This is a genomic window from Mesorhizobium sp. B2-5-7, from assembly GCF_006440875.1.
Lineage (GTDB): Bacteria > Pseudomonadota > Alphaproteobacteria > Rhizobiales > Rhizobiaceae > Mesorhizobium > Mesorhizobium australicum.
Genome location: NZ_VFUO01000004.1, coordinates 107,469 through 164,361, shown reverse-complemented (window position 1 = coordinate 164,361; position 56,893 = coordinate 107,469). Strand labels below are relative to the sequence as shown.

Here is a 56,893-nt window from a genome sequence, read left to right as displayed (position 1 = left end):
CACCGCAAAGGAGATGCACTCATGGACCACGCCAATCACGTAAGGCTCAGCCGCGCCGAACTGACCCCGGATACGCTTGAAGGCGCGACCATCTACGGCCCCAACGACGAGAAGATCGGCTCCGTCGACCATATGCATGGCAGCAGCCAGGTCGTCATCGACGTCGGCGGCTTCCTCGGCATCGGCGCCAAGCCGGTCGCCGTCGCCGCCAACGAACTCGATTTCATGCGCGACGAGGACGGCGACGTTCACGCCGTGACCAGCTGGACCAAGGACCAGCTGAAAGCCATGCCCGAACACCGCGACTGACAATAGGAAGGGCTCGGCGATCGTCGGGCCCTTCGTCCTTTCCTGAGGAGAGACCGATGATCAGGAAGCTGAAAGACGGAAAATATCGGCTTTATTCAAGGAAAAAGGACGAGAAGACGGGCAAGCGGCGGAATCTGGGCACGTTCGACAGCCGCGAAGCGGCGGAGAAGCACGAAAGGGAAGTGCAGTATTTCAAGCGGCATTGAAGGGATCGCTGTTGCATAGCGGTACACAGAGACCGAGGCCGCTGTAGGCCTGTCGGCCTCCTAGGGGGCCAGCAAAGCGGCGGACCTTTCAGCCGCGCTTGCAAGCCATATGGAACCAAATACGCGGCCACGCGTTAATGGCTTCGGCCTGATCCGGCCGGGGGTTCGCGTGGAGGGGTTTTTGGGCGCATCTCGGTTACCAAAAGAACAACTGGACTCTCGACAAATCCTTAGCGCTCTCAAAGCTTTTCGAAACGGCGATTTCTCCGTCCGCATCGAAAACGTCTATGATGGGCTGAGTGGCGAGATTGCAGACACGTTCAATCAAATCGTCGAACTCAATGACCAGGTGACGCGGGAATTCGCGCGGCTCAGCCGGGTGGTCGGCAAGGACGGGCGCATCAGCGAGCGCGGCCATGTCAGGAACGCCAAAGGTAGCTGGGAATCGAGCGTCCGATCGGTCAACGACCTGATCGAGGACATGGTGCAACCGACCGCCGAGGTGGCCCGGGTCATCGGCGCCGTCGCCAAGGGCGATCTGTCCCAGACCATGATGGTGGAGATCGACGGCAGGCCGCTGCGCGGCGAATTCCTGCGGATCGGCAAGATCGTCAACACAATGGTCGAGCAACTCGCCTCGTTCACTTCGGAGGTGACGCGCGTGGCGCGCGAGGTCGGCACCGAGGGCAAGCTAGGCGGTCAGGCCCGGGTCAAGGGGGTGGCGGGCACCTGGAAGGATCTGACCGACAATGTGAACGCGATGGCGACCAACCTGACGAGCCAGGTGCGCAACATCGCGGAGGTGACCACCGCAGTCGCTTCGGGCGATTTGTCGAAGAAGATCACCGTCGACGTGAAGGGCGAGATCCTGGAGCTGAAGTCGACCATCAACACCATGGTCGACCAGCTCAACTCGTTTGCCGGCGAGGTGACGCGCGTCGCGCGCGAAGTCGGCACCGAAGGAAAGCTCGGCGGCCAAGCCCGCGTCGAGGGCGTCGGTGGCACCTGGAAGGACCTGACGGACAGCGTGAACCTGATGGCCGCCAATTTGACCGGCCAGGTCCGCAATATCGCCGATGTGACGACCGCGGTCGCGCTCGGCGACCTGTCGAAGAAGATCACCGTCGACGTGAAGGGAGAGATTCTGGAGCTGAAGTCCACCATCAATACGATGGTCGACCAGCTCAACTCATTTGCCGGCGAGGTGACGCGCGTTGCACGCGAGGTCGGCACGGAGGGAAAGCTCGGCGGGCAGGCGCAGGTGCGGGGTGTCGCCGGAACCTGGAAAGATTTGACCGATAACGTCAATTCAATGGCGGCCAACCTGACCGGCCAGGTGCGCAACATCGCCGAAGTGACCACCGCAGTGGCTCTTGGCGATCTGTCGAAGAAGATCACGGTCGACGTGAAGGGCGAGATCCTGGAGCTTAAGAACACCATCAACACGATGGTGGACCAGCTGAATTCCTTCGCCTCGGAAGTGACGCGCGTCGCGCGCGAAGTCGGCACCGAGGGAAAGCTCGGCGGTCAGGCGGAAGTCCGTGGCGTCGGAGGCACCTGGAAAGACCTGACCGACAACGTCAATCTGATGGCCGCCAATCTCACCGGCCAGGTGCGCAACATCGCCGATGTGACGACGGCCGTCGCGCGGGGTGATCTCTCCAAGAAGATCACGGTCGACGTGAAGGGCGAAATCCTCGAGCTCAAGAACACCGTCAACACGATGGTGGACCAGCTCAACTCATTCGCCTCCGAAGTCACGCGCGTTGCCCGCGAAGTGGGCTCGGAGGGAAAACTCGGCGGCCAGGCCCATGTCGAGGGGGTCGGCGGCACCTGGAAGGACCTGACCGACAACGTCAACGCCATGGCCGGCAACCTGACCGTGCAGTTGCGCGATGTCTCCAAGGTCGCGACCGCGATCGCGACCGGCGATCTCACCCAGAAAATCACCGTCGATGCGCTGGGAGAGATTCTGCAGATCAAGGACGTCATCAACACGATGGTGGACCAGCTGAACTCCTTCGCATCCGAGGTGACGCGCGTGGCCCGCGAAGTGGGGTCGGACGGCAAGCTTGGCGGCCAGGCACAGGTCCGCGGTGTCGCCGGCACGTGGAAGGACCTGACGGATAACGTCAACGCCATGGCCGCCAATCTGACGGGCCAGGTCCGCAACATCGCGGAAGTGACGACCGCCGTTGCGCTGGGCGACCTGTCGAAAAAGATCACTGTCGACGTTCGCGGCGAAATTCTCGAGCTCAAGGACACCATCAACACGATGGTGGATCAGCTCAACTCTTTCGCCTCGGAAGTGACGCGTGTCGCGCGCGAAGTCGGCACCGAGGGGAAGCTTGGCGGCCAGGCACAGGTGCGCGGCGTCGCCGGCACCTGGAAGGACCTGACCGACAACGTCAATTCGATGGCCGAGAATCTGACCGGCCAGGTGCGCAACATCGCCGATGTGACGACCGCGGTGGCGCGAGGCGATCTGTCGAAGAAGATCACCGTCGACGTCAAGGGCGAGATCCTGGAGCTGAAGTCCACCATCAACACCATGGTCGACCAGCTCAACTCATTCGCGGGCGAGGTGACGCGCGTGGCGCGCGAAGTCGGCACGGAGGGAAAGCTCGGCGGCCAGGCACAGGTCGAGGGCGTGGCGGGCACCTGGAAGGACCTGACCGACAACGTCAACCTCATGGCGACCAACCTGACCAACCAGGTGCGCGGCATCGCCGATGTTGTCACCGCCGTGGCGCAGGGCAATCTCAAGCGCAAACTCGCCGTCGATGCCAAGGGCGAGATCGCGTCCCTGGCGGACACCATCAACGGCATGATCGAAACGCTGGCGACCTTCGCCGATCAGGTGACCAACGTCGCCCGCGAGGTCGGCATCGAGGGCAAGCTCGGCGGCCAGGCGAGGGTGCCTGGCGCCGCCGGCCTGTGGCGCGACCTGACCGACAACGTCAATCAGCTGGCGGCGAACCTGACCACCCAGGTGCGGGCCATCGCCGAGGTGTCGACCGCGGTCACCAAGGGCGATCTTACGCGTTCCATCAGCGTCCAGGCTTCCGGGGAGGTCGCGGCGCTCAAGGACAACATCAACGAGATGATCCGCAACCTGAAGGATCAGACGCTCAAGAATGCCGAGCAGGATTGGCTGAAGACCAACCTCGCGCGGTTCTCGCGCATGCTGCAGGGCGAGCGCGATCTGGCCACGGTGTCGCGCATGATCATATCGGAACTGGCGCCGCTGGTGAACGCGCAGTATGGCGTTTTCTACGTAACCAATCGCGACGAGGATGAGTCCTATCTGGAACTGGCAGCGTCCTACGCCGCCGAGGGCAAAGCCAAGATCCGCCAGCGTGTGGACTTTCGGGAAGGCCTGATCGGTCAAAGCGCGGCCGACAAACGGGCGATCATGCTCGACGAGGTTCCCTCGAGCTTCCTGCGCATCAGCTCGGGCCTCGGCGAAGCACCGCCGGCCAGCGCCATCGTTCTGCCGGCATTGTTCGAGGAAGAGGTCAAGGCGGTCATCGAACTCGCTTCGTTCAGCCGCTTCAGCGACACGCATCGCCTGTTCCTCGAGCAATTGATGGAGTCGGTCGGCATCGTGCTCAACACGATCGCCGCGACCATGCGCACGGAAGGGCTTCTCAAGCAGTCACAGCTTCTGACGTCCGAACTGCAGTCGCGCCAGACCGAGCTCACCAAGAAACAGGAAGAGCTTCACGCCACCAACGAGGAATTGCAGGAGAAGGCGCAGCTTCTCGAGAACGAGAAAAAGCAGGTCGAGAACAAGAATCTCGAGATCGAAATGGCCAGACGGGCACTCGAGGAGAAGGCGGAACAGCTGGCGCTGACGTCCAAGTACAAGTCCGAATTCCTGGCCAATATGAGCCACGAGCTGAGAACGCCGCTGAACTCGCTGCTGATCCTGTCCAACCTGCTCGCGACCAACCAGCAGGGCAACCTGAACGACAAGCAGATCGAGTTCGCTCGCACGATCAACTCGGCGGGCACGGACCTGCTCAGTCTCATCAACGACATACTGGATCTTTCGAAAATCGAATCCGGCACGGTTTCGATCGAGCTCAACGACATGCCGCTCGCACATCTGCGCCAGCATATGGAGCGGACCTTCCGGCAGCTTGCGGCCGACAAGGGGCTTGGGTTTACGATCGAGATCGATCAGATCCTGCCCGAGACGATCCGCACGGACGAAAAACGGCTGCAGCAGATCGTCCTCAACCTTTTGTCCAACGCCTTCAAGTTTACCTCTCAAGGCGACGTGACGCTCAGCATCCATGCCGAGCGGACCGGCCGCGGAAACGGCGCGGCGGCACTGCCGCAAGCGCTGGCCATCGCCGTCACCGACACGGGCATCGGCATTCCGGAGGACAAGCAAAAGCTGATCTTCGAGGCGTTCCAACAAGCCGACGGCACGACCAGCCGCAAATATGGCGGCACTGGCCTCGGCCTCTCGATCAGCCGGGAAATCGCCCGCCTGCTCGGCGGCGAGTTGCGCGTCGAAAGCCAGCCTGGAACGGGATCGACCTTCACGCTTGTCATTCCCTTCGACGGCCCGCGCAGCAGCAGTCTTGCACCGCAGATCGAGCTTTCGCCGGCCGCCGTTTCCGTTGCGGCCAGCAGCACGACAGGAACGCCGGAACTCGCCGACGACCGTGATGCGATCGACCCGTCGGACAGGGTGGTGCTGATCGTGGAGGACGACCCCACTTTTGGCGGGCTGCTGCTTGGTCTTGCGCGATCGGCCGGGTTGAAAGGCGTGCTCTCCACCGCCGGCTCGGGAACGCTGGCGCTTACGCGCAAGCTCATGCCCGATGCGATCACGCTGGATCTCGGCCTTTCCGACATTGATGGCTGGGTTCTCTTCGACCTTTTACGGCACGATCCGAAGACCAGGAACATACCCATCCACGTTATCTCCGGCGCCGAAGACATCGAGCTTCTCACGCGCCGAGGCGCCGCAAGCGTTTCCAGCAAGCCGGTGTCCGCCGGCGAACTTTCACGTGTCTTCGACGACATTCAGTCGAGGACGCTCAGGACACAACGCAATGTGCTGGTCGCGGATCCGGATCCCGAGCGTCGCCTGGCGCTGGTCGAAGCCATTCGCGACGGCGTCACGTCGGTCACCGCCATCGGCCGCGTCGCGGCCAATGCCGACGGGGGTGGTATTGCCGGATATGATGCCGTCGTGTTCGGTTTTGGCCGTTCGGCCAAGGACAACGCCCAGATGCTCGATGAGATCATGTCGCAGTTCGGCGATTTTGTCCCGCGCCTGCTCTTCTTCACGCCCCATCCGGACGCCTTTCAACAGCAGATCGCCCTGCATCCGCCGCTCAGCGATGTTCCGCGTGCCGACAACTTTGCCCAGCTTGGCTTGTTGATGTCCGCAGCCCTTCCAGGCGACAGGCCCGACAAGGAAATCCTGGCTTCCGAACAACTCGACAACGCCGATCTGGCCGAGGCCAAGGTTCTGATCGTCGACGACGACATTCGCAACATCTATTCGCTGACCAGCGTGCTGGAAACTTACGGTATCGAGGTGCAGCATGCCGAGCGGGGGCGGGACGGCATAGCCATGCTTGAAGAGGCACCGGACGTCGATGTCGCCCTGATCGACATCATGATGCCCGAGATGGACGGGTACGAGACAATGCGCCGGATCCGCTCCCAGCCGGAAATCGCGCACATTCCGCTGATTTCCGTCACGGCCAAGGCGATGAAAGGAGATCGCCAGAAATGTCTGGACGCCGGCGCGTCCGACTACATCGCCAAGCCCGTCGACCTCGACCTGCTCCTCGCCCTGCTGCGGGTTTGGGTCGGTCGCTCGCGCTCGCGAGCGGGGACATCGCGGGCAGACGGCGACGACCGCAATCTGATCGCGCCCCGGCGGATTTAGCCAATGGCGGCGATGGAAGCAGAAAGCAGCGAACCGTTCGAAAAGCTGGGGCCGGTTCGCGTTCTCGCTGTCGACGACGACGCGCGAAATCTCCTTGCCATTGAGGAGGCACTTGACGGGGTCGGGCAGGTGATTTGCGCCCAGTCGGGCGACGAGGCGCTGCGCTTTCTGCTCAAGGACGACTTCGCCGTCATTCTGCTGGATGTGCTGATGCCCGGTCTCGACGGCTACGAAACCGCTTCGCTGATCCGGAGGCGCGAACGTTCGAACGCCACGCCGATCATCTTCCTGACCGCCATCAACAAGGAAGAAGCACATATGTTGCGCGGCTATGACGCCGGCGCGGTGGATTATCTGTTCAAGCCATTCGACCCGTCGATGCTGCGGTCCAAGGTCATGGTCTTCGTCGATCTCTATGAAAAGACGAGGGAAATCGAACGGAATGCGGCCAGGGAGCAACTGCTGCTTGAGCGAGCGCTGAAGGCGACCTCCGACAAGCTCGACGCCGAGCGGGCGCTGCGGCATTCCGAGGCCCGGCAGGAGACGATCCTCGCTTCGCTGCCGATCTGTTTTCACGCCCGCGCGGCCGAGGCGCCATTCGCCGCAAGCTATGTTTCCAAGGGGGTCGAGCGGTTGACGGGATTTTCTCCGGACCGGTTCATGGCGGATCCAGATTTCGGCATCAGCCGGGTCCATCCGGCTGATCGGGACGCGGTGACAAGATCGCTTTCGGCCGCCCACGAGACCGGCTCTTATGCGTGTGAGTTCCGCTGGCGATGCGCCAATGAGGAATACCGGATATTCCTCGACCAGGGAGTGGTCGCCAGGAATGGCGCCGGGCTCGAACTGCTGGGCACCATGCAGGACATCACCGAGCAGCGCCATCTGGAAAGCCAATTGCTGCAATCGCAGCGGCTCGATGCGATCGGCAAGCTGACCGGCGGACTTGCCCACGATTTCAACAATCTGCTTGCAGCGATCCTCTCAGGGCTGAGCCTGCTCGAAAGGCAAGTGAGCCTCGACGGCAAGGCGGCCCAGGTTCTCGACATGACGCGCCGCTCCGCTTCCCAAGGCAAGGACCTCATCCAGCGCATGCTCGCCTTTTCAAGGCGCCAGGATCTGAAACCGGTTGCCGTGCGGATGTCGAGCCTGGGAGACACGATGACCGGCCTTGTGGCGCCGATCCTGGGCGGCCTGGTGCGCTTCGACTGGCATGTCGGTGACGACATATGGCCGGTGCATGCGGACCCGGCGCAGCTTGAGCTTGCTCTGATGAACCTGGTCTTCAATGCCCGCGACGCGATGCCTTCCGGCGGGACAATCTGCGTCAGGGCCCACAATCGCAGCGTCGGCCATTCCGGCCAGGGGCTTGCCGCGGGCGACTATGTCAGGCTTGCGGTCGAGGACACCGGGACAGGTATCGCCGCGGATGTCATCAGCAAGGTGATCGAGCCGTTCTTCACGACAAAGCCGATCGGGAAGGGCACGGGTCTGGGCCTCAGCACTGTCTATGGTTTCGCCAAGCAGTCGGGTGGCACGCTCAGGATTGACAGCGAGCTTGGCCACGGCACCACCATGGAGCTCTGGCTGCCCCGTTCACGCGAGGCGCAAGACGTTACCGCCAGGGATGAGCTCGTTTTCGAAGCCAGTGCCGCCAACAATGCCGGCACGGACCTCCCGACGGCGGTTGAGGATCAGTTGCCGACTGTTCTGCTCGTCGACGACAGTCAATCCCTGCGGGAGTTGACGGCGATGTCGCTGCGGCAATCGGGTTTCGACGTGACGGCGTTTTCCGGCGGCGCCCAGGCACTGGCCGCCATCGAAAAGGAACCGGACCGTTTCGACGTCATCGTAACCGACTTCGCCATGCCGCTCATTTCGGGCATCGACGTCATCCGCTTCGCCCGAAGCCTGCGCGCGGATTGGCCGGCACTCATCGTCACGGGCTACGCCGATGCCGAGAAGATCTCGGACCGCCCTCACGACGTGGCGTTGATCAGCAAGCCCTTCGAAGATGCCCATTTGGTAGCAGCCATTCGATCAGCTTCGCGCCGCCGCTGAAGGCCGTGGTTCGGGGGAGCCGCGCTTGTCGTCGGTCTCCGCAGGCGCTTAGCCGACCTCCCAATTTCTCGCACCAGCTGCCGAGTTGCCCCTTGCCGTTAACCATTCGTTAACCATTAACCCCCTAGCGTTTACCTCTCAGTAAGGATTCGCTGGCCGTGACCTTTGCCGCCCCCGTCGAAACAAAATCCATTCGTTTTCGCGCCCGTTCTTTCGTGGCCTTTACGCTCACGCCGGAGGCGCCGATTTCCGCCTGGCTGGAGGGGCTGGATCACTGGATCGGCAATTCGCCGGGGTATTTTGCGGGGCGGCCGGTGGTGCTCGATCTGAACGTGCTGAAGCCCGACGTTGCCGGCATCGGGCTGCTGGTTGCTTCGCTCGGTGCGCGGGGCATCCGGGTCTATGCGATCGAGCTTGAAGGGGCCTCGCTCGGGCTTGACCTGCCGCCGTTGCTTGGCGGCGCCAAGGAGGCCACCACGGATGGCCTGCTGTCGCAGCCCGGCCGCAAGGGCAAGGCTGAGGCGGCTGATGAAGCCGGCAAGCTGGAAACGGTGTTTTCGGATCGCGGCAAGGATGCCGGCGAAGTCAAGGGAGGCGAGGGCAAGGCCGGCGAGGCCAGGGCCGAGGTGGGCAAGGGCAAGGCGGCCAAGGCGGAAGCCGGCGCGATCGAAACTGTCCAGGCCGGCACGCTTATGGTCAAGTCGCCGATCCGCTCGGGTCAGTCGATCTTCCATCCACATGGCGATGTCATCGTTTTGGGCTCGGTCGCGTCCGGCTCCGAAATCATCGCGGCGGGCTCTATCCATGTCTATGGCACCTTACGCGGCCGCGCCATCGCCGGCTCGCAGGGCAATCGCTCGGCACGCATCTTCTGCCGCAAGAACGAGGCGGAGCTGATTTCGATCGACGGCTGGTACACCACCGCCGAAGAGATGGAAGGCGTCTCGCGCGGCAAGGCCGTGCAGGCCTTCCTCGAAGGCGACATGCTCGCCGTCGTGCCGCTGAACTAGGGCGGCGCGATGCTGACGCCCGGCTTCACGGTTCCGGCCCGGACAAGCGCCGAGGCACCATCGCCGCGCGCAAGCCTCGGACCGGTTTGGGATGGCATGATGGCAGGCTCTGACAACAGCCGTGCGGCGCACGGCACAACAAACGACAACAGGCAACGGAGGCTTTTTCCATGGGCAAGGTAGTGGTCGTCACATCGGGCAAGGGGGGCGTCGGCAAGACCACCTCGACGGCCGCGCTGGGTGCCGCGGTCGCCAAGACCGGCAAGAAGGTGGCGCTGGTCGATTTCGACGTCGGCCTGCGCAATCTCGACCTGATCATGGGCGCCGAGCGGCGCGTCGTGTTCGACCTCGTCAACGTCATCCAGGGCCAGGCCAAGCTGTCGCAGGCGCTGATCCGCGACAAGCGCGTCGACACGCTGTTCCTGCTGCCGGCGTCGCAGACGCGTGACAAGGACGCGCTGACCGAGGACGGCGTCGGCGAGGTGATCGACAAGCTGCGCTCGGTCTTCGACTATGTCTTCTGCGACAGCCCGGCCGGCATCGAGCGCGGCGCGCAACTCGCCATGCGCTTTGCCGACGAGGCCGTCATCGTCACCAATCCGGAAGTGTCGTCGGTGCGCGATTCCGACCGCATCATCGGCCTGCTCGACGCCCGCACCATGCGCGCCGAACAGGGCGAGCAGATCGCCAAGCATGTGCTGGTCACGCGCTATGACGCGGCGCGCGCCGCACGCGGCGAGATGCTGTCCATCGACGACGTGCTGGAAATCCTGTCGGTGCCGCTGCTCGGCATCATCCCGGAAAGCCAGGATGTGCTGCGCGCCTCCAACCTCGGTTCGCCGGTGACGCTGTCGGAACCGCTCAACAACGCCGCCAAGGCCTATCTCGAAGCGGCACGGCGGCTTGAAGGCGAAGACTTACCGGTGGTGGTTCCCTTCGAACGCAAGGGTTTCCTCGACCGTCTGCTCGGAAGGAGGGCCGCATGAGCATCCTCGACCTCTTCAAGCGGCGCACCAGCGCGCCGGTGGCGCGCGAGCGGCTGCAGGTGCTGCTCGCCTATGAGCGCCGCAGCCGTGGCCAGCCCGACCTCGTCTCCATTCTGCGCGAGGAAATCATGGCTGTGATCGCCAAGCATGTGCAGATCGACCAGGACTATCTCCAGGTGTCGATGGATCGGGGCGAGACCATGTCGACGCTGGAAATCGACATCCAGATCCCCAACAAGAGCGCCGTGCCGCTGGCCATGGCGGGGTAAAAAACGGTGCGCCTTTTCCTCGCCCCGCTCCACAGGGGGCGAGGAACCCGGATTGCCGGGCCGGCAGCGCCGGTTTTCGTCCAGATCAGTTCAGCAAAAATCTCGACCTGAAGCCCGCGGCGCTGTTGCGATTGGGATAATCCTGATCCGGTATCGCAACGCCCAGATGAGTGCACAGCGGTTCCCAGCCGTCGCCAAGAGCGTGGACCAGCAGCCGCTCCCGTGGCACTTCGGCGTACACGGCACGGACATTGGCCTCGTAGCAGGCAATGGCATGCGCTCGATCGCCGGGCCGGCCGCCGAACACCTGCCTGGCGATCAGGGCGAGGCCCAGCGATTCTTGATCGACGCTTTGCTCAAGTCCCGCCGCGATCGTTTTTTCAAAACTTTCCCACCAGCTTTCGGCCGAGCGGTAGGTCAGGATCACCCTGGCATTCGGATAGAATTCGATTAGGTCGCGCCAGTAGTACGCCGAAGGCCAGTCCAGGCAGGAGACATAGCCCGACAGCAGCTGGTTCCAGTCCGGCGCGGCACCTTGGGCCAGCGCACGCCACATCCGTTTCTGCTCCTCGTTGCCGATCACTTCATGCATGTGATGACAGGGGCCGTAGCCGAGAATGGCCAGCGCCTCACGCATCGAATCCGTGCCCGTTCGGCCAAAGCCGGTTCCGATCACCTTGATCGACATCTCCATCCCCTCCCGTTCGACCTGCAAGCCGTTTGCTGGCAGCATATCAGGCTGCACACCGAATATGCACGAGAAGCGTTGACATCGCCGCGAACGCTACGGTCTGTGCCAGCCCGGGACCCGGCACTGGCTGTCGCGGCGGTGCAAATCCCCAAATGTCTGAAATTTACATTTCCCTAGGGGGGCTTCCCCTGCGGAATAAGCGGATGTAAGGATACATATTAGCAGTTTGTTAAATATCTGGTTTTCTTTGCGTAAGAGGGAGTTCCGTATGAACTTCAAGAGCCTGATCAAGCGTGCTGAAGACGTAGACGACGCACTCCAGGAGTTGCAGGACGATCTGGCGGACGCCCTGGATGCCAGCCTCGACAGCGAATTCGAGGCACCGCCGCAGGGCGACGATATCCCCGATGACGCGTCAACCGTCTCGCCACCCCAGGCCGATGCGGCGCAAGCGGAGGGCGCGGACAATCCCGACGATGCGGGCAACGCCGACGCCGCCGAAACCACGCCACGACTGACGCCCCATGCCCAGACCCGGCTCGCGGCGTTGAACGCCTTCGAAGGAATGTTCCACGACGCCAGGGATTATCTGGATGAGATCAACGGCAAATTGTCGGAAATCTCGACCTCGCATCATCTGACGCGCGAATTCCTCAACATCCTCCACACCGACATTCTTCGCGCCAACGAGCTGGAGCTCGCAAATGCCGGCCTGATCGCCGAGCAAAGAGCGCTGTCGGAAAAGCTGCACGACACGGCGGCGAAGCTGCGCGAGCGTGACAGCACGTGCGAAGTGCTGCAGCAGCGCGAGACAGACCTGGTCCAGGACCGGGATGCGCTTCGCACAGCGCTCGCGGCGGCAAGGCTCGATCTCGCCGAGATGGGCAATGCCAGCGCCAAACGCGACGCGGAATTCGGCGACATCGCCAACCGGCTGACGGCAAGGACGGTCGAGGCCAACAGGCGCTTGCGCGAGAGCAAGATGCTGCGGGAAAAACATGTCAGCCTGTCGGTCGAACTCGACAAGGTGCTGAAGCGGGAGAGCCAGGCGCGCCACAGGCTGGACGAGCTTTCGGCAGTCCACGCCAGCGAAGCGGCGCGCCTTGCCGAACTGATGGCGGCGCTTGGCAAGAGCGAGAAAGAGGAGATCCGGCTGCAGAAGGCGCTCGAGGCCACACAGGCGAAGCTGGCGGAAAAGACCGAAACGGCCAGCCTGATGGAAGGCGACTGGGAAGCCGAACGGGCTCGCGGCCAGACGGAGATGCGCGGATTGCGGTCCGAGATCCAAGACCTGGAATCGCGGCTGGAGCGGGCCTCGAACGAGAACAGTGCGGCCGCCGCCGAAATCGCCAGGCTCAAGACCGACCTGGACGACGCAGTGGCCGAAAAGAAAATCGCCGATGAAAGATTGTCCGCGCTCACCGACGAGAACGAAGCCGACAAGCTGAGCCTTTCGAAAGCGAACGCCAATCTTTCGCAACTTGCGCTGCAACAGGCATCGGAGGACATACAACGGGATGTCCAGCGGCAGGAATGCGAGGATTTGCGGGCCGAAATCGCGTCGCTCAATGCCCGGATCAAGGAATTGCTGCCCTACGAGCGGCTCCACAAGGCCACTAACGGCAAATCGCGCGAGGGCGAGGTGGTGGAGATCGCTGCCGTGGTGGCCGAGAAAGCCCGTGCAACGGGCAGGCGTCCCATCCGCAGGAATCTGCGCGCCACGTCGTAGCGCGCTTCGCAGGCCTCGTTGCTTGGCAGTCCCCGCATTGGGCTGCCTTTCGCGATGTGGACGGGCCTGACCCAATCACACCGCCGCGAACACCACCGTCTGCGCCAGCCCGCCGCCCTGGCGGTTCTCCAGCGTCACGGTGCCGCCGTAGCGCTCGATGATCTCCTTGGCGATGGCGAGGCCGAGGCCGGCGCCTGGAATGGATTGCTGGCGGCCGGGGTCGACGCGGAAGAAGGGCTCGAAGGCCTTGTTGATGAGGTCGGGCGGAATGCCCGGGCCGACGTCCCATATGGAGAGCACGGCGCGCCTGTCGGCGAGGTCGAGCGCGATCGTGCAGGCCTTGCCGTGGGTGGCGGCGTTGACGACCAAATTGCGCAGGGCGCGGCGCAGGCCGAGCGCGCCGGCGCGGACCGCAACCTTGTCCAGATGCCCGATCGAGACGGAATGGCCGAGCGTAACCATCTCGGCAGATATGTCGCGCACCATCTTTTCCAGGTCGAGCGGCTCGACGGCATCCTGGTTCACCTCCTCGCGCACCAGGCGGATGGCGCTGTCGGCGATGCGGTCGAGCTCGTCGAGGTCGTGCAGCCACTTGTCGCGCTCCTCGTCGAGGAATTCGGCGCGCAGCCGCATGCGCGTCATCGGCGTGCGCAGATCGTGGCCGGCGGCGGCCACCAGCCGCATGCGGCTTTCCATGGCGGTCTTCAGCCTGGACGAGAGCTGGTTCAGTGCGTGCGCCGTGGCCTTGACCTCGGCCGAGCCTACCTCCGGCACTGGCGCCAGCACGCCGTCGCTGCCGATCTTGGAGACGGTGGCCTCCAGCATTTCGAGCGGCCGGATTAGCACCGAGGTGAAATAGACAGAGACTGCGGTGGCGCCGGCCACGATCAGCGAGATCCAGCCGGCCAGCACCAGCCATTCGCGCCTGGGCGGATCGATATGCGCAATTTCGAGGATGGCCCACCGGCTGTCGGGCAGGCGCATCGAGGCACGTTGGCTGGGTTCACCCGGTTTGTCGCTGACGATGGCCAGCACGTCGAAGCCGCGGCGGCGCAGCAGATCATTGAGCATCGCCGTCTCCTGCCGGTCCACCTTGCCATCCGCCGGCCGGTCGCTGAATTGCACCCGCAGCACATCGGGTATGGGTCCCGGCAGCAGCCCCACGACGAGTTCCATCTGCTGGGCAACCCAGGGCACGACGAGTTCCGGCGGCGGCCCGCCGCCGCGCACGCTGAGGACCGCCGCCGTCGCCAGGCCGACGACGCCGACGATCGAGGCGACCAGCAACAGGATGAGGCGGCGGCGCAGCGAGTTCACGCCTGCGCCTCCACCGTCTCGACGCGCGCGGTCAGCTGGTAGCCGCCATTGCGCACCGTCTTGAACAGCGGCCCGTCGCCGGTGTCGGCGAATTTGCGGCGCAGCCGGCTCATCAGCACGTCGATCGAGCGTTCGAGCGGGTCGCGTTCGCGGCCTTGCGTCAGATCAAGCAGCTGGTCGCGCGACAGAAGCCGGCCGGGGCGGTCGAGGAACACCTGCAACAGGTCGAATTCGGCGCCGGTGAGATCGACGGCCGCGCCCTGCGCATCCGTCACCTTGCGGGTGTCCGGCTCCAGCCTGTAGCTGGCGAAGCGGTAGGCGCGGGGCGGAGGCGCGGGCGCCGCTTCTTCCGGCGTCGAGCGCCTGAGCACGGCGCGGATGCGGGCGATGAGCTCGCGCGGGTTGAACGGCTTGCCGAGATAGTCGTCGGCGCCGAGTTCCAGCCCGATGATGCGGTCGACATCCTCCTTCAGCGCCGTCAGCAGGATGACGGGAATATGCGGCTTGCGGTCGCGCAAGCCCCGGCAGATGTCGAGCCCCGAACCATCCGGCAGCATGACGTCGAGCACGGCCAGGTCGAACTGGCCAGTGGCCAGCTTCTGCTCGCATTCGCGCCTGTCGGCCGCCACCGAGACGCGAAAACCCTGGCCATCGAGATAGCGTCCGAGCAGTGTGCGGATTTCGCGGTCGTCGTCGACGACGAGGATATGGGGTTGTGACTGCATTATCGTGCCCTTGCCCATGATCCCGGGCTTGTCCTGATTATAGGGAGCGCGCGTGCAAGCGGCATGGAAAATTGCAACCCAATGTTTCTGGCCGGGGGATGGCAACATTCGGAAACAAATTGCCCTTTTGCGGAAACCTTCGGCAACATGCCGACGCGAAGCAGACAAACACGCTTCCTATCCTCCTGACGTCCAAAGCAGGGATGAAAGGAATACCGTCATGCGAAGCAGACTTCTTGTGCTCGGCCTGTTTTCCGCCGCCGCCATCCACCCCGCGCTGGCGGCGCAGCCCGACCCGGGCGCGGCGCCAGGCGGGCCGCCGCCTGCCATGGCAATGCAGGATGGAACGGACCATGGCTCGATGCCGCATCCTTCGCAAGGATGGGGTCCGCAAGGTTTTGGCCCGCACAGTTTCGGCCCGCAAGGCTTCGGCCCCCGCCGCGTGGGGCCGCCGCCGGAATTCATGCTGGCCGCCCGGCTCGCCGCGCTCGAAACACGCGTCGGCATCCGCAGCGAACAGCTCGACGCCTGGCGCGACTACACCAGCGCGCTGCAGGCGGTGCTTTCGCCACCGCGGCCGGACCGTGGTCCGGGTGGCACTGGCGGGCCTGGAGGGCCGGATGGCGGGCCGCAGGCGAAAGGCCCCGATGCAGGGCCGGCCGGCAAGCCCGATCCGTTCGCCTTCCAGGAAAGGCTGGCAGACGACGTCACGGCGCGTGCGGCTTCGGCCGCCAAGCTGAAGGACGCGATCGCCGAGCTGCGCGCCAAGCTCACGCCTGAACAGCTCGAAATCCTCGTTTCGGCGGAACGCCCCCATGGACCACCCCCCGGTCCATGGGGCGGCCCGCCGAATGACGCAGTCGGTCCGGCAGGCCCGCCCAATGATGGCCCGATGCCGCCGCCCCAGCCCGGGAACGGCTGACAACCGACCGGCTGCGCCGGCCGGCCCCGGTACCCAACCCGTTCCCGGGCCGGCCGGGTTTCCTTCTCCGGGATGGCGGATCGCGCCTTCCCGGATTCACCCCATGCAACAAGGCACGACAATGTGGGAAGCCCTGATGCTGCTGCGGCTGATCGCATCGGCCAGCCCGAAATATTCGTTCGGCCGGCGCATCGATCATGCCGCAACGCCGCCGGCCTTGCCGGTCGACACGCTGCAAGGCGCGATCCGGCTGGAATTCGCCGCCTGGCGCCTGTCGCTGCCGATCTCGCGGCACGCCGATGGCCACGGAAATCATGACCGCAAGATCGCGTGAGACCTGGCAAGGCGCTTGGCATGTCGGTGCTGATCGGCATAATGGCGCGGAGGGCATCGCGGCCAGCCATCCGATCCTCGGGTGCGCTCCAGCCAGGAAGAAGGAGCGCGACATGAGCCGCTTCGAAGCACCGCTCGACGCCGCCCGCAAGTGGGCGCGACCCCTCGTCACGACATCGTCCGCCTCAAGCCTCACCTGCGACCGCCGGCGTTCGGCCTCGCTTTGCATTGGCCAACGCCCAGGCGGTCGCCGCACCCCCAGCGAAAGATCATTCAGCCATGTCCATGCAGTCTAGCCAGTCCTCCCCGCCGGTTCGCCGGCTCGCGTCCTGGACGGCTCTTGCCGCAGCCCTTCTCCTGGCGGCCTGCTCACAGGAGGGCGGCAAGGCTCCCGCAGGCATGGGCGGCGTCGGCAAACCGGAAGTCGGCGTCGTCACGCTGCATCCGCAATCGGTGGCGATCACAGCCGAACTGTCGGGGCGCACGGCGGCCTCGCTGATCGCCGAGGTGCGTCCACAAGTGAACGGCATCATCCAGCAACGACTGTTCAAGGAAGGCAGCGAGGTGGCGGCGGGACAGCCGCTCTACCTCATCGACCCGGCGAGCTACAAGGCGGCTTATGACAGCGCGGTCGCGGCGCAGCAGAAGGCGGCGGCGGCGGTGCCTACCGCGCAGGCCAAGTTCGACAGATACGCCGGCCTGTTGAAGCAGAACGTTGTTTCCAAACAGGATTATGATGACGCCGCCGCCACGCTTGCGCAGGCGCAGGCGGATGTGGCTTCCGCCAAGGCGAGCGCCGAAACCGCGCGCATCAGCCTCGACCGCACCTCGATCACCGCGCCGATCGCAGGCCGCATCGACAAGTCCACGCTGACACCGGGCGCGCTGGTGACCGCCAACCAGGAGACGGTGCTGACCACGATCCGCTCGCTCGATCCGATCAATGTCGACGTCACGCAGTCGAGCACCAATTTGCTCAACCTGCGCCAGGCGATCTCGGAAGGGCGGCTGAAGTTCAGCGGCCCCAATGTCAGCGTCAAGCTGAAGCTCGAGAACGGCACCATCTACGCGCAGACCGGCAAGCTGGAATTCGCCGGCGCCAATGTCGACCAGACCACCGGCACGTTCGCGCTCAGGGCCGAGTTTCCCAATCCCGACCGCCTGCTTCTGCCGGGCATGTATGTGCGGGCGCTGGTCGAGGAGGGCGTTGCCCAGAACAGTTTTCTCGTGCCGCAGCGCGCCGTCACCCGCAATACGAAGGGTGAGGCGACGGCCATGGTCATCAATGCGCAGGGCAAGGTCGAGACGCGCGTGCTTGCCGTGCGCAACACCGTCGGCAACAGCTGGCTGGTCGACAGCGGCGTGGGCGATGGTGACCGTGTCGTCGTCGAGGGCCTGCAGCTCGTGCGCCCCGGCGGCGATGCGACCGGCGTCGAAGTGACGATTGACGAGGCGACCGGTGAGATCAAGGATCGCGGCCAGACCTCCGCCTTGCCGGCCCCATCCAAGGTGGCCAGCACCGGCCGGCAACCCGCCGCGTCGACCGGGAACTGAGACGATGTCAGCATTTTTCATCAACCGGCCGATCTTCGCCTGGGTGATCGCCATCGTGATCATGCTGGGCGGTCTGCTCGCACTCACCACGCTGCCGATCTCGCAATATCCGCAGATCGCGCCGACCACGGTCAATATCAGCGCCACCTATCCGGGCGCGGACGCCCAGACGGTCGAGAACTCGGTGACCAAGGTCATCGAGCAAGGCATGACCGGCATCGACAACCTCGATTACATGACGGCGACGTCGACCTCGACCGGTTCTGCGTCGATCACGCTGACCTTCACCAGTTCGGCCGACCCCGACACCGCCCAGGTGCAGACGCAGAACAAGCTGCAGCTGGTGCAGTCGCAACTGCCGCAGGTAGTGCAGAGCAACGGCATCACCGTCTCCAAATCCTCGACCGGCTTCCTGATGGTCATCGGCTTCGTCTCCAGCGACGGCAAGATGAACTCGACCGACCTCGCCGACTATGTCGACGCCACCGTCAACGACACGCTGAAGCGCGTCGAAGGCGTGGGCTCGACGCAGCTCTTCGGCTCGGGCTATGCGATGCGGATCTGGCTCGACCCCGACAAGCTGGCCAAATACGCGCTGATGCCAAGCGACGTGGCGAGCGCCATCGAGGCGCAGAACACGCAGGTTTCGGCCGGCCAGCTCGGCGGTCTGCCGGCGCGCAAGGGCCAGCAGCTCAACGCCACGGTGACCGCCAAGAGCCGGCTGCAAACCGCCGAACAGTTCCGCAACATCATCCTGAAGAGCCAGACGGACGGCTCGCTGGTCCGCCTCAACGACGTCGCCACCGTCGAACTCGGCGCCGAAAGCTATACGACGCAAGCCAACTACAACGGCAAGCCGGCGGCGGGCGTCGCCGTCAACCTGGCGACCGGTGCCAACGCGATCAGCACCGCCGAAGCGGTGCGCTCGACGATAAACCGGCTGAGCTCGACCTTCCCGCAAGGCGTCGAGGTCGTCTATCCCTACGACACCTCGCCCTTCGTGCGGCTGTCGATCGAGGAGGTGGTCAAGACGCTGGCCGAGGCGATCGTGCTGGTGTTCCTGGTGATGTTCATCTTCCTGCAGAATTTGCGGGCGACGATCATCCCGACCATCGCGGTGCCGGTGGTGCTGCTGGGCACGTTCGGCGTGCTGTCGCTGTTCGGCTATTCGGTCAACACGCTGACCATGTTCGCCATGGTGCTGGCCATCGGCCTGCTCGTCGACGACGCCATCGTCGTGGTCGAGAATGTCGAACGCGTCATGCAGGAGGAAGATCTGTCGCCGAAGGAGGCGACGCGAAAATCGATGAACGAGATCACCGGCGCGCTGGTCGGCATCGCCACCGTGCTGTCAGCGGTGTTCGTGCCGATGGCCTTCTTCGGCGGCTCGACCGGCATCATCTACCGGCAGTTCTCGGTGACCATCGTCTCGGCCATGGTGCTGTCCGTGTTGGTGGCGCTGGTGCTGACGCCGGCATTGTGCGCCACGATCCTGCGGCGGCCGAAGGACCATGCCACGCAGACCGGTCCGTTCGGCTGGTTCAACAGGATGTTCGATCGCGGCACGACGGCCTATCGCGACGGCTCGCATGGCATCATCAACCGGTCGTGGCGATTTCTTGCCATCTTCCTCGCCATCGTCGTCGCCATGGGCTGGATGTTTGCGCGGCTGCCGAGCTCGTTCCTGCCGGAAGAGGACCAGGGCATCCTGATCACCAGCGTGCAATTGCCGGTCGGCGCCACGCAGGACCGCACGGAGCGCGTGCTGAAGCAAGTCACCGACCACTATCTCAGCGACGAAAAGGACGCCGTCGACGGGGTCTTCACCGCGTCGGGCTTCGGCTTCGGCGGAGCCGGGCAGAATGTCGGCATCGGCTTCGTGCGGCTGAAGGATTTCGCCCAGCGCAAGTCGTCCGCAATGGCCGCGCAGGCGATCGCCGGCCGCGCCATGGGCGCGTTCTCCAAGATCAGGGATGCGCAGGTCTTCGCGCTGGCGCCCCCGGCCATCCAGGGTTTCGGCAACACCAACGGCTTCGATTTCTACCTGCAGGACGTCAATGGCGCCGGCCATGACGCGCTGATCCAGACGCGCAACCAGCTTCTGGCCTTGGCTGGGCAGAGCAAGGTGCTCGCAAACACGCGTCCCAACGGCCAGGAGGACCAGCCGCAATTCTCGGTCGACATCGACCAGGAGAAGGCGAGCGCGCTGGGCGTCAGCCTTGCCGACATCAACAACACGTTGTCCAGCGCCTGGGGCAGCGATTACGTCAACGACTTCATCGATCGGGGACGGGTGAAGCCGGTCTACATGCAATCGGACGCGAATTTCCGCATGCAGCCGGAGGATCTCGACAAATGGCAGGTCCGCAATTCAAGCGGCGCCATGGTGCCGTTCTCGGCCTTTGCCTCCAGCCACTGGACATTCGGTTCGCCCCGGCTCGAACGCTATAATGGTTCGGCCGCGGTCGAGATTCAGGGCGCGGCGGCAGCGGGCGTGAGCTCGGGTGCGGCGATGGACGAGATCGACAAACTCGTCGCGCAACTGCCGGCCGGCTATTCGCATGAATGGACCGGGCTGTCGCATCAGGAGCGGCTTTCGGGCAACCAGGCGATGTCGCTCTATGCGATCTCGGCCTTGGTCGTGTTCCTGTGCTTGGCCGCGCTCTATGAGAGCTGGTCGATCCCGTTCGCGGTGATGCTGTCGGTACCGATCGGCATCTTCGGCGCGCTGCTGGCGGCAAGCCTGTTCGGCCAGACCAACGACGTCTATTTCAAGGTCGGCCTGCTGACCACGATCGGCCTCGCCGCCAAGAACGCCATCCTGATCGTCGAGTTCGCCATCGAACGGCAGGCGGCCGGCATGGGGCTGGTGGAGGCAACGCTCGAGGCGGCGCGACAGCGGTTGCGGCCGATCCTGATGACGTCGCTGGCCTTCATCCTCGGCGTCACGCCGCTTGCGATCGCCAGCGGCGCGGGCTCGGGCGCGCAGAACTCCGTCGGCATCGGCGTGATGGGCGGCATGATCGCCGCGACCGTGATCGGTGTGTTCCTGGTGCCGCTGCTGTTCGTCACGGTGCGGCGCATCTTCAAGGGCAGGGTGGCCAAACCAGATCCCGGGCAGGATAAGGGCGAAACGCCGGTGACGGCCAACCAGCAGTAAGGGTTCTTCACATGACAGGTTTTTGAACGTGGCTCGGTGGCCGCGAGGCCCAGCGCTCGCTCTACTCGGCCGAGGTTCGCTGTTGCAGAGCCGCGTCCTTCTGGCGACCGACTACATCGCCCTCAACAAGGCGCTCTGCGGCGGCTGGGACGGCGCGGTCGACAGCGCCAGGCCCGAGATCGTCGACGGCAAGACCGGTCCGCGGCTGGCGAAGGTGGCCGGCCAGAGTTGACCGGTTCGGGTTCCTGCAGGGGTTCCAGGCTGGGGAACGCTTGCAATGCGATGCCATCATCAAGGTGAATTATCTTGGCGACGGCCTGGATTTCACCATGGCGCTTCCGTTGCGCGGGACCAGGCCGGCGCGGGCCTAGTCCTGATGCCGGTGAAAGTGGCACTTTTGGCGATAGCTCGCGCATCGCTTCGCTGATATTGGTGGCGTCCAGAAAATTCCTGGATGCAAGAGATGACATCGAATTCAGATAAGGCGGAAACGGTCGAGCAGTTGCTGGAAACGCCCGACCTTGCCAGCGCGCTGGAAAGCGAACAGTTCAAGAAGTTCCTCGACCAGGTGCCGATTGCCATCGCCGTTTCGGACCTCGGCGGGCAGGAACGTGTCGTCTATGCCAATCCGGAGTTCGAGAAACTGTCGGGCTTGAAGGCGGCCAGCCTCGCCCAGAAGCATTGGGCGGCACTTTCCGGCATTGGCCTGCACCAGCAGAAGGACAGCGCGCTGTCCGATGCGGTGGTCGACGGGACCGATTTCGTCGGCACGTTCCGGCTCGAGCGGGCCGAGGACAAGCCTGCGATCGTCGACGTCTATTCCAACGTCATCGAGGATGACAACGGCAAGGCCTGCTTCCGGCTGGTGGCACTGGTCGACGTCTCGGCCCATGGCGAGACCGAAGATGCGCGCTCGATCGAGGAGCGCGTCCGCGAGAAAGACACGCTGCTGCGGGAATTGCAGCACCGGGTGAAGAACAATCTGCAGATGATCACCGCCCTGATCCGCCTCGAAACGCGCAATGCGACCGAGCCGGACCGGAAACGCTTCGAAAGACTGGCCGGCCGCGTCGACGCCTTGGCCATCCTTTATCAAACGCTGTCGGGCGAGGAGCACAAGGAGGAGGTCGATCTCGGCGTCTATCTGAGCCAGATCGCGTCAGCCGTGATGAGTTCGCATGCTGTCGAGGGCATTCGCCTCGACATGAAGGTGGACACCTACCCGGTTTCGATCAACGTTGCCATGCCCACCGGCCTGGTGGTCAACGAATTGCTGACCAATGCGCTCAAGCATGCATTTCGCGGGCGTGACAGCGGCACGATCACGCTGCACAGCGTCGTGAACGGGGATGGCTGTCGCGTCGTCGTCGCCGATGACGGGATCGGGTTGCCGGAAGGCGAGAGCTGGCCCAAGCAAGGCAAGCTCGGCGCGCTCATCGCACAATCGCTGACAGAGAACGCCAAGGCTGAGTTCGACGTGACTTCCAGCGCCGACGAAGGCACCCGGGTCACGATCGTGTTCAAGCGCTCCGCCGCCGCGGCCTAGGGCAATTCCAGGAAACCAACTGGTTAGGGCGGGTTCGGCGTTCTGCCAAATCCAGTCTGGAGCGGCGATCCTGCGCGTGCTGCGCGACGACGGTCCGCAGTCGTGCCGAACTGGCGCGGCGCACGGCGCTTTCGCCCACCACGCTGACCGACTACGGCGCATCTGCTCAGGGCAGGGACCGTCGTCGAACTCAACCAGGCCGCCGCCAGCGACGCGTCCGTGGGCCGGCGGCCATCGGTGTCGCGCCGGTGCCGGATGCCCTGTCGGTGGCGGAATCGCCCTACGGCATCGGCCGCCTCTGGCCGTGCCCCCATCGAGGCATCCGCGCTGTCTCACGACAGCCAGGCCGGTTCATCCTATTGCATTGCTGCCGGGCAGGTTTTCGCCTCGGGGCATGGAGGGATGAAGCACAAGTGACATCAATGCCGGTTGCCAGCCGCGAAGCCGCACCCTTGCCGGTCGCGGCGCTGATGGGCGCCATGGTGTCGATCCAGATCGGCGCCACCTTCGCCAAGACGCTGTTTCCGGTGATCGGCGCGCAAGGCACGACGACGCTCAGGCTGGTCATCGGCGCGCTGATGCTGATCGCGGTGCTGCGGCCCTGGCAGGTACGGCCGTCGCGCGCCACCATGCCGTGGCTCGTCGCCTATGGGGTGACGCTGTGCGCGCTCAACCTTCTGTTCTACGCGGCACTTGCCAGGATCCCGCTTGGCGTCGCGGTAGCGCTGGAGTTTTCCGGTCCGCTGCTTGTGGCGACCCTGACCTCTCGGCGGGCCAGCGACTTCGCCTGGATCGCGCTTGCGGTAGCCGGCATCGTGCTGTTGTCGCCCTTCATCCACTCGCTAAAGCCGCTCGACCCGATCGGCGTGATGCTGGCGCTGGCGGCCGGCGGGTTCTGGGCGCTCTACATCGTTCTGGCGCAGAAGGCGGGCGCGGAACTCGGCACCCGCACCACCGCCTATGGCATGGCGATCGCCGCTGTGCTGGTGCTGCCCTTTGGCATTGCCGAGGCGGGAAGCGGCCTGCTCGCGCCGTCGATCCTGGTCAGCGCGTTGCTCGTCGGCCTGTTCTCCAGCGCGCTGCCGTTCTTCCTGGAAATGGTGGCGCTGACCCGCATGCCGGCGCGCATCTATGGCACGCTGACCTGCCTCGAGCCGGGGCTCGGCGCGCTGGCCGGTTTCCTGTTCCTGCGGGAAAGCCTGACCACGCCGCAACTGGCCGGCATCGCCGCCGTGATCGTGGCCGCCGCCGGCACCGCGCTGACCTCGAAACCGCCGGTGCCGTCGCCGGAGTAGGGGACAGACGCCAGGACCGCCCGCGACGTCAATTTGGCGCGAGCCGGCGGCCTGTTGTCGTCAGAACTTGACGCTGAGGTTTGCCTTGGCGCCCTTGTCGACGGCGCCACCACCGAACTGCCCGGAATAGGACAGGCCGAGCGTGGCATTGGGCGACACTTTCATGTCGATGCCGGCTTCGATAACCGCCGCGTCCCTGGCGATCGGCACGCCGGCGATGGTGAAGGCGTCGCCGCCGGCGAAGGCGAAACTTGAGGTCGGCGTGACGTCACCGAAAGCGTGGCGCCAGCCGAGCATGCCGCGCGCGGTGGCATTGACGCCGCCAAGCGCAAAATCGGTCGAGCCGCGCAAGCCGAGCGTAGTGAAGGTGGCGTTGCTGCTCGCGCCGGCGCTGGTCAAGGCCGCCGCACCGCCGGTTTCGCTGAAGCCGTCAGTGTGCAGGCTGACATAAGCGAGGTTGGCGAAGGGTTCGAACTTGAAGCCCCCGCTGGTCTCGGCCTTGTAGGCGAGTTCGCCGAACATCTGCGCGGTGCCCGCATCATAGTCGGCCGAGAGCTGATCGGCAAAACCGGTGAAGGCGACGGACCGCTTGGTCGAGAGGCTGCTCCAGCTGTAGGCCGCACCGGTGCGGAAGGCGATGGCGCCCCAATTGGTGCCGCCATAGAGGCCGAGATGGTAGCCGTCGCTCTTGCCGGAGGAATTGCGATCGTCGGCGTCGAAGGAGGAATGGCTGTAGCCGCCGAGAACACCGACGCGCCAGCCGCCGACCAAAGCGTCGGCGCCGGCCAGCAGGCCGCCGGTCGAGCGGTCGAAGGCGGCGGCGTTGCCGTCGCTGTCGGTACTGCCCCAGGAACCGAACGCCTGGCCCCAGACTGCGAAGCGGTCGGTATCGGCGGCGACCATTTCCGGGCCGCCCTCGCCATAGGCTATGACCGGAAGCGCCGCCGCGCCGGCATCACCGAAGGCGGCAGCGATGCGGCTGTTGGCGGCGTCGCGGATGAAGCCGGAGTCCTCGATCAGCAGCCCCTTGGCCGAGGCGTGGATTTCGCCGGAAAGCTGGTCGAAGGCGTCTTGGGCGGCTGCCTCGCTCGGCAAGGCAAAGATGGCATCGAAGAGCGGATTGCCGGCGCCAAGGCTTTCGGCGCCGCCGCCGGTGGCGATCTGGTTAGGCGTCAGGCCTACACTGGCAAAGCTTGCCTTGGCCAGGTTGAGATAGACATTGTTCGCGTCATAGGTGAGCGTCGGCGCAATGAAGATCGAGCCGCCTTCGAGACTGGCCTTGTCGAAGGTGCCGGTGACACCGCCTGCCGCCGTGACGATCGTATAGGTCGTGCCGGTCGCATAATCCGGATAGGGGATGACGTCGACCGTGCCGCCGCCGATCGTCACCGTACCGGTGGCGCTGATCCGATCGGATGTGCCGCCGATTTCGACTTCAACTGCATAAGTCGAACCGGCCGAGAAGGCTGTGTTGCTGACATTGATCGTGCCGATCGAATTGCCCGGTGCAAAGGTGCCGCCCGAAGCAATGGTCACGTTGCCTACCGTGCCCGACCCGCCAAGCAGGCCGCCGGTGACGTTGATCGCGCCACCGAGCGAGCCGTTGACATAGAGGCCGCCGCCGAGAACGTTCGTCGTCCCGGTGAAGCCGGAGGAATTACTGGTCAACTTGGTGTTGCCGGCGATCTGGTTGATCGTTCCCAGTCCGCTGATCGCCGAAGCGAAGCCATTGTTCGCGCTGGTATGGTTGAAATTGAGCGTGCCGGTGCCGGAGCCGAACTGCAACGTTGCCGAATCGAGGACGCCGGCGCCCGCCGCCGTGGAGCCCGCCGCGCCGCCGATGTTAAGCGCGCCGACAGAGCCGGCCTGGCTGGCGATCACGGTAGAGCCGTCCACCAGAGCGGTGCCGCCGTTGGAGAGCGTCACCGAAGCAGTGCCGCCGAACCCGATATCCAGGTCGCCGTGCATCTCCCACAGTGAGGCCGGGCCATCAACGGTTGCCTGGCCGGTGGCACCGGCGGCGAACGCCATGTAGGTGCCGCCGCCGGATGCGACGCCGCCATTGGTGACGGCAAGAGTGCCGATTCCCAGACCGCCAAGGTACATGCCGTTCTTGTTGGTCCATTTCGAGCCCACGCCGTCGACGGTAACCGCACCGGTGGCTGTCGCCGCCTGGCCGACAAAGACGGAATCTGCATCCGCTGAACCGCCGCTGGAGATGGAAAGTGCCGCGTGACCGGCGCTTCCCAGGATAAGATTGTCATCGGTGCTCCAGGAGGATCCCGCCCCGTCCACCGTCACGGTGGCGGTTGCGGTTTCAAACACTGCGAGGAGCGCGGCCTGGTTGAGGACATGGCCGCCATCTGCCACCTGGAGCGTGCCGGCGCCCTTGAAACCGAGGAACAGGTCGCCGGAATTCGTCCAGCTCGAACCCGGTCCATCGACCGTGACGGTGCCCATGGACCCGACGTCGTAGCCCGCAGAGCCAGTCTGGTTGCTAACGGCGCCGCCATTGGTGATGTCGAGCGTGCCGGTTCCTGATTGGCCGACAATGAGTTCGCCCGTATTCGCCCAGGTTGAGCCGGTGCCGTCGACGAACGCCATGCCGATGGAGCCCGTCTTCGCGCCGACAGCGGCCCAGGTGTTGCTGACCACGCCGCCGTGAGTGATCCCCAGTGCGCCGTTACCCAAATTGCCCACAATCAGGTTGGAGCTGTTTGTCCAGATCGAGCCGGCGCCATCGACGAACGCGATGCCAGTCGAGCCCGTCTGCGCGCCGATCATACCGATGGTGTTGCTGACCGCGCCGCCATTCGAGACCGTCAGCGTACCCTGGCCCTGGAAGCCGATGAAGAGGTCCGAAGTGTTGGTCCAGGCCGAGCCGACGCCGTCGACCACCACCAGGCCCTTGGAGCCCGCGGCATAGCCGGCATAGCCCACCGAACTGGTGACCGCGCCGCCATTCGTGACCGTCAGCGCGCCGAAGCCCGCGTTCCCAACCGCAAGGGCCGCGTTCGCCCAGGTCGAGCCAGCACCGTCGACAGTTGCCGTGCCACTGGAGCCCGCCAAGTTGCCCAGGATACCGCTCAGATTGCTGACCTTGCCGCCGTTTGAGATTTTCAGCGCACCGGTGCCCTGATCGCCGACGTATAGGTGGGAGGAGTTTGTCCAGGTCGAACCCGCTCCGTCGACCGTCACCGAGCCGGTGGAGCCTACATGCCAACCGATGGTGCCCATGGCATTGCTGACCACGCCGCCATTGGTGATGTCCAGCGTGCCTGTGCCAAATTCGGCGATATAAAGATCTCCGCTGTTGGTCCATGTCGAGCCCGAGCCGTCCACCGTTACGGTGCCGGTGCCCGCGCCGTAGCCGACATGACCCACTTTGTCGCTCACAGCGCCGCCGCTGGAGATCGTCAAGGTGCCGTTGCTGTTCGTACCCAAGGCAAGGAAAAGGTCCGAACTGTTGCTCCAGACGGAGCCTGCTCCAGTGACGCTCACGGTGCCGCTCGCGTCCGAAGCGTAGCCGAGATAGCCGGCAGTGTCGGAGAGGGTGCCGCCATTGGTGATCGTCAGCGAGCCGGAGTAACTCGAAATGGTGCCGACAAACAGATAATGAGCGGCCGCATTCGCCGCATTGACCACGGTCGGGTGCGGGAACACCGGATCGAGCATAACATCGTCGCTCGATGTCGGAACAGCGGCGGGGTTCCAGTTTCCGGCGGTAAACCAATCCGTGGAGGCGGCGCCGGTCCAGATCTCGGCTGCCGATGCGGGGATCGGCAGGCCAAGGCAGACCAGTGACGTCGACGCCAGCGCCAGGTTTTTCAATGCGTTGGCCTTATGGCCTCCAAATGCATTCCGCGGCATTCGATCCCCTGACATGACAGTCGTTTCACCCTGAGGCTGACATGTCATTGGAGCCCGGCCTTGTCTTGGGCAGGGCCGCACCGGAATTGGACTGGAGTGAAAAGCAGCGTGTTTTGCGCGCATTGTGGCAGTTCGGCGTCATCGGTGGCGCAAGCCGCTGCGGAACGGCCTCGCACGGGCGGTACCGGACTGCTGGCGAAGGCTGCAAAACTTATCTGGCGCTTGTCGGCGTATAGCCGAAACGGCGACGAAAGCAGCGGTTGAAGTACGATACGTCGCTGAATCCGCTTGTCAGGGCGATGTCACTGACCCGCATGTCGCTGTGTTTGTGCGAGAGCATCCTGTGGGCGCTCTGCAGACGCAGTTCGAGAACGCGTTCGGAGAAGCTCATTCCCGTCTCCTGAAGGAGGTCGTGGACGTAGCGCACCGACAGGCCGAGTTGTAGAGCGACACTTTGGGCGGAGATGCCGGGGTCGATAAAATCCTCGGCGATCCTTGCGAGGACGGCCTCCAGCCTGGCAGCGCGCAGGCCCCGAAGCCCGACCAGTTCGGCAGCTCGACCTTTTGCGCCGGTCGCCAGGCCGATCAGATCCACGATCGTGTCCGTCGCGTGCGTGATCAGATCCGCGGAGGCAAGCGGGCTGCCGCTTTCAAGAAGCAGGCAATAGCGTTTGAGAAGCTCGAGGGCTTCGCTGTCGGCGCCGATCTTCAGCCCCAGCCTGTCATCGATCTGCGGGAAGGCGCGCAGGAGGATCGCGCGTGGGACCACCACATTCGTCCAGACATTGCTGTCGGCACCGTTCATTTTCAGAGCTTCCGATGCGGTGACAAGCACGGCCTCTCCCCGGCCGACGGCATATTCGCGGCCGGCATGTACCCCTGACAGCATGGTGTCGGCCTTGTTGATCATCAGCAGATAGCCGTCCTTGTCGTCATTGGCGATGTTGCTCGCTTTGCGTGTGGCATGCTTGACGGGTCCGGACATCTGGCCGAGAACCGCTGAACCGACGGCCGTGGCTTCGATGGCTTCGAAGTGCAGGTTTTCCGGACTGTCGTATTCGGCCGACCGTATTTCCGCGACAGGGATGTCTTGCCACGGGGAAAATCGTTCTCGTTCATCAAGATGCGGTGGCAACCGAGCCGATGAAAGCACCGTCTTTCGCGACAATGGGAAACCTCGACAACTGTCCACGGCTTAAAAAATATCGAACGCGATGCTTTCCATTGCGACAATAACCGGCAACAGTGGCGGCCCGGCGTTCAAGCGACCAAGTTCAACCCATAGTCGAGAGCGGCCGCGACTTGCGTCATCCAAAAGTATGATGTCACAAATTCCTCCGAGGCGAGATCGGGGCGTGCCTGGAGGTGTGATGGAAAGGCTGAGCAGCGAAGTCCTGAGTTCGATTATCGGCGATATCTACGATTGCGTTTTGAACCCGGAAGGCTGGGCCGGAGTCATGACCCGCGTCACGAAAGCTGTCGACGCGGCCTATACCACCATCGCGCTTGCCGGCACCGCCCATAATAGCGGCCGTTTCGCGGCTCAGTCGCCCTGGGATCCCGTGCAGATGCGGGCCCTCGAGGAAGACTATGACTTTGATGGAATTCCCGGGCTGAAGGCAGCGGTCGTCGGCGATGTCGACCGGCCCGTTGCGACGCTGTCGCTCATGAGCGAAAGCGAACTCCAACTGACGCCGTTTTTTCAGAACTGGGCCAAACCGCAGGGACTGCGCGAGGCTTGCATCACCAAATTCGTTCATACGCCGGACCGAATCGGGCTTCTGGGCTGCACCACGCGAGCCAGCAGGGGAGGCATCTCGATCGAAGAGCAGCATTTCCTGGCATTGCTCTCGCCGCATCTGCGCCGTGCTTCGCTGATCGGCGATCTGCTCGACCAGGGCCGCATCACCATCGATCTTTATCGTCAGGCGCTCGATCATTTGGCTGTGCCTGTCGTGCTTACCCACGCCAATGGAGCAATCCTCCATGCGAATGCGGCCGCCGAACAGATGTTTTCGGTGCAGGGGCCCATTCTCTCCAGGAACGGCCTGCTCCAGGCACAGAATCGGGTGGTGGCCCGCGCCCTGCTCGACGCGATCGCCAGCACGGCGAGCGCGGATGCCTCGCTTGGCGCGCGCGGCATAGGGCTGCCGGTTTCGGCCCAAGGCCAGCCGCCCGCCGTTGCCTATGTGTTGCCGTTGACTGAAGGAACGGCGCGCGCGGTTTTCCGGCCGGCATGCGCGGCTGTGTTCATATCGACGACGACATCGGCTTCTCCCCTCCCGGAGGCCGTTCTGACCACGCTGTTCGATCTTACGCCCTCGGAGGCGCGGGTGCTGCTGCGGATCGGCAGCGGATTGTCAGCGTCCAAGAGCGCGTTGGCGCTCGGCATTGGCGAAAACACCTTGAAGACCCACCTCAACCGAATCTTTGCCAAAACCGGCACGAGACGCCAAGCCGACCTCGTCAAACTCGTGTCGGACATCGGCATGCCGCTGGCGGCTCATGGGCCCTGAAGCGCGCAGTCTCTACCGCGAGCGGGTCAGCGGCTTTACCGCCAGGGCGGTTCCGGCGCGAAGCGCTTGCCGATCCAGTCGGTGAAGGCGCGGGTCTTGGCGGCTTTTCCCTTGGCCGAGGGCGTGACGACATAGACGGCGCCTTCATCCGCCAAGGTCCACTCCTCCAGCACAGGCACCAGCCGTCCATCGGCAAGCTCGCGCCCGACCAGCCAGTCGGTGCTCATCATCAGGCCGAGCCCCTGCACGGCGGCCTCGACCAGCACCTCGGCATCGTCGCTGACCAACGGCCCGGAAACCTCGACGCGCGCGCGCCGGCCCTCGCGGTCGGTCATCTCCCAGGCCGGAAAGGTCTGGAAGCCCGAGAAGCCCAGGCAGGAATGATCGAGCAGCGCCTGCGGCGTCTCCGGCGTGCCCCTGCGGGCGAGATAGGAGGGAGCCGCGCAGAGCAGCCTGCGTCGCGTCGCCACCTTGCGTGCCACCAGGCGCGAATCCTCCAGGCTGCCCAGCCGCACGGCGACGTCGAAATTCTCGGCGACCAGATCGGTGAAGCGGTTGGAGAATTCGGCCTCGATGCGGACATCGGGAAATTCGGCAAGGAATTGAGGCAGCAGCGGCCCGATCCACATGCGCCCGAACGTGCCGGGCAGCGCCAGCCTGAGCACGCCGCGCGGGCGGCCTCCGGCATGCGCGGACGCGACGGCCTCGGCCTCGTCGACGGATGCAAGGATGGCGCGCACGCGCATCAGGAATTCGGCGCCCGCTTCGGTCAGCGAGACGCTGCGCGTCGTGCGCGAGAGCAATCTCACCCCCAGCCGCGTTTCCAGCGATTGCAGGCGCCGCGACAGAATGGTCGCGTCGCGCCCGACCCGCGCCGCCGCTTTGGTGAAGGAGCGCGCCTCGGCGATGGCCGCGAACGCAGCCATCTCGGCAAGGGCAGCGGGTTCGTGAGATTGCTGCATCATTCACAGTTCTCAATTTCGCGAAACGAGGATTATCCAGAGATAACGCAGCAAATAGGTTCACTCAACCACCAATCGTCCACCGGAGTGAAACCATGAAAGCCATCGAACTCAGCCAGCCCAGGCTGGACGCCTTCCGCGCCGCCACCGTTGCAACCCCCGAACCGCAGCGCGGAGAGGTGCTGATCCGCCAGCGTGCGGCGAGCCTCAATTTCGTCGATGTGGCGGTGGCAAGCGGCAATTATCCCGGACCGAGCTTTCCGCTCATCCCCGTAGCCGACGGCGCCGGCGAGATCGTCGCGCTGGGCGAGGACGTTGCGAAATTCGCCATCGGCGATCGCGTCATCGCCCATGCCAAGCCGCGCTGGATCGGTGGGCCGCCGCGGCCTTACGAAATGACGCAGATGCGCGGCATTTCGCTGCCGGGGTCACTGGCCGAATATGTCGCGTTGCCGGCCAATTCGCTGGTGCCGGTGCCGGCTCATCTTTCCTTCGAGGCGGCGTCGACGCTGCCCATCGCCGGCACCACCGCCTGGAACGCCATCCGCGCCGCCGATGTCGGGCCGGGCTCGGTCGTCGTGCTGCTTGGCACTGGCGGCGTCTCCATCTTCACCCTGCAGCTCGCCAAAGCCGCCGGCGCGACCGTCATCATCACCTCGTCGTCGGACGAAAAGCTGGAGCGGGCGAAGGCGCTCGGCGCCGATCATCTCATCAACTACCGCGCGACGCCCGAGTGGGATGGCAAGGTGCTGGAGCTGACCGGCGGCCTCGGCGCCGACCTTGTCGTCGAGACCGGGGGCAGTGCCACCTTCGCCCGCGCCGTCAACGCCACCGCGCCCGGCGGTACGCTGTTCACCATCGGCTTCGTCACCGGTGCCGAAGCCACGATCAATCTGCTGCCGATCATCATCAAGGCGCTGAAGGTGGTCGGCAACAACACCGGATCGGTGTCCGATCTCAGCGACGCCGCCCGCGCCGTCGGCGCGGCCCGGATCGAGCCGGTGGTCGACAAGGTGTTTTCGCCCGACGAAGCGGCCGAAGCCTACGCCCACATGGCCGCCGGCGGCCTGCACTTCGGCAAGCTGGTGTTCGGGCTGGAGTGGTGATCGGCGCAGGCGCTTTTTTTTCAATGTTGAAAATTGGCGGAACCGCCGCGACATCCAATCTCCCCCACGAGGGGGAAGATTGGCAGCCTCACCGTCAGATCAGCTTCTCCAGCGTGATCGGCAGATCCCGCACGCGCTTGCCTGTGGCATGGAACACCGCGTTGGCAATGGCCGGCGCCATGCCGACGATCGCCAGCTCGCCGACGCCCTTGCCGCCGAGCACCGAGGAGTGCGGGTCGGGAATCCCCACCGAGATCACCTCGATGTCGGGGATGTCGGCATTGGTCGGGATGAGATAGTCGGCGAGGTTGTTGTTGACGATGCGGCCGTGGCGGCGATCGACGATGCCTTCTTCGAGCAGCGCCTGGCCGATGCCCATGATGATGCCGCCCTTCCACTGGCTCTCGGCGAGTTTCGGATTGTAGAGGCGGCCCGAATCCAGCGCCGACACGACGCGCGACACACGCACCGTGCCGAAATCCTCGTCGACGCGCACCTCGACGAAATGCGCGCACCAGGAATGGCGCGAATAGTCACCCTCCGTGTGTGGCAGCGCCATGGCGATGGTGGTGTAGTTCTTGTAGCGATCCTCGACGCTCGAATTGGCCGGCATGGTGTCGCCCGTCGCCTCGATGCGGTCGCGGCCAACGCTTTTGAGCAGTTCGGCGATCGAGACGTCGGGGCCGTCGCCCCGCGGCGCGGTGATGCGGCCATTGACGACGACCAGCGTGTTGGCCTGCAGCGCATGGAAGGGCGAGCGCGGATCGCTGATCGCCAGGCCGACCAGCTGGTCGAGCGCCGAGGTCGCGGCCTTGTGGACGGCGCCCGTCATCACGCCGGCCAGCCGGGAGCCGCCGGCGACGCCGGCGCGGGGGAAGCGCGAATCGCCGAGCTTCACCACCACGTCGTCGGCCGCAACGCCGACCGTTTCGGCGGCCGTCTGCGCCAGGATGGTGTAGGTGCCCTGGCCCATGTCGATGGAGGAGCTTTCGACCTCGACCGAGCCGTCGGCCAGGATGCGCACGATCGCCTCGCCATAGGCGCGCCGCACCGGATAGGTGCCGGCGGCCACGCCCCAGCCGACCAGATGGTTGCCGTCGCGCATCGAGCGTGGCTCAGGCGTGCGCCTGGCCCAGCCGAAGCGTTCGGCACCCGCTGCAAAAGCCTCGCGCAACTGCCTGGTCGACCAGGCTTTTTTCGCGTGCGGATCCTGTTCGGCGTAGTTGCGCAGCCGGATTTCCAGCGGATCGATGCCGACCTCGTAGGCGAGCTCGTCGATGGCACTTTCGATGCCGAAGGCCGACGGGTTTTCACCCGGTGCGCGCATGGCGCCCGGCACAACCGAATTCACCCGCACGACATTCTGTTTCGAGGAGAAGTTCGGCGTCGCGTACATGATCGAGGTGACCGAGCCCAGCGGCTCGACCCACATGCCGTCGATGGAGGTTTCGTTGACGCCGCGATGCACGATCGACTGGATTCTTCCGTCATGGTCGGCGCCGATCGTCACCGTCTGCCGCGTCGCGGCGCGGCCGCCATAGCCGGTGAAGGTCTGCGGCCGCGTCATGACCAGCCGCACCGGCCGGCCGAGCATTTTCGCGGCACTTGCGGCGATCGCGCCATGGCTGAGCGCCAGCGCCTTGGAGCCGAAGCCGCCGCCGACATAGGGCGACACCAGCCGCACATTCTCGAACGGCACGCCGAACCATTCGGCATAGGTGCGCGCCATGCCGTCCAGCCATTGGCTCGGCTCCCACACGGTGAGATGGTCACCCTCCCAGCGAGCGATCAGGCCATGCGGTTCCATCGGCGCCTGGTATTCGCGCGGTGTGTTGTAAGCGGCGCAGATGCGCACCGGGGCGGAGGCGAAGGCGGCGGCCGCGTCGCCCCATTCCTTGGTCATGGCGTCGACCGGGATGCCGTCGCCGGCCTTGCCGTCGCTGAGGTCGACGATGGCCGAAGCCTCATCATAGCTGACCTTGACCATCGTCGCGGCGGCCACGGCCTGCTCGAAGGTCTCGGCGATGACGGCGGCGACGTGCTGGCCCGAGAAGGTGACGTCGTGCGCCAGCGGACAATAGGGTTTGTCCGGCGGTGGCGTGCCGAACCAGTCCGAGGCGGTTTTCAGGCTGATGATCGTGTCTGGTGTCAACACCTTGAGGACGCCCGGCGCAGTCTCGGCCTCCGCCGTCTGGATGGCGCGCACCTTGCCGGATGCGATGGTGCTTTCGACCAGCACGGCATAGGCGAGCCCTTCGAGCTGCTGCTCGACGGCGTATTTCGCCGCACCCGTGATCTTGGCCGGGCCGTCGACGCGCGACAGCCGGCCGCCGACGGCCTCCACCTGCGCGCCGTCGGACGCGTCGCCATGTCTTCCGACGTAAACAGTGCTTGCGATGTGAACAGTCATGCCGCTTCTCCCAATTTGAGGATGGCGCGTGCGACGACGCGCGGCGCGAGTTCGATCTTGTAGCGGTTGGCGCCATGGTCGACGGCGCCTTCGACGGCGAGCAGGCTGGCCGTGCGAACAGCGTCCGGCTCCAGCACCTTGCCTTTCAGCGCGGCTTCCACGGCTCGCGCCCGCCAGGGTTTGGTCGCGACGCCACCGAGCGCCACGCGCAGGTCGCGGATGGTGCGCCCGTCGGCCTCCAGTTCGAGCCCGACAGCGGCACTGGCCGCGGCGAACTCATAGGACTGCCGGTCGCGGATCTTCAGATAGGTCGAACGGCTGGCGACGGCGGAAGAAGGGATTTCGATGGCGGTGATCATCTCGCCCGGTCCGATCGCGTGTTCCCTGTCGGGCGTCGTGCCTGGCAGCAGGAAAAAGTCCTCCACCGGCACGCGCCGTTCGCCGAGATGGACCGTTGCGTCGAAGGCGACGAGCGCGGTGGCGAGGTCGCCGGGATACATGGCGATGCAAGCCTCGCTGGTGCCAAGCACGGCATGGCCCCTGGTAACGCCGCCGATCGCCGAACAGCCGCTGCCTGGTTCGCGCTTGTTGCAGGCGGCAAAGTTCGAGGGATCGCGGAAATAGGGGCAGCGCGTGCGCTGCATCAGATTGCCGCCGATCGTCGCCATGTTGCGGATCTGCGCCGAGGCTGCCTGCCAGAGCGCTTCGGAGATGGCGGGGAAGCGGCTCTTGATGTCGTCATGGTCGGCGACATGGCCCATCCTGGCGAGCGCGCCGATGACGGCGCCGCGCTCGTCGATCTCGATCTGGTCGAACCCCTCGAGATGGGTGATATCGACCAGCGTGTCGGGCTCGGCGACACCGCATTTGGCGAGGTCGATCAGCGTGGTGCCGCCTGCCAGAAGCATGGCGCCGGGGAGCGCGGCCGCCTGGCGGGCGGCATCAGCCGAGGTGGCGCGAAAATAGGAAAAATCCCTCATGACGCGGCCTCCAGCGCCGCCTGGCGCACGGCGGCGACAATGTGCGGATAGGCGCCGCAGCGGCAGAGATTGCCGGCCATGTATTCGCGGATTTCCTCGTCCGAGCCGGCATGGCCCTCGCGGATGCAGGCCACCGCCGACATGATCTGGCCTGGCGTGCAGTAGCCGCACTGGAAGGCGTCCTGCTCGAGGAAAGCAGCCTGCACGGGATGCAGTTCGCCCTCCCGTGCAAGCCCCTCTATGGTGGTGATGGCGCGGCCCTCGGCCTGTGCGGCCAGCGTCAGGCAGGCCAGCACGCGCTCGCCGTCGACATGGACGGTGCAGGCGCCGCACTGGCCGTGGTCGCAGCCCTTCTTGGTGCCGGTCAGGCCGAGCCTGTCACGCAAGGCGTCGAGCAGCGTGACACGCGGCTCGAGTTCCAGCGTGTGATGCTGGCCGTTGATATCGAGATGGACGGGAATCGTGGTCTTGCTCGTCATGGGCGTCTGGCTCCAGTTGCTTGACGCTGGGGGAATGAATTGAAACTGGGCAGGGCGCTCCAACCGACCGCTTGCCTGCCCTAGAGCCGGATGATTTCAGGTCCGTTCGACCTGAAATCTGAATCCGCGTCTAAATCAAAGAGATAGAGCATGATGTCGTCCGAAAACCGGTTCCCACTTTTCGGCATCATGCTCTGGCGCAGGCCTGTCGTTTCGGGCGGACCGCTCGTCACCCCAGCAGGTCCTCGATCCGGATCGGAAAGCGCCGTGGGCGCACGCCGGTCGCGTGCCAGACCGCATTGGCGATGGCGCCGGCAGTGCCGGTGATGCCGATTTCGCCAACGCCCTTGATGCCGAGGGCGTTCACGTAAGGGTCGTCCTCGTGAACCAGCAGCGCCTCGACCGAGGGCACGTCGGCATTCACCGGGACATGATAGTCCGCCAGGTTGGCATTCTGAATGCGGCCGGAACGCCGGTCCGTGACGGCTTCCTCATGCAGCGCGAAGGAAACGCCCCAGATCATCCCGCCATAATACTGGCTGCGCACCAGCCGCGGATTGATGACCCGTCCGGCGGCGAATGCGCCGACCAGCCGGGTGACGCGGATCTGGCCGAGATCCGGGTCGACCTTCACCTCGGCGAAGACGGCCCCATGCGCGTGCTTGGCGTACGTCTCCTGGGAGGCCGGGTCCGGAGCGCCTTTGCCCCGGCCCTCGATTTCGGTCAGGCCCGCGCGGACGAGGATCTCGGTATAGCTTTCGCCGCGGCTTTCGTCATCGCGCCGGTAAAGGCGTCCGCCGCGTGCAACAACGCCTTCATTGCCGGCGCCGAACAGCGGCGAGGCTTCGTCGCCGGTGGCGAGACCGGCAAGGTTGGCGATGACGGCCGCACCCGCATTGTGGATGGCCATGCCGGCCGTCGCCGTGTGACCCGAACCGCCGGCGATGCCCGCATTGGGCAGGTCGGAACTGCCGGCCCTGAAATCGACCTGGTCGATGTCGAGCCCCAGCCCGTCTGCTGCAATCTGGGCAAAAGCCGTCCAGGCGCCTTGGCCCATGTCCTGGGCGCCGGTCTCCATCAAGCCGGTGCCGTCGGCCCTCAGCACCGCGCGTGCCTCTGCCTGGAACATGAGTGCCGGGAACGTCGCCGTGCCCATGCCCCAGCCGGTGAGGAAACCGTCGGCGTCGCGCATCCGCCGCGGCTGCAGCGGGCGGCTCGCCCAGCCGAACGCCTGGGCGGCCTGTTCGTAACATTCGCGCAGCGCCTTGGAGGAGAACGGCTTGCCGGTCATCGGTTCGACCTCGGCGTAATTCCTGAGCCGGAATTCCAGCGGGTCCATGCCGCAGGCATGGGCCGCCTCGTCGATGGCGCTCTCAAGCGCGATCGATCCGGTGGCCTCGCCTGGCGCCCGCATGAACAGCGGCGTGCCGGTGTCGAGCCGCACGGCATCGTGCGAGGTGGCGATGGCCGGACTGGCATAGAGCGTGTGCGAGGCGTCCGCCGCCGGTTCGAAGAAATCGTCGAACGTGCTCGACGTGGTCCTGGCGTGATGGGAGATCGCGGTCAGCAGCCCTTCGCCATCCATGCCCATGCGCAATGTCTGGCGGGTCGGGGCGCGGTGACCGACCGGGCCGTACATCTGCTCGCGCCGGAGCACCAGCTTGACCGGGCGGCCGACGAGACGCGCCGCCAGGATGCCGAGCACTTGCGGTCCGGAAATCATGCCCTTGGAGCCGAAGCCGCCGCCCAGGAATGGGCTGCGGATATGGACGTTTTGCGGCGCGATGCCGAACAGGCCGGCGATGCGGCCCTGCGCCATGGCCAGGCCCTGGCTCGGCGTGTCGATCGACAGCCGGTCGCCATCCCAGGCAGCGACGATCGCGTGGGGCTCCATGGCGTTGTGGTACTGGGCCGGCGTCTCGTAGGTCGCCTCGATCCGCGTCCTTGCCGATTTGAGGCCGGCCTCGACATCGCCCTTCTCCTGCACAGCCGGATTGCCGACGCCGACGCCGCGCGGCACGAAGCTTTTGGCGCCGTCCAGACCAACGCGCGCCGGCAACTCCTCATAGCGAGGCGACAACAGTGCCGCCCCTTCGGTCGCCGCTTCCAGCGTCCGCGCGATTACCACGGCAATGCTCTGGTTGGGGTAGCGAACCCCATCGTTCTGCAGCAGGTCGAGCCGGAACATGAAGGGATGGTCCTTGGCATCCGGATCGACGGCGAGCGCCGGCCGGTTCAGTGGCGTCATCACCTCGACCACGCCCGCATGCGCCTTGGCCGCCTCGACATCCAGCGAGACAACCCGGCCGCGTGCGATGCTGGAGACGGCAAGCACGGCATAGAGCATGCCGGGCGGATTGTTATCGGCGGCAAAGCGCGCGGCCCCGGTGACTTTCAAAAATCCGTCGCGACGCGTCAGCGGCTGGCCGATGCTGGAGCCCTGGCGCGTATGGGCAGGCTGTTGGTTGAGGCCGAGTTCAAGCGTCATGACGCACTCCGGGAAGGGAGGAAAAAGGGGAAGCAGGCAAAGCGGGCATCAGAGCGGGCGTTCCCGCCTGTGCGGACATCAGCGCCCTGACGACAATGCGGCGGGCAAGCTCGATCTTGAACGCATTGTCGCCGGAGGGGCTGGCGTCGACCAGAGCCGCATCCGCGGCCCGAACGAAGCTCGCTTCATTGGCATCGGCGCCGAGCAGCACCGCTTCCGCCGAGCGCGCCCGCCATGGCTTGGCCGCGACACCGCCGAGCGCCAGCCGCGCGGCGCGGATCTTGCCGTCGGCGACCGTCAGGGCCGCGGCAGCCGAAACGACGGCGAAGGCGTAGGAGGTGCGTTCGCGAAGCTTCAGGTAGCGGGCGTGGGGGGCGAAGGACGCTGCTTCCGCCGGCAGGCGCACCGCAACGATCAGGTCGCCCGGCTGCAGCACGGTTTCCCGCTGCGGCGTGTCGCCCGGAAGCCGGTGGAATTCCTCCAAGGTCACGTGGCGCCGGCCTCCCTTGCCCTCGATCTCGACGACGGCGTCCAGCGCCACCAGCGGCACACAGAAATCGGAGGGATGGGTGGCGATGCAGGCATCGCTCCAGCCAAGCACCGCATGCAGGCGGTTCTCGCCGCCAAGCGCCGAGCAGCCGGAACCGGGTTCGCGCCTGTTGCAGGCGCTGGCGGTGTCGTAGAAGTAACTGCACCGCGTGCGCTGCAACAGATTGCCGCCGACAGTGGCGGCGTTGCGAAGCTGCGCAGAGGCGCCCGAAAGCAGCGCTTCGGCCACCGCCGGATAGGCTCTGGCGAAGGCCGCATCATGTGCGAGATCGGCATTGCGGACCAGCGCGCCGATGCGCAGGCCGCCATCATCGAGCGTTTCGATGCGATTGAGTTCCGGCAGGCGGGTAATGTCGACGATCCGTTCGGGGCTGGTGATGCCGCCCTTCATCAGATCGAGCAGATTGGTGCCGCCGGCGAGATAGGCCGAACCCGGTTCGGCCGCCGCCGCTATGGCGTCGGAGACGGTGGCCGGCCTGATGAAATCGAAGTCTCTCATGTCGCGGTCCTCCTGCGTGCCTCGGTGGTGGCGGTGTCGGCCATGTTTTTCTGGGCTTCCATGTTTTTCTGGGCTTCCAGGACGGCCTCGACGATGCCGCCGTAGGCCGCGCAGCGGCAGATGTTGCCGCTCAGCCCCTCGCGGATGCGCTCGGGATCGTCGCCAGCCTGTCCTTCGGCGATCAGGCCGAGCGTGCTCATGATCTGCCCGGGCGTGCAGAAACCGCACTGGAAACCGTCATGGGCGATGAAGGCGGCCTGCACAGGGTGCAGTTCTTCACCGTGAGCGATACCTTCGATGGTCAGCACTTCGGCGCCGTCATGGCTGACCGCCAGCGCCAGGCAGGAGTTTATGCGCTTGCCGTCGACCAGCACCGTGCAGGCGCCACACTGGCCGCGGTCGCAGCCCTTTTTCGTGCCGGTGAACTCAAGCCGCTCGCGCAGCAGGTCAAGCAAGGTGACGCGTGGGTCGACCTTCAGTTCGTGTCGATGTCCGTTGACGGTAAGCGAGATGGGAAGGCTGGTCATGGGCGTCTGGCTCCAGTTGCTTGACGCTGAGGGGAATGAATTGGGGTAGGGGCGGGGAAGGGCAAGGGCAAGGTCAGGCAACGGCCAATCTCCCGCGGGTTGGGAAAGTGGCGGGTTGCGGCTTGGAAAGACGTGACATACCGGTTCCCCTGATTATATGATGAGGGTTCTCCACTAAAAGCGGAGGTGCCTCCGTTTATTTACGTGGGGGCTGGCCAGGCGTGGTTCAAGCCCCCATATCCCTGGTGGAGAAAAAAATTGGCTTTTGCGCCCGTCACAACCGCTGACCAAAAAACCGCCGCCGCCGACAAGCCGTTGCGTGCCGATGCACGGCGCAATCGCGACCGGCTGGTCGAGGTGGCGGCTGCGGTCTTTGCCGAGCGCGGCATCGACGGCTCGCTGGAGGAGATCGCTCGGCGCGCCGGCGTCGGCATCGGCACGCTCTACCGGCATTTTCCGACACGCGAGCACTTGGTCGAGGTGGTCTACCGCCGCGAAGCGGAGGGGTTGTGCGCGGCGGCCGGCGAGCTCGCTGCAAGATATCCCTCCGATGTGGCGCTGGAAGAATGGATGCGCCGCTTCGTCGACTACATCGCCACCAAGCGCGGCCTGGCGACCAGCCTGCGCATCCTGTTCACCACCAATTCGACGCTGTTTTCCGACACGTCGGGACGGGTGTCGCAGGCGCTGCGGCAACTGGTCGAGGCGGCGGTGGCCGACGGCACCATCCGCGGCGATGTCGATGCCTCCGACGTGCTGCATGCGCTCGGCGGCATCTACTCGGCGCCCGACACGCCCGAATGGCGCGACCGCTCGCGCCGCCTGGTCAAGCTCCTGATGGACGGGTTGCGGTTCGGGGCGAGGAAGGCTGGATGAGAGGGCGAACGCCGCTTGCCCCGGCATGAGGCGAGCGATGACAAACGCTGATCGTGCGATCGTGTTTGGGGGCGGCTGAATTTGGCTCCGGCATGGCAGCTCGGCGACTGCTCCGGGTCCAGGAACAGGATCAGTCGGCCCGCCGTCGATCGGCCACCAGACTTCCTGCCGTCGCCGGCTGCTCGAGCCGGCGAACCGCGCTCGGAAACTCCTTGAAGATCAACGATCGCAGCCAGCGATGCACGGGATCGGCATCCATGCGGGGGTGCCATGCCTGGGTGATGGTGAAGCCTGGGATTGCCACCGGCAGATCAAACATCTGGGTACGGCCTGTCGCACCCAGATGGTACGAGCGCGGCACCAGTCCAACGAGATCGGATGCGGCTGCGACCGCGACGACCGCCGGATAGCTCGGCACCACCAGATCGACATTTCGCGAAAGGCCGAGTTCGGCGAGTGCTTCATCGATCGGTTCGATGAAATGGCCTCGCCGGGATGAGACCACGTGCCGGCACGCGGCGTAACGCTCAGCGGTTATTTCGGTCTCCAGAAGCGGATGCCCCGTTCTCGCCACACCGACAAAACGGTCATCGAACAACGCCTGACCACGCAATTCGGCACCATCACCCGAAAGCACGCCAATATCGAGGTCGATCGTGGCTTCTCTCAGCAGTTCGATGCGCTTGTCCGGCCGGGGCGCGAAGCGCAGCCTTATGCCGGGCGCGGCACTGGTGACAAGGGCATGGAGACGCGCGGCGTAGAGCAGCACGAAGGCTTCATTGGCCCGGATGGTGAAATCGCGCCGCACCTGGCTGATGTCGATCTCCGGCGAGGGGCTGAGCACGGACCGGACCTCCGACGTCAGCGTGTGCACCTGTTCGGCAATCGCTTCGGCATGAGGCGTCGCCACCATGGCGCGTCCCGCCGACACCAGGATGGGATCGCCCAGCGCCAGCCGCAATCTCGACAGTGTGCGGCTCATCGCGGACGTGCTGAGGCCAAGTTTCTTGGCGGCGCCCGAGACGCTGCGCTCCCGCAGCAAGGCGTCAAGCGCCACCAGAAGGTTCAGGTCGAGATCGAGCATGAGAGAGCCTAACGGGATGAGGCGTTTGACGCAACGGTCAATTTACTCCGTTGCGTCTGGTGCAATAATGGGGTGAGCGGTATCGATGCGGCGACAATCCACGAAGCGGAGCCTCCGATGTCCATAGCCGCAACGATCACTCCCGCCCATGACGGCCTGCCGTCGCCACGCCGCTACCTGGCCATCGGCGTCCTGCTGATGACGCTGGTGCTCGTCGTGCTGGACGGCGCCATCGCCAATGTCGCGCTGCCATCCATCGCGGCGTCGCTCAATGCCAGTGCCAGCAGCACCGTGTGGGTGGTGTCGAGCTACCAGCTTGCGGTGCTTGTGGCTCTTTTGCCTTGCGGCGCGCTGGGCGAGATCCACGGCCCCCGGCGTGTCTTTCTTCTGGGTGTCGCGCTGTTCACGGTGGCTTCCGCGGCCTGCGCCTTCGCCGGCAGCCTGCCTGTTCTTGTGGCTGCCCGGTCCATCCAGGGACTGGGGGCGGGCGCCATCATGGCGACCGGGCCGATGAACCTGCGCGTTTCGGTGCCGCAGCGGCTGCTCGGAACCGTCATCGGCTTCAACGCGATGACGATCGCGATTTCCGCGGCCGCCGGCCCTGGTGTCGCCGGCGCGATCCTCTCCGTTTCCAGCTGGCCGTGGCTGTTCGCCGTCAACATCCCGATCGGCATCATCGTCCTGTTGTCTGGCGGGTTGCTTGCGCATCTGGATGGCGTGAAGCGTCACCTCAACCTCGTGGCATTGCTGGCCAACACACTGATGTTCATCCTGTTCTTCACGGGCGCCGACCGCATCGCCGGTGCGCCGGTCAGCGGGTCGATCCTGATCGGTTGTTCCGTCCTGTGCCTCGTCATCTTGTTGTCTCTCGAACGCAGGAGTGCCGCACCGATCGTGCCGACCGACCTCTTGGCCGATCCAGCCTTCCGGGTAGCCGTCATCGCTTCGATCTCGTGCTTCACCGGGCAGATGCTCAGCTACGTCGCGCTGCCATTCTACCTGCAGCACACCTTGCACATGAGCCCGGTCCAGGCGGGCCTCTACATGATGCCATGGCCCATCGCGACGATCATCATCGCTCCGATTTCGGGGCGGCTGGCCGATCGTTTCAAGACAGCGTGGCTGTGCGCCGCCGGCGGCGGGTTGCTGGCGATCGGCCTTCTGATCGCGGGCCTGACACCGCCCGGTCCAAGGGCGATTGCCTTCCTGGTCGGAACCGTCGTCGCGGGCACGGGTTTTGGTCTTTTCCAGACGCCGAACAATCGCATCCTGCTTCTCTCCGCACCCAAGGCGCGCAGCGGTGCGGCGGGAGCCATGCAGGGCACGGCACGGCTGTTGGGACAAACGCTTGGCGCCATTTCGATGTCGATCATTTTCGCGACCGTGCCGCTGACAGGCGCACCCAGCCTCGCGCTGGTCCTGGCCGGCATCTGCGCGGCCATCGCCTGCCTGGTCAGCCTGAGCCGCGCCCGCTACGAGAAGGTGGCATGAGACCAGCTGGCGCTCGACACGCTGTCCTCGATGTGCGCGCAAGGCATCGACATTCCGATACCACGGTCGATCTCGGCCTGCGCTCGGCAATCGAGATCGCCAAAGGCTACCGGCTCGTGGCGTCCCGATGACAAGGGCGTCGCCGAGGCGCTTGCCATGATGAAGTCGCTTATTGGTGAACCCACGCCGGCGTCGATCGGAGTCCAGGCCTTGCCGACGGTGCAGTCCGGTGCTGCTGGAATCCTTCAAGACGGTCTTCCACAACCACTCGCCGGGCGGAACTGGCGGACGCCTGCAACTCGCCAAGCCGAAGTGCAATTTAAATAGGGGGAACGATCACGGGCGCGGGCGAGATCCTGTGCCCATGGCGGCGTCCTGCGCACACCGCGGTCGACGGCTCTTCGCCCTGTGCAAACGATATGATAGGCGTCAGGCTACCGGTGGTCCGATTGCCGCCCGTTCGTGATTGAGGGGCATTTCAATGTATGTAGGCCGTTCCTACAAGGTGATCGATTTCGCACTGTGGTCACGGCGCAGCGTCCTCTACATGGTGGTGGTGAGTGGGCTGGCCGTGGCTGCCTACCGCTTTCCGGGCATTGCCGGGTTCTCCGTGCCATGGTCGGTGGTGCTGGTGCTCGGCACCACGGTGTCGCTGGTCGCCGGCTTCAAGAACTCGCAGGTGTTCACCCGCAGCAGTGAGGCGCTGCAGGCCTTCACGCAGATCACGGCCAGCAGCCGCGTATGGTCGAATTTCTGTCGGGATTTCCTCGATACGCCGACGGCCAGGCAGCTCATCTACCGCCATATCGCCTGGATGACGGCGCTGCGATACGCGCTGCGGCGGCCGATGCCGTGGGAATCCATGGGGAACGCCGCCAATATCGAATACCGACGGCGTTACCACATTCAGGAGGACAAGGGTTCGATCGCCGACGAATTACGCCCGCTGCTGGGCGACCAGACCGCGGATGTCCTGAAATCGCCTCGTCCGGCGATAGCCCTGCTCGAATTGCAGTCCGTCCAGGTCAATGCACTGTTCAAGGACGCCAAGGTCCCGCCGCAGATCCATGGCGAACTGACGAAGCTGATCCGCGACTTCCACGACCAGCAGGCGCGCTGCGACCGCATCAAGAACAATCCCTATCCCCGGCAATACGCCATCGTCAGTTCCATGTTCGTCATGATCTTCTGCACGCTGCTGCCGTTCGGCGTGGTTCCGGTGTTCGCCGACATGGGCAAGCTGGGGGGCATGCTCGGCTCGATCGGCATCTGGCTGACGATCCCGTTCAGCACGCTGCTGGGCTGGGCCTACATGTCCCTCGACCAGGTCGGCGAGAGCAGCGCCAACCCTTTCGAGGGCAACGCCAACGACGTGCCGATCTCGCAAATCTGCCGCGACATCGAGATCGAGATGCGCGCCGGGCTCGGCGAGAGCGATCTTCCCAAGCCATTGCTGCCGGTCAATGACATCGCGACGTGAGGTCGGGCGCCGGAGTCGGGCAGAGCCATGCCTTCTCAGCGCCTAGCGGCGGGACATCACCCTCAGCCACGGCGCCAGATGGAAAGCGCTCATCAGCAGATACATGGCCGGCATGCCGGTCAGGATCGAGCCGGCCAGCGGCGAGGCGCCCATGCACAGCATGGTCCCGTCGCCGCCGTGAAGACGGGAAAGCAGCGCCATCACCGCAAAGGTCGGCGCCGCGGCGAGGCATAGCCAGTCGGCTATGCCATGGGGGACGACATTTTCGGGGGTCACGCTGCCGATGCCGGAAGGGATATCGCTCATGATCTTATTCCCTTGATGGTTGCGGCCCGTCATGACCTGGGGTCCTCGGCCCTGCCGGAGGCGGGAAGAGGAACCCAGGCTGGACGGACTTGCGCCAGCTTACTGGTTGCCCTTGTCGCGGAACGCGGCCTCGCCGGCAGCTGACACTTCGGCCCATTTCTTGTCGGCTCCGGCATCGTAATTGTCGTGCCAGTTCCACCAGCTGTAGAGTGGCGTCTGCGGGTAGCCTTCGGGCGAGTCTTCCCACACCTCCTGGCGGCCGAGCGGCGTGATGTCGAGATAGCTCCAGACGGTGCCCAAAGCCTCGTCGCCGCGGTTGTTGATGAAATAGGTGCGGAAGATGCGGTTCCCGTCATGGATGAACACGTTGTGGCCGTGCCATTCGTCGACGCCGAAGTCCTTGTCGAAGCTATCGGTGATCGTATACCAGGGCATCTCCCAACCCATCCGTGTCTTCAGCCGCTCGATGTCTTCCTGCGGGGCGCGAGAGGCGTAGGCGAGGGTGGTGTCGCGGGCGTTGAGATGGGCGAGGTGGCCGACCTGGTCGGCGCCGAGCGAGCAGCCGCGGCAGGCATGATCGGGCCAGCCATAGACGCCGGGCTCGAAGAAGGCGCGGTAGACGATGAGCTGGCGGCGGCCTTCGAACAGGTCGAGCAGGCTCACCTTGCCGTCAGGGCCCTCGAAGACATAGGCCTTGTCCACTTCCGTCCACGGCATGCGCCGGCGTTCGGCCGACAGCGCGTCCCTGGCGCGCATCGTCGCCTTCTCCTTCACCAGCATCTTTTCGTGCGCGGCGTTCCAATCCTGCTGTGAGACGATCGGTGGGGTGTTCATGGTCATGGTCATTGGTCTTCTCCTTTGCCGGTCGTGGCGTCGTTGCGGTGTGGTGTTGCCTGGACGTGTGGGGGAGCCGTAGGCGCGGCGAAATCCGAAAGATCCGGCCCGGCGCAGCAGGGGTGGCGTGCGGCGCGCTTGGCCGTATCATTGGCCGCGTCGAGGTCGAGGTTGGTGGAGGCAGGCATTTTCTGGTTCTCCCATGCTGCCGTCATTGCCGGCACGTCTTGCTGGTTGACGGTACTGACGTAAGTTAGGGCGGCGCTGCGCCGAGATGGGAGTTACAAGTGTGACGGGATTTGAATGGACTCGCTGATCACCGCGGCAGCGCTGGCGCTGGCGGCCGGCGATCCGCTCGGCGCGCTCGACCGCGTTGCCCTGCGCGAGGATGCGCCGGCGCTGGCGCTGCGCGGCATTGCCATGGCGCAGCTCGGCGACTTCGATCGCGCCAAGCTCTTGTTGCGGCGGGCCGCGCGTGCCTTCAGTCCGAAAGAGGCGGTGGCGCGCGCCAGATGCGTCGTCGCCGAGGCCGAGATCGCGCTGGTTTCGCGCGATTTGGGCTGGCCGGCCAAGGCGCTCGACGCGGCCCGCACGGCGCTGGAAAAGCATGGCGACCGGTTGAACGCAGCGCATGCCGGTCACCTCAAGGTACGGCGCCTGCTCTTGATCGGCCGCCTCGACGAGGCCGAGCAGGTGCTCGCCGGGCTCGACCCGGCGCCGCTGCCGCCGGCGGCAAGAGCCGCGCACGAACTCGCCGTCGCCGGCATCGCCATGCGGCGCCTGCGGACCAGGCCGGCGCGCGCGGCGCTGGAGTGGGCGCGCCATGCCGCTCGCAAGGCCGGCATTCCCGGCCTCATCGCGGAGGTCGACAGCGCGTGGCTGGCACTGGAGACACCCGCGGCGCGGCTGATCGCGCAGGGCAGGGAGCAGCCGCTGCTGCTCGAAGAGGTCGAGGCATTGCAGGGATCGCCGGCGCTGGTCGTCGATGCTTTCCGCTACGCCGTGCGCGTTGGGCGGACCACGGTTTCGCTGGCGAGCCGGCCTGTGCTGTTCGCCTTGGCGCGGACGCTCGCCGAAGCCTGGCCCGGTGATGTTTCGCGGGGGGAACTCGTGGCGCGGGCCTTCGGCGGCAAGCATGCCGATGAATCGCATCGCGCGCGCCTGCGCGTCGAGATCGGGCGGCTGCGTGCCGAGCTTCGCGCATTGGCCGGCATCAGCGCCACCAGGCATGGCTTCACGCTGGTGCCGCGCCAGGCCCATGCGGTGGTGGTGCTGGCGCGGCCGATCGAGGAACGGCACGCGGCCGTGCTTGCCTTGCTGGCCGACGGCGAGGCCTGGTCGAGCTCGGCCCTGGCGCTGGCACTTGGAACCGGCCAGCGCAGCGTGCAGCGGGCGCTTGAGCCGCTTGCCGAGGCCGGCAAGGTACAATCCTTCGGCCATGGCCGGGCGCGCCGCTGGATGACGCCGCCGGTGGCGGGTTTCACGACCACCTTGTTACTCCCCGCGCCGCTTCCCAATGGCTAGAAAGTGACGACGACCACCATCGAGGGACAGGACATGAAACATTCGGCAGCCGAAATCTTGAGGGAATACGGGCCCTTTCCCGGTGCCAATACAGTGGCCGGGGTAAGCTTTGACGGCAAGAATGTCTGGTTCGCCTCGGGCGACAGGCTGAACGCCTTCGATCCGGAGAGTGGGCAGGCCTTGCGCTCGATCGATGTCGCGGCACATGCCGGCACCGCCTATGACGGCCGGCATTTCTTCCAACTCGCCAAGGACCGCATCCAGAAGATCGATCCCGACACGGGCGAGGTGCTTTCCACCATTCCAGCCCCCGGCAATGGCGGCGATTCCGGGCTGACCTGGGCCGAAGGCACGCTATGGGTCGGCCAGCACCGGGAGCGCAAGATCCACCAGATCGACCCCGAGACCGGCGCGATCCTGCGCACCATCGAATCCAACCGGTTCGTCACCGGGGTGACCTGGGTCGACGGCGAATTGTGGCACGCCACCTGGGAGGGCGACGAAAGCGATCTGCGCCGCGTCGACCCGCGGACGGGCAAGGTTCTGGAGAAGCTCGACATGCCTGCCGGCATGGGCATCTCGGGGCTGGAATCCGATGGCGCCGACCGACTGTTCTGCGGCAGCGGAAACGCCGGCGTGGTGAGGGCGGTGCGCCGGCCGAAATAAGGGTCCGCGAATTTTCCCCAATCGACTGGCCGTTGTGCGGTGCCAAACCTAGATAGGCTGGACCATCCCCCACAAAAGGATTCTCCCATGCCCGAACAGATCACGTTGAACGACGGCACCGCCATTCCCCAGCTTGGCCTTGGCGTCTGGCAGGTCGATCAGGACATCACGGCGCAGGTGGTGGGCTGGGCGATTCAGGCTGGTTACCGGCTGATCGACACCGCCGAGGGTTACCGGAACGAGGAAGGGGTCGGCGAGGCGATCCGCGCCGCCGGCGTGCCGGCGGCAGAGCTGTTCATCACCTCGAAGCTGCGCAACGGCGCCCACCAGCGCGATGCGGCGCTTCGGGCCTTCGACGACACGATGAAGAAGCTCGGCGTCGAGCAGCTCGACCTGTTCCTGATCCATTGGCCGGTGCCCAGCCAGGACAAATATGTCGAGGCGTGGAAGACGCTCGTCGAGCTGCAGCAGGCCGGCCGCATCAAGTCGATCGGCGTTTCGAATTTCAACAGGGATCATCTGGAGCGCATCATCGGCGAGACGGGCGTGACGCCCGTCGTCAACCAGATCGAGCTGCACCCGCGCTTCCAGCAGCGCGATCTGAGGGAATTTCACGCCCGGCACGACATCCATACGGAAAGCTGGAGTCCGCTGGGCAGCGGCCGGTTGCTGAGCGACCCGACCATATCAGGCATTGCCCGCAAACACGGCAAGTCCACCGCGCAGACAATGATCCGCTGGCATCTCCAGCAAGGGCTGATCGTCGTCCCGAAGTCGGTGCGCCAGGACCGCATCGCGGCCAATTTCGATGTCTTCGATTTCGAACTGGACGCACAGGACCTGGAGACGATCGCCGGCATGGATTCGGCTGACGGCCGTAACGGTCCGAATCCGGTGACGGCGGCGTTTCTGTTCTGAGAGGACGAAGCGGCCGGCGCGCTAAATCCCCGAGCCGTCCAGCTGTTGCGCGTCGTCGCCTTCCCACGGCGCTGGCATCGAGGCGCCCCGGCTGAGATTGGCCGAGGGCATCGGCATCCAGCACTTCAGCTCCGGCTCGGCATATTCGACGACGCGGCCGGGCGAGGAATCGGAGGCGCGCCAGCCCTCGTCACCGAACTGATCGGCGCGTGACCAGTAGGCGAGGTCGACTTCCGCCGGCCCCTGCTCGGATGGGCGGACCGTCACGAGGATCCGGCTGCCGTCTTTTGGCGCGCTCGACATGTGGCGCCAGCGGTCGGGCTCGTCCATCGTATTTCCTCCTGCCTTGCTGTGGGATGAAGTGTCGCCTCGTCGTCGGAGACGGTCAACCCAAACTTTGCGCAACCCATCCTGTTTCGATAGGCTGCTCGTTCCGCCCGGCGCGCGGGGAGTGGATGATTTGTCGGATTGCACCAGTCGCATCCGTCCTTGATCTGGCGACGGTCGCCGAGACAAGGAGAGGCATTCATGAGTGACGAAGTCGAGCCGATGCCGGCTGGGGTGGAAACAAAACTGTACTTCAGCCGCAACCCCAATCCGCGCCTGGGGGTCGCGGTGGCGCGTCATCTCGGGGCGAGGGTGACCTTCGAATTCGCGTCGCCGTTCGCGCCGGGGCAAGCGGAGCGATTTCGGCCGCTCAATCCCAACCTTTCCCTGCCCATACTGGTCTGGCCCGGCGGAAGCCTGTGGGAGGCCGACGCCATAGCCTGCCGGTTGTCGCGCGACATGGGGTCCGATTTCTGGCGCAGCGGCGACGATGAGCCCGAGATGATCCGCTGGCTGAGTTGGGGCAAGGAGAATTTCATGCGGGCCTGCGACATGGTGCATTTCGAGCGCGGCACCAAGCAGCGTTATCACATCGGGCCGATCGATCACCAACTGGTCGAGGATGGGCTGAAACTGTTTCACACGACGGCGGCGATCCTGGAGACCGCGCTTGTGGGCCGGCAATGGCTGGTCGGAGACGAAGTTTCTTATGCCGACTTCCGCATGGCGACCTTCCTGCCTTTCAACGATGTCGCGGGCCTGCCGCTCGGCGACTATCGACTGGTCGATCGCTGGTATCGGCGGCTTGGAGCGATCGACGCCTGGCGTGATCCCTTCGAGGGTCTGGACGCGCCGCGATTGCCGCCAGTCCCAGGACAGGTCGAGCCGCATGAGGCGCCGAGGCTGTAGTCGAAAGGGGTGGCGACCGGCGTATACGTTTGGAGAGAAACTTGAAAACGCCGGCCGCCATTTGGGGGCGTTGGGGTGCATCGCTTTGGGGGGCGATGCAGAGGCCAGGCTAAGCGGATGGCCGGCCGCCGCAATCGAAACGCCGGCCCATGGTGAACAGGCGGTTACTATCCACAGGTCAGGGCCGTAAACGGCAGGCCCGCCGGATTGCGGCCGTCCATCGCGGCCAGGTCGTCATTGTCTCGGCTGTGCGCAACGCGAATCGCCGGCCATGCCCCGCTCGACGGGCCGCGATCGGATTGCTAAGCCCGTCCGCGAAGGAGCTGATGAGTCTGGCATGACCGTTGCGATCGAGATGGGACAGACGACAGCGGGCGCGCCGGCGAAACTCGATCTCGAGGAGTTGCTGGCGACCCGCCTTCTGGTGCAGGGCAATTCGGGCTCCGGCAAGTCGCACCTCTTGCGGCGTCTCCTGGAACAGAGCGCGCCTTGGGTGCAGCAGACCATCATTGATCCGGAAGGCGACTTCGTATCCCTGGGCGAACGCTACGGCCATCTGGTGATCGATGCCGAGGAGCACACCGAGCGCGGCCTGCAGGCGGCCGGCGAGCGGGCGCGCATCCACCGGGTCTCGACCGTGCTCAACCTCGAAGGCCTCGATGCCGAGAACCAGATGCGGCGCGCCGCTGCTTTTCTCGGCGGGCTGTTCGAGGTCGCGCGCGACCACTGGTACCCGATGCTGGTGGTGGTCGACGAAGCTCAGCTTTTCGCGCCGGCGGTGGCCGGCGAGGTGTCGGACGAGGCGCGCAAGCTTTCGCTCGGCGCCATGACCAACCTGATGTGCCGGGGCCGCAAGCGCGGGCTTGCCGGCATCATCGCCACGCAGCGGCTGGCCAAGCTCGCCAAGAACGTCGCGGCGGAAGCCTCCAATTTCCTGATGGGCCGCACCTTCCTCGATATCGACATGGCGCGCGCGGCCGATCTCCTGGGCATGGAGCGGCGGCAGGCGGAGGCGTTCCGCGATCTGGAGCGCGGCCAGTTCATGGCGCTGGGGCCGGCACTGTCGCGCCGGCCGCTCGGCCTGCGCATCGGCCCGACCGACACCAGCCCGCGCAACGGCACGCCCAAGCTGATGCCGCTGCCGGAGGCGGCGCTCGAGGATGCCCGCGCCATCATCCTGGCCGCCCCGCCGCCCGAGACGATGCGCGCGCCGCGCCGGGTGGCGTCGCCGGACCTGCTCGACCAGTTGATGGTGGCGAAGTCGGCTGCGCTGGAAATCCGCCCCGAACCGGCGGAGCCGCAAGTCAGCGCCGAGGATCTGGCGGAGCGGCGCGAGCGGGTGGACCGCGTGCTGCGCGCCATTCTTGCACAACCCGACGCGGGCTTCCGCGTGATCGGGGTGCTCTACCAGGAGTTTGTCGTGCGCTGCCGCATCGAGGGCCTCGCCTCGGTCGTGCCTGACCTGCCCACCTTCCGGCGCATGTTGACGCGCGCCCGTGCCGGACTGGGGGCCGAAGCCAGCGAGGACGATGTGTGGCGCGACGTCTCGGTGCGCGCTTCGCTGCTGCCGGAGGACATGCAAGGCGTGTTCATGATGATCGCGCGCGCGGCGAAGGAGGGCTGGCCGTGCCCGAGCGATGGCGCGATTGCCCGCGCCTACGGCTCGCATTCCATGCGCCGCGCCCGGCGGCTGCTCACCTATATCGAGGAGCAGGGCCTCATCGTCTGCCAGCTCGACGGCACGGGGAAGCGCACCGTGACGCTGGTCGAACTCGCCTGGGCAACGGCGCCCGGCGATCCCAATGCCGAGGGGGCGGAACAGGGAAGCCTGGCTTTGTGAGGGCATCCAACGCGGCTGTGGCGGCATTGCGATCTCATCGACAAACGCTGATCCGCTGGTTCTCGATGGCGGACCTGGCGGCGGCCGGCATCGCCTCGCTGGCGCTTGCGCGGTCCCCGGCAAGCGGCGCAAGGTGGCTGGTGCCGGGAACCTGCGGCTCGATCCTTGCCGGGCTCGGCGTGGCGCTGGTCAATCATCGTATCTGAAGCTTGCTTGCAGATGGCGGGTGCGAAGGCGATGGTGAGGTCGCTGGTCGGCTTCTGGTAAGGTCAGCACCGCGCGATGACGCCGCCCTTACTGGACCGTGATGACACCGTCGACCGCCCGCCATTCCGATGGGGTGATGAGCCGGTGGTGGGCGATGTGGACGGAGTGAAGCGGCCCGTCCAATTCGCGCTCCCAATAGGAGAGAAAGCCCTTGAGTTCGGGGAACTCCGGCGCCAGGTCGTAGTCCTGCCAGACATAAAGCTGCAGCAGGCTCCGATGGTCAGGCAGACGGTAATGGATTTGTGCGGTGGTCAGGCCATAGCCTTCCATCTGGAGGCGGAACTCCTTGCTGACGCTTGCGATCATTCGTGTCTCCTTTCGGCGGCAGCGGTGGCCGCAACGGCGAAAAAGTCTCTCGGCCCATCAATGTGCGCCGTCGGTAAACAACTCCTTCAGAGGGTGAGCGGTTCCGGCGCCGGCGATGGTACCGGCTCGGATAATTTTGCCGGATCTAGGCGTAAATTCAAGGGGCGGCTCCCGACGCAGAGCGAATAAGACCGCTATAACAGTGAGTTGGCACTCCGACGGCGTGAGTGCTAAAATTTTCTGGCCGGCCTCTTGAAACCGAAAAAAGGGAAAACTAGCTCGATATGCGCGCGCGATGCCTGACAAAGGGTCGCCGCATTCCGCATCGGCCCGAATTGCCGGTCCGGTGTGGAGGAAGCTGAAAACCTGTTTGTCCCAAGAGGAGAACGACATGGCGTTCCGTCCATTGCATGACCGTATCTTGGTCCGCCGCATCGAGGCCGAGGAAAAGACCTCCGGCGGCATCATCATTCCCGATACCGCCAAGGAAAAACCGCAGGAAGGCGAAGTCATCGCCGTCGGTCCCGGCGCGCGCGACGACAGCGGCAAACTGACCGAGCTGGATGTCAGGGTGGGTGACCGTATCCTTTTCGGCAAATGGTCCGGCACCGAGATCAAGCTCAATGGCGAGGATCTGCTCATCATGAAGGAAAGTGACGTGATGGGCGTGATCGAACAGACCGCGCAAGTGAAGAAGGCCGCCTGACGGCTTCTTAGAAAATCCACCAGTCAACGAATGCTGCCTAGAGATAGAGGAGTGATCCAATGGCTGCCAAAGAGGTAAAATTCCATACCGAAGCGCGCGAGAAGATGCTGCGCGGCGTCGATATCCTGGCCAATGCGGTGAAGGTGACGCTCGGCCCCAAGGGGCGCAATGTCGTCATCGAAAAGTCGTTCGGTGCGCCGCGCATTACCAAGGATGGCGTCACTGTCGCCAAGGAAATCGAGCTTGAGGACAGGTTCGAGAACATGGGCGCGCAGATGGTGCGCGAAGTAGCCTCCAAGACCAATGACCTTGCCGGCGACGGCACCACCACCGCGACCGTGCTGGCCCAGGCCATCGTCAAGGAGGGCGCCAAGGCCGTTGCCTCGGGCATGAACCCGATGGACCTGAAGCGCGGCATCGACAAGGCGGTGGACGCCGTGGTCGCCGAGCTGAAGGCCAACGCCCGCAAGGTGACCCGCAACGACGAGATCGCGCAGGTCGGCACCATCTCCGCCAATGGCGACGCCGAGATCGGCCGCTTCCTCGCCGAAGCGATGGAGAAGGTCGGCAATGAAGGCGTCATTACGGTGGAGGAAGCCAAGACCGCCGAGACCGAGTTGGAAGTCGTCGAAGGCATGCAGTTCGACCGTGGCTATCTCTCGCCCTATTTCGTCACCAACCAGGACAAGATGCGCGTCGAACTTGACGAGCCCTACGTGCTGATCCACGAAAAGAAGCTCGCCAACCTGCAGGCGCTGCTTCCGGTGCTGGAAGCGGTGGTCCAGTCGGGCAAGCCGCTGCTGATCATCGCCGAGGATGTCGAGGGCGAGGCGCTGGCGACGCTGGTCGTCAACAAGCTGCGCGGCGGCCTCAAGGTCGCGGCCGTCAAGGCGCCGGGCTTCGGCGACCGCCGCAAGGCCATGCTGGAAGACATCGCGATCCTCACCGGCGGCACCGCGATCTCCGAGGATCTCGGCATCAAGCTCGAGAATGTGACGCTGGAGATGCTGGGCCGCGCCAAGAAGGTGGTGATCGAAAAGGAAAACACCACCATCGTCGACGGCGTCGGGCGCAAGGAAGAAATCCAGGGCCGCGTCGCGCAGATCAAGGCCCAGATCGAGGAGACCACCTCCGACTATGACCGCGAGAAGCTGCAGGAGCGGCTGGCCAAGCTTGCCGGCGGTGTCGCGGTGATCCGCGTCGGCGGCTCGACCGAGGTTGAGGTCAAGGAGCGCAAGGACCGCGTCGACGATGCCTTGCACGCGACCCGCGCGGCTGTCGAGGAAGGCGTGCTGCCCGGCGGCGGCGTCGCGCTGCTTCGGGCCGCCAAGGCGCTCGATGCTGTCCAGACGGACAATGCCGACCAGAAGACCGGTGTCGAGATCGTGCGCCGCGCCATCGAGACGCCGGTCCGCCAGATCGCGGAAAATGCCGGTTCTGAAGGCTCGATCATCGTCGGCAAGCTGCGCGAGAAGAGCGAATTCGGCTGGGGCTGGAACGCTCAGACCAACGAGTTCGGCGATCTCTATGGCCAGGGCGTGATCGACCCCGCCAAGGTGGTGCGCACCGCGCTGCAGGATGCCGCGTCTGTCGCCGGCCTGCTGGTGACCACCGAGGCAATGGTGGCCGAGAAGCCGAAGAAGGAAGCCGCCAGCCCGGCAATGCCGGCCGGCGCCGGCATGGACTTCTGAGGTCCGACCAGTCCGCCCGCTCCCTCGACAGGGAGCGGGCATCGATTGAAGGGAGAGAGATATGGATGCGCTTGCTGACCTTGGGCCCGTGCCCGCGCCGACACATCAGGCAAAGGAGTTCCTGGCCTATGAAAGCGAATGCCGCGGTGCGTTGAAGCCGCTGCTGGCGGAACTGCTCGACAGGGCCGAAGCCGCCGGCTGGAAGCGGCGGACCGTTGCCGCGACGCTGATGTTCCTGGCCGCGCAACAGGTGTCGGAGGCGTCCGAGGCCTCGGCCGGCGGCTGAGCGCTGACATTCAATCCCATGAACCTTACGGGCAGTCCCATGAACCTTACGGGCAGTCCCATGAACCTTACGCGGCGGGCCGCGCCTTCCGGTGTTCGGCCCGCCGCGGGTCCGCACAATCGAGAGGAGGCACAAGCCATGAATCGCTGGCAGTTTGAAGAACCGGTGACCATTCTGGTCGGAATGGGCTTTCCGAGGAAGATCGAAAGCGTGATGGAAGCCTACGCGCTGTTGCAGGACTGGCCGGCCGCCAGCCGCAACGGCGCTCATGCCGTCGCCCTCAATGCCTGCAAGGCGGGCATCGCCGGTGAGATCGACCCGGAGACGGTGCGCGCGACGCTGGTCACCTTCGCACGCCGCAACGACATATTGCTGCCGGATATGGTTTCGCCGGCCGCTGCGATGGACAATGCGCTGCAGGCGGGGCGAGGCGGCAGGTCCGTCTGATCTTCAGCGATCCGCCTCGCGGCGGTGGCGGGCGCGAGCCCGCGGGGAACCAAGCGATGGCCATCGGGTTGAATCAGCGTTGGTTCCCCGAGGCGAGGCGACGTCATGAGCATCCTGCAAAGCATCAAGAAAGTGGCCGAACAGGTGACCGGTGCCGCAATACCGGACAGCCGTCAGGCGGCCGACCTTGTCAGGCCGCGCAAAGCGAACGAGTTCAGGTTTGGCGATGATGGCCTGGTGCCCAATCATCCGTCCTGGCCGCTGGTCGTCTATCGCGGCGCAGTGAGATTGCCGGAAGACTTCGATCCCGCAGCCGTGTTAGAGGCGCTTTTCTCGGCCAATGGCTGGGGAGACAGCTGGCGCAACGGCATCTACGATTATGTTCACTACCATTCGCGCATCCACGAAGTGCTCGGCGTGGCGCGTGGCACGGCGAAAGTCCGGTTTGGCGGCAAGAGGGGCCGAACGCTGGCGCTGAAGGCCGGCGATGTCGCGGTTCTTCCGGCCGGCACGGGG

Annotated in this window: 49 protein-coding genes and 1 pseudogene (1 of these 50 running past the window's edge); 31 read left to right on the top strand and 19 right to left on the bottom strand. The window is 65.1% G+C overall.

Going from position 1 to position 56,893, the window contains the following annotated elements:
• Positions 1-21: 21 nt before the first annotated feature.
• The 7 genes from FJ543_RS18705 (at position 22) to minE (ending at position 10,761) form a co-directional block, all read left to right on the top strand.
• On the top strand, positions 22-309 hold the full coding sequence (locus FJ543_RS18705; RefSeq protein WP_015316916.1) for a hypothetical protein: 288 nt from the start codon (positions 22-24) through the stop codon (positions 307-309).
• A gap of 56 nt (positions 310-365) precedes the next feature.
• Entirely contained in the window at positions 366-515 is a 150-nt protein-coding gene (locus tag FJ543_RS18700; protein ID WP_127204769.1) for a hypothetical protein, read from the top strand.
• Positions 516-696: 181 nt separating this feature from the next.
• Entirely contained in the window at positions 697-6,435 is a 5,739-nt protein-coding gene (locus FJ543_RS18695) for a HAMP domain-containing protein (RefSeq protein ID WP_224622512.1), read from the top strand.
• A gap of 3 nt (positions 6,436-6,438) precedes the next feature.
• A complete protein-coding gene (locus FJ543_RS18690) occupies positions 6,439-8,496 on the top strand; it encodes a response regulator (RefSeq protein ID WP_140876384.1) in 2,058 nt (685 codons plus the stop codon).
• A gap of 158 nt (positions 8,497-8,654) precedes the next feature.
• Complete coding sequence (gene minC / locus FJ543_RS18685; protein WP_140876382.1) at positions 8,655-9,506, top strand: septum site-determining protein MinC; 852 nt, start codon at positions 8,655-8,657, stop codon at positions 9,504-9,506.
• A gap of 170 nt (positions 9,507-9,676) precedes the next feature.
• Positions 9,677-10,492: a septum site-determining protein MinD gene (minD, locus tag FJ543_RS18680; protein WP_015316922.1), complete on the top strand. Its 816-nt coding sequence runs from the start codon at positions 9,677-9,679 to the stop codon at positions 10,490-10,492.
• Entirely contained in the window at positions 10,489-10,761 is a 273-nt protein-coding gene (gene minE, locus FJ543_RS18675) for a cell division topological specificity factor MinE (protein WP_023774842.1), read from the top strand. The genes minD and minE overlap by 4 nt, the downstream gene beginning before the upstream one ends.
• Positions 10,762-10,846: 85 nt before the next feature.
• Here the strand turns inward: minE and FJ543_RS18670 are convergent, their stop codons facing one another.
• Positions 10,847-11,449 carry a sulfotransferase family protein gene (locus FJ543_RS18670; protein WP_140663612.1) on the bottom strand — a complete coding sequence of 201 codons (603 nt, stop codon included), beginning with the start codon at positions 11,447-11,449 and terminating at the stop codon, positions 10,847-10,849.
• Positions 11,450-11,720: 271 nt separating this feature from the next.
• On the opposite strand from FJ543_RS18670, the gene FJ543_RS18665 reads away from it, so the two are divergent.
• Positions 11,721-13,181, top strand: coding sequence for a hypothetical protein (locus FJ543_RS18665; protein ID WP_140876380.1), 1,461 nt, complete (start codon positions 11,721-11,723; stop codon positions 13,179-13,181).
• Positions 13,182-13,256: 75 nt separating this feature from the next.
• Here the strand turns inward: FJ543_RS18665 and FJ543_RS18660 are convergent, their stop codons facing one another.
• Positions 13,257-14,498 carry an ATP-binding protein gene (locus FJ543_RS18660; RefSeq protein ID WP_140876378.1) on the bottom strand — a complete coding sequence of 414 codons (1,242 nt, stop codon included), beginning with the start codon at positions 14,496-14,498 and terminating at the stop codon, positions 13,257-13,259.
• Positions 14,495-15,223: a response regulator transcription factor gene (locus FJ543_RS18655; RefSeq protein ID WP_140876376.1), complete on the bottom strand. Its 729-nt coding sequence runs from the start codon at positions 15,221-15,223 to the stop codon at positions 14,495-14,497. Before FJ543_RS18655 ends, FJ543_RS18660 begins: the two co-directional genes overlap by 4 nt.
• 220 nt (positions 15,224-15,443) lie before the next feature.
• Here FJ543_RS18655 and FJ543_RS18650 point away from each other — a divergent pair, with 220 nt between their 5' ends.
• The 7 genes and pseudogenes from FJ543_RS18650 to FJ543_RS18615 all read left to right on the top strand — a co-directional run bounded on the left by FJ543_RS18650 (position 15,444) and on the right by FJ543_RS18615 (position 24,033).
• A complete protein-coding gene (locus FJ543_RS18650) occupies positions 15,444-16,145 on the top strand; it encodes a hypothetical protein (RefSeq protein WP_140876374.1) in 702 nt (233 codons plus the stop codon).
• A 103-nt stretch (positions 16,146-16,248) separates the two neighbouring features.
• Positions 16,249-16,479 carry a hypothetical protein gene (locus tag FJ543_RS18645; protein ID WP_224527071.1) on the top strand — a complete coding sequence of 77 codons (231 nt, stop codon included), beginning with the start codon at positions 16,249-16,251 and terminating at the stop codon, positions 16,477-16,479.
• A gap of 278 nt (positions 16,480-16,757) precedes the next feature.
• Positions 16,758-18,032, top strand: a complete 1,275-nt coding sequence (locus FJ543_RS18640) for an efflux RND transporter periplasmic adaptor subunit (protein ID WP_140876372.1) — start codon at positions 16,758-16,760, stop codon at positions 18,030-18,032.
• 4 nt (positions 18,033-18,036) lie between these two features.
• Positions 18,037-21,192 (top strand): efflux RND transporter permease subunit, encoded by a 3,156-nt coding sequence (locus FJ543_RS18635; RefSeq protein WP_140876370.1) that lies wholly within the window; start codon positions 18,037-18,039, stop codon positions 21,190-21,192.
• 44 nt (positions 21,193-21,236) lie between these two features.
• Positions 21,237-21,424 (top strand): annotated as a pseudogene (locus tag FJ543_RS18630) (RND transporter); the annotation flags it as partial.
• Positions 21,425-21,655: 231 nt separating this feature from the next.
• A complete protein-coding gene (locus FJ543_RS18625) occupies positions 21,656-22,738 on the top strand; it encodes a histidine kinase dimerization/phosphoacceptor domain -containing protein (protein ID WP_140792425.1) in 1,083 nt (360 codons plus the stop codon).
• A gap of 413 nt (positions 22,739-23,151) precedes the next feature.
• A complete protein-coding gene (locus tag FJ543_RS18615) occupies positions 23,152-24,033 on the top strand; it encodes a DMT family transporter (RefSeq protein ID WP_140725540.1) in 882 nt (293 codons plus the stop codon).
• Positions 24,034-24,093: 60 nt separating this feature from the next.
• Here FJ543_RS18615 and FJ543_RS18610 read toward each other — a convergent pair whose 3' ends face one another.
• Together FJ543_RS18610 and FJ543_RS18605 are read right to left on the bottom strand one after the other, a co-directional pair.
• Positions 24,094-27,903, bottom strand: coding sequence for an autotransporter domain-containing protein (locus tag FJ543_RS18610; protein WP_140876368.1), 3,810 nt, complete (start codon positions 27,901-27,903; stop codon positions 24,094-24,096).
• A 211-nt stretch (positions 27,904-28,114) separates the two neighbouring features.
• Entirely contained in the window at positions 28,115-28,813 is a 699-nt protein-coding gene (locus FJ543_RS18605) for an AraC family transcriptional regulator (protein WP_246678837.1), read from the bottom strand.
• Between the two features lie 304 nt (positions 28,814-29,117).
• On the opposite strand from FJ543_RS18605, the gene FJ543_RS18600 reads away from it, so the two are divergent.
• Positions 29,118-30,419, top strand: coding sequence for a PAS domain-containing protein (locus FJ543_RS18600; RefSeq protein ID WP_224527031.1), 1,302 nt, complete (start codon positions 29,118-29,120; stop codon positions 30,417-30,419).
• Positions 30,420-30,454: 35 nt separating this feature from the next.
• On the opposite strand, the gene FJ543_RS18595 is transcribed toward FJ543_RS18600, so the two are convergent.
• Complete coding sequence (locus FJ543_RS18595; RefSeq protein WP_015316939.1) at positions 30,455-31,384, bottom strand: LysR family transcriptional regulator; 930 nt, start codon at positions 31,382-31,384, stop codon at positions 30,455-30,457.
• 92 nt (positions 31,385-31,476) lie between these two features.
• Between FJ543_RS18595 and FJ543_RS18590 the strand changes: the two genes are divergently transcribed.
• A complete protein-coding gene (locus tag FJ543_RS18590; RefSeq protein WP_140663371.1) occupies positions 31,477-32,487 on the top strand; it encodes an NAD(P)-dependent alcohol dehydrogenase in 1,011 nt (336 codons plus the stop codon).
• Positions 32,488-32,581: 94 nt separating this feature from the next.
• On the opposite strand, the gene FJ543_RS18585 is transcribed toward FJ543_RS18590, so the two are convergent.
• The 6 genes from FJ543_RS18585 to FJ543_RS18560 form a co-directional block, all read right to left on the bottom strand.
• Entirely contained in the window at positions 32,582-34,897 is a 2,316-nt protein-coding gene (locus tag FJ543_RS18585; RefSeq protein WP_140876364.1) for a xanthine dehydrogenase family protein molybdopterin-binding subunit, read from the bottom strand.
• On the bottom strand, positions 34,894-35,877 hold the full coding sequence (locus FJ543_RS18580) for a xanthine dehydrogenase family protein subunit M (protein WP_140876362.1): 984 nt from the start codon (positions 35,875-35,877) through the stop codon (positions 34,894-34,896). Before FJ543_RS18580 ends, FJ543_RS18585 begins: the two co-directional genes overlap by 4 nt.
• Complete coding sequence (locus FJ543_RS18575; protein ID WP_015316943.1) at positions 35,874-36,356, bottom strand: (2Fe-2S)-binding protein; 483 nt, start codon at positions 36,354-36,356, stop codon at positions 35,874-35,876. The genes FJ543_RS18580 and FJ543_RS18575 overlap by 4 nt, the downstream gene beginning before the upstream one ends.
• 229 nt (positions 36,357-36,585) lie before the next feature.
• On the bottom strand, positions 36,586-38,844 hold the full coding sequence (locus tag FJ543_RS18570) for a xanthine dehydrogenase family protein molybdopterin-binding subunit (protein WP_140876360.1): 2,259 nt from the start codon (positions 38,842-38,844) through the stop codon (positions 36,586-36,588).
• Positions 38,834-39,892 carry a xanthine dehydrogenase family protein subunit M gene (locus FJ543_RS18565; protein WP_140876358.1) on the bottom strand — a complete coding sequence of 353 codons (1,059 nt, stop codon included), beginning with the start codon at positions 39,890-39,892 and terminating at the stop codon, positions 38,834-38,836. The genes FJ543_RS18570 and FJ543_RS18565 overlap by 11 nt, the downstream gene beginning before the upstream one ends.
• Positions 39,889-40,419, bottom strand: coding sequence for a (2Fe-2S)-binding protein (locus FJ543_RS18560; protein WP_140876356.1), 531 nt, complete (start codon positions 40,417-40,419; stop codon positions 39,889-39,891). The genes FJ543_RS18565 and FJ543_RS18560 overlap by 4 nt, the downstream gene beginning before the upstream one ends.
• A gap of 258 nt (positions 40,420-40,677) precedes the next feature.
• Here FJ543_RS18560 and FJ543_RS18555 point away from each other — a divergent pair, with 258 nt between their 5' ends.
• The gene (locus tag FJ543_RS18555; RefSeq protein ID WP_140716329.1) at positions 40,678-41,295 is read left to right on the top strand and encodes a TetR/AcrR family transcriptional regulator; all 618 of its coding nucleotides are present in this window, start codon (positions 40,678-40,680) and stop codon (positions 41,293-41,295) included.
• Positions 41,296-41,425: 130 nt separating this feature from the next.
• Here the strand turns inward: FJ543_RS18555 and FJ543_RS18550 are convergent, their stop codons facing one another.
• A complete protein-coding gene (locus FJ543_RS18550) occupies positions 41,426-42,379 on the bottom strand; it encodes a LysR family transcriptional regulator (RefSeq protein WP_140876354.1) in 954 nt (317 codons plus the stop codon).
• A gap of 117 nt (positions 42,380-42,496) precedes the next feature.
• Between FJ543_RS18550 and FJ543_RS18545 the strand changes: the two genes are divergently transcribed.
• Positions 42,497-43,870 (top strand): MFS transporter, encoded by a 1,374-nt coding sequence (locus tag FJ543_RS18545; protein ID WP_181174008.1) that lies wholly within the window; start codon positions 42,497-42,499, stop codon positions 43,868-43,870.
• Here FJ543_RS18545 and FJ543_RS31480 read toward each other — a convergent pair.
• Positions 43,852-44,055, bottom strand: coding sequence for a hypothetical protein (locus tag FJ543_RS31480; RefSeq protein WP_181174007.1), 204 nt, complete (start codon positions 44,053-44,055; stop codon positions 43,852-43,854). The genes FJ543_RS18545 and FJ543_RS31480 overlap by 19 nt on opposite strands.
• 296 nt (positions 44,056-44,351) lie before the next feature.
• Between FJ543_RS31480 and FJ543_RS18535 the strand changes: the two genes are divergently transcribed.
• The gene (locus FJ543_RS18535) at positions 44,352-45,350 is read left to right on the top strand and encodes a bestrophin family ion channel (protein ID WP_140876352.1); all 999 of its coding nucleotides are present in this window, start codon (positions 44,352-44,354) and stop codon (positions 45,348-45,350) included.
• A gap of 42 nt (positions 45,351-45,392) precedes the next feature.
• On the opposite strand, the gene FJ543_RS18530 is transcribed toward FJ543_RS18535, so the two are convergent.
• The 3 genes from FJ543_RS18530 to FJ543_RS18520 all read right to left on the bottom strand — a co-directional run bounded on the left by FJ543_RS18530 (position 45,393) and on the right by FJ543_RS18520 (position 46,678).
• Positions 45,393-45,656: a hypothetical protein gene (locus tag FJ543_RS18530; protein ID WP_140663353.1), complete on the bottom strand. Its 264-nt coding sequence runs from the start codon at positions 45,654-45,656 to the stop codon at positions 45,393-45,395.
• Positions 45,657-45,755: 99 nt separating this feature from the next.
• The gene (locus FJ543_RS18525; RefSeq protein WP_140663351.1) at positions 45,756-46,502 is read right to left on the bottom strand and encodes a thioredoxin family protein; all 747 of its coding nucleotides are present in this window, start codon (positions 46,500-46,502) and stop codon (positions 45,756-45,758) included.
• Positions 46,499-46,678, bottom strand: coding sequence for a hypothetical protein (locus tag FJ543_RS18520; RefSeq protein WP_140876350.1), 180 nt, complete (start codon positions 46,676-46,678; stop codon positions 46,499-46,501). Before FJ543_RS18520 ends, FJ543_RS18525 begins: the two co-directional genes overlap by 4 nt.
• Before the next feature lie 115 nt (positions 46,679-46,793).
• Here FJ543_RS18520 and FJ543_RS18515 point away from each other — a divergent pair, with 115 nt between their 5' ends.
• From FJ543_RS18515 to FJ543_RS18505, 3 genes are all read left to right on the top strand, one after another.
• Positions 46,794-48,014: a helix-turn-helix domain-containing protein gene (locus FJ543_RS18515; RefSeq protein WP_140791276.1), complete on the top strand. Its 1,221-nt coding sequence runs from the start codon at positions 46,794-46,796 to the stop codon at positions 48,012-48,014.
• A 33-nt stretch (positions 48,015-48,047) separates the two neighbouring features.
• Positions 48,048-48,680, top strand: a complete 633-nt coding sequence (locus FJ543_RS18510; protein ID WP_140663347.1) for a PQQ-binding-like beta-propeller repeat protein — start codon at positions 48,048-48,050, stop codon at positions 48,678-48,680.
• Positions 48,681-48,767: 87 nt separating this feature from the next.
• Positions 48,768-49,598, top strand: a complete 831-nt coding sequence (locus tag FJ543_RS18505; protein ID WP_140876348.1) for an aldo/keto reductase — start codon at positions 48,768-48,770, stop codon at positions 49,596-49,598.
• A gap of 21 nt (positions 49,599-49,619) precedes the next feature.
• Here FJ543_RS18505 and FJ543_RS18500 read toward each other — a convergent pair whose 3' ends face one another.
• Complete coding sequence (locus FJ543_RS18500) at positions 49,620-49,928, bottom strand: hypothetical protein (RefSeq protein ID WP_015316958.1); 309 nt, start codon at positions 49,926-49,928, stop codon at positions 49,620-49,622.
• Positions 49,929-50,126: 198 nt separating this feature from the next.
• Here FJ543_RS18500 and FJ543_RS18495 point away from each other — a divergent pair, with 198 nt between their 5' ends.
• From FJ543_RS18495 to FJ543_RS18485, 3 genes are all read left to right on the top strand, one after another.
• Positions 50,127-50,834: a glutathione S-transferase family protein gene (locus FJ543_RS18495; RefSeq protein WP_181174006.1), complete on the top strand. Its 708-nt coding sequence runs from the start codon at positions 50,127-50,129 to the stop codon at positions 50,832-50,834.
• Positions 50,835-51,171: 337 nt separating this feature from the next.
• Positions 51,172-52,674, top strand: coding sequence for an ATP-binding protein (locus FJ543_RS18490; protein ID WP_140876346.1), 1,503 nt, complete (start codon positions 51,172-51,174; stop codon positions 52,672-52,674).
• On the top strand, positions 52,671-52,880 hold the full coding sequence (locus tag FJ543_RS18485) for a hypothetical protein (RefSeq protein WP_181174005.1): 210 nt from the start codon (positions 52,671-52,673) through the stop codon (positions 52,878-52,880). Before FJ543_RS18490 ends, FJ543_RS18485 begins: the two co-directional genes overlap by 4 nt.
• 88 nt (positions 52,881-52,968) lie before the next feature.
• On the opposite strand, the gene FJ543_RS18480 is transcribed toward FJ543_RS18485, so the two are convergent.
• Complete coding sequence (locus FJ543_RS18480; RefSeq protein WP_015316961.1) at positions 52,969-53,247, bottom strand: usg protein; 279 nt, start codon at positions 53,245-53,247, stop codon at positions 52,969-52,971.
• 391 nt (positions 53,248-53,638) lie between these two features.
• Between FJ543_RS18480 and FJ543_RS18475 the strand changes: the two genes are divergently transcribed.
• The 5 genes from FJ543_RS18475 to FJ543_RS18455 form a co-directional block, all read left to right on the top strand.
• On the top strand, positions 53,639-53,953 hold the full coding sequence (locus tag FJ543_RS18475; RefSeq protein ID WP_015316962.1) for a co-chaperone GroES: 315 nt from the start codon (positions 53,639-53,641) through the stop codon (positions 53,951-53,953).
• 59 nt (positions 53,954-54,012) lie between these two features.
• Positions 54,013-55,644 (top strand): chaperonin GroEL, encoded by a 1,632-nt coding sequence (groL, locus tag FJ543_RS18470; RefSeq protein WP_140876344.1) that lies wholly within the window; start codon positions 54,013-54,015, stop codon positions 55,642-55,644.
• A gap of 61 nt (positions 55,645-55,705) precedes the next feature.
• Positions 55,706-55,930 (top strand): hypothetical protein, encoded by a 225-nt coding sequence (locus FJ543_RS18465; RefSeq protein WP_015316964.1) that lies wholly within the window; start codon positions 55,706-55,708, stop codon positions 55,928-55,930.
• A 138-nt stretch (positions 55,931-56,068) separates the two neighbouring features.
• On the top strand, positions 56,069-56,377 hold the full coding sequence (locus FJ543_RS18460; protein WP_140663343.1) for a DUF982 domain-containing protein: 309 nt from the start codon (positions 56,069-56,071) through the stop codon (positions 56,375-56,377).
• Positions 56,378-56,482: 105 nt separating this feature from the next.
• Positions 56,483-56,893 carry the 5' portion of a cupin domain-containing protein gene (locus FJ543_RS18455; RefSeq protein ID WP_140876342.1) on the top strand. It continues 192 nt past the right edge of the window, so the window shows 411 of its 603 coding nt (coding positions 1-411); its start codon is at positions 56,483-56,485; its stop codon lies beyond the right edge, outside the window.

What these genes read in the sequence shown, in the direction of transcription:
- FJ543_RS18705 (WP_015316916.1), top strand. Translation starts at nt 22, where the DNA reads ATGGACCACGCCAATCACGTAAGGCTCAGCCGCGCCGAACTGACCCCG.
- FJ543_RS18700 (WP_127204769.1), top strand. Translation starts at nt 366, where the DNA reads ATGATCAGGAAGCTGAAAGACGGAAAATATCGGCTTTATTCAAGGAAA.
- FJ543_RS18690 (WP_140876384.1), top strand. Translation starts at nt 6,439, where the DNA reads ATGGCGGCGATGGAAGCAGAAAGCAGCGAACCGTTCGAAAAGCTGGGG.
- minD (WP_015316922.1), top strand. Translation starts at nt 9,677, where the DNA reads ATGGGCAAGGTAGTGGTCGTCACATCGGGCAAGGGGGGCGTCGGCAAG.
- minE (WP_023774842.1), top strand. Translation starts at nt 10,489, where the DNA reads ATGAGCATCCTCGACCTCTTCAAGCGGCGCACCAGCGCGCCGGTGGCG.
- FJ543_RS18670 (WP_140663612.1), bottom strand. Translation starts at nt 11,449, where the DNA reads ATGTCGATCAAGGTGATCGGAACCGGCTTTGGCCGAACGGGCACGGAT.
- FJ543_RS18665 (WP_140876380.1), top strand. Translation starts at nt 11,721, where the DNA reads ATGAACTTCAAGAGCCTGATCAAGCGTGCTGAAGACGTAGACGACGCA.
- FJ543_RS18655 (WP_140876376.1), bottom strand. Translation starts at nt 15,223, where the DNA reads ATGCAGTCACAACCCCATATCCTCGTCGTCGACGACGACCGCGAAATC.
- FJ543_RS18650 (WP_140876374.1), top strand. Translation starts at nt 15,444, where the DNA reads ATGCGAAGCAGACTTCTTGTGCTCGGCCTGTTTTCCGCCGCCGCCATC.
- FJ543_RS18645 (WP_224527071.1), top strand. Translation starts at nt 16,249, where the DNA reads ATGCAACAAGGCACGACAATGTGGGAAGCCCTGATGCTGCTGCGGCTG.
- FJ543_RS18640 (WP_140876372.1), top strand. Translation starts at nt 16,758, where the DNA reads ATGTCCATGCAGTCTAGCCAGTCCTCCCCGCCGGTTCGCCGGCTCGCG.
- FJ543_RS18635 (WP_140876370.1), top strand. Translation starts at nt 18,037, where the DNA reads ATGTCAGCATTTTTCATCAACCGGCCGATCTTCGCCTGGGTGATCGCC.
- FJ543_RS18625 (WP_140792425.1), top strand. Translation starts at nt 21,656, where the DNA reads ATGACATCGAATTCAGATAAGGCGGAAACGGTCGAGCAGTTGCTGGAA.
- FJ543_RS18610 (WP_140876368.1), bottom strand. Translation starts at nt 27,903, where the DNA reads ATGCCGCGGAATGCATTTGGAGGCCATAAGGCCAACGCATTGAAAAAC.
- FJ543_RS18605 (WP_246678837.1), bottom strand. Translation starts at nt 28,813, where the DNA reads ATGATCAACAAGGCCGACACCATGCTGTCAGGGGTACATGCCGGCCGC.
- FJ543_RS18600 (WP_224527031.1), top strand. Translation starts at nt 29,118, where the DNA reads ATGCTTTCCATTGCGACAATAACCGGCAACAGTGGCGGCCCGGCGTTC.
- FJ543_RS18595 (WP_015316939.1), bottom strand. Translation starts at nt 31,384, where the DNA reads ATGATGCAGCAATCTCACGAACCCGCTGCCCTTGCCGAGATGGCTGCG.
- FJ543_RS18590 (WP_140663371.1), top strand. Translation starts at nt 31,477, where the DNA reads ATGAAAGCCATCGAACTCAGCCAGCCCAGGCTGGACGCCTTCCGCGCC.
- FJ543_RS18585 (WP_140876364.1), bottom strand. Translation starts at nt 34,897, where the DNA reads ATGACTGTTCACATCGCAAGCACTGTTTACGTCGGAAGACATGGCGAC.
- FJ543_RS18580 (WP_140876362.1), bottom strand. Translation starts at nt 35,877, where the DNA reads ATGAGGGATTTTTCCTATTTTCGCGCCACCTCGGCTGATGCCGCCCGC.
- FJ543_RS18575 (WP_015316943.1), bottom strand. Translation starts at nt 36,356, where the DNA reads ATGACGAGCAAGACCACGATTCCCGTCCATCTCGATATCAACGGCCAG.
- FJ543_RS18570 (WP_140876360.1), bottom strand. Translation starts at nt 38,844, where the DNA reads ATGACGCTTGAACTCGGCCTCAACCAACAGCCTGCCCATACGCGCCAG.
- FJ543_RS18565 (WP_140876358.1), bottom strand. Translation starts at nt 39,892, where the DNA reads ATGAGAGACTTCGATTTCATCAGGCCGGCCACCGTCTCCGACGCCATA.
- FJ543_RS18560 (WP_140876356.1), bottom strand. Translation starts at nt 40,419, where the DNA reads ATGACCAGCCTTCCCATCTCGCTTACCGTCAACGGACATCGACACGAA.
- FJ543_RS18550 (WP_140876354.1), bottom strand. Translation starts at nt 42,379, where the DNA reads ATGCTCGATCTCGACCTGAACCTTCTGGTGGCGCTTGACGCCTTGCTG.
- FJ543_RS18545 (WP_181174008.1), top strand. Translation starts at nt 42,497, where the DNA reads ATGTCCATAGCCGCAACGATCACTCCCGCCCATGACGGCCTGCCGTCG.
- FJ543_RS18535 (WP_140876352.1), top strand. Translation starts at nt 44,352, where the DNA reads ATGTATGTAGGCCGTTCCTACAAGGTGATCGATTTCGCACTGTGGTCA.
- FJ543_RS18530 (WP_140663353.1), bottom strand. Translation starts at nt 45,656, where the DNA reads ATGAGCGATATCCCTTCCGGCATCGGCAGCGTGACCCCCGAAAATGTC.
- FJ543_RS18525 (WP_140663351.1), bottom strand. Translation starts at nt 46,502, where the DNA reads ATGACCATGACCATGAACACCCCACCGATCGTCTCACAGCAGGATTGG.
- FJ543_RS18520 (WP_140876350.1), bottom strand. Translation starts at nt 46,678, where the DNA reads ATGCCTGCCTCCACCAACCTCGACCTCGACGCGGCCAATGATACGGCC.
- FJ543_RS18515 (WP_140791276.1), top strand. Translation starts at nt 46,794, where the DNA reads ATGGACTCGCTGATCACCGCGGCAGCGCTGGCGCTGGCGGCCGGCGAT.
- FJ543_RS18510 (WP_140663347.1), top strand. Translation starts at nt 48,048, where the DNA reads ATGAAACATTCGGCAGCCGAAATCTTGAGGGAATACGGGCCCTTTCCC.
- FJ543_RS18505 (WP_140876348.1), top strand. Translation starts at nt 48,768, where the DNA reads ATGCCCGAACAGATCACGTTGAACGACGGCACCGCCATTCCCCAGCTT.
- FJ543_RS18500 (WP_015316958.1), bottom strand. Translation starts at nt 49,928, where the DNA reads ATGGACGAGCCCGACCGCTGGCGCCACATGTCGAGCGCGCCAAAAGAC.
- FJ543_RS18495 (WP_181174006.1), top strand. Translation starts at nt 50,127, where the DNA reads ATGAGTGACGAAGTCGAGCCGATGCCGGCTGGGGTGGAAACAAAACTG.
- FJ543_RS18490 (WP_140876346.1), top strand. Translation starts at nt 51,172, where the DNA reads ATGACCGTTGCGATCGAGATGGGACAGACGACAGCGGGCGCGCCGGCG.
- FJ543_RS18480 (WP_015316961.1), bottom strand. Translation starts at nt 53,247, where the DNA reads ATGATCGCAAGCGTCAGCAAGGAGTTCCGCCTCCAGATGGAAGGCTAT.
- FJ543_RS18475 (WP_015316962.1), top strand. Translation starts at nt 53,639, where the DNA reads ATGGCGTTCCGTCCATTGCATGACCGTATCTTGGTCCGCCGCATCGAG.
- groL (WP_140876344.1), top strand. Translation starts at nt 54,013, where the DNA reads ATGGCTGCCAAAGAGGTAAAATTCCATACCGAAGCGCGCGAGAAGATG.
- FJ543_RS18465 (WP_015316964.1), top strand. Translation starts at nt 55,706, where the DNA reads ATGGATGCGCTTGCTGACCTTGGGCCCGTGCCCGCGCCGACACATCAG.
- FJ543_RS18460 (WP_140663343.1), top strand. Translation starts at nt 56,069, where the DNA reads ATGAATCGCTGGCAGTTTGAAGAACCGGTGACCATTCTGGTCGGAATG.